Source organism: Bailinhaonella thermotolerans, from assembly GCF_003594875.1.
Classification (GTDB): domain Bacteria; phylum Actinomycetota; class Actinomycetes; order Streptosporangiales; family Streptosporangiaceae; genus Bailinhaonella; species Bailinhaonella thermotolerans.
This window is the reverse complement of sequence record NZ_QZEY01000001.1, coordinates 827,966-883,809: the sequence shown is the minus strand read 5'-3', so window position 1 is coordinate 883,809 and position 55,844 is coordinate 827,966. Positions and strand designations below refer to the sequence as shown.

Genomic DNA, 55,844 nt, shown 5'->3' with positions numbered 1-55,844 from the left:
TGGTTCAGCGTGAGCACCAGCTCCGGCCGGTGGCGGCGGATCGCGTGCGCGATGTCACGGCGCAGCGCGGTGCCGTACTCGATCACGCCGTCGTGGTGGTCCAGGAACTCGACCGCCTTCACCCCGACGAGGGCGGCGCCGGCGCGTTCCTCCTCCTCGCGCACGCGGGCCGCCTCCTCCGGCGCCATGGTGTCGATCCCGGCCTCGCCCCGGGTGGCGAGCACGTAGACGACCTCGCGGCCCTCGTCGGTCCAGCGCGCCACCGCCGCGGCGGCGCCGTACTCCAGGTCGTCGGGATGGGCCACGACCGCCAGGCAGCGCCGCCAGTCGTCGGGCAGCGCGGGCAGCGCGGGCGGGTTCGGGGTCATGGGGACACCTCCGGTCCGGTCGGAATTCCTGCGCCCAGTCTGCCCAGCCGGGAGGCCCGCAGGTCCCTCCGGGCAGAAAGATCGCGGCCGGGGAGGCGCAAGGAGGTCGCTTTCGGGGAAGATAGACGTTAGGAGACCCCGAGCGGAGGTAGGTCAACATGGCGACCAAGGACACGGGCGGGCAGAAGCAGACCGGCCGTCGTGAGCGAGACGTCGAGGAGACCGAGGTCCAGGACGGCACCGACGTCCAGGAACGCCAGGAGAAACTCTCCGACGACGTTGACGCCATTCTCGATGAGATCGACGAGGTCCTCGAGGAAAACGCCGAGGAGTTCGTGAGGTCGTATATCCAGAAAGGCGGCCAATAGTAGGATATGTCCGATTTTCTGGAGGTGGAGGGGAAACGCTGCCCTGATTGCGGGGAGTTGAAAAGCGCCTCCGCGTTCGGGCAGAACAAGCGGATGCCGGATGGCCTTGCCCGGTACTGCAAGGAGTGCTTTCGCAAGCGCTCCAGGGCCAGTTATCGGAAGCGCATGGCGGCCGCGGGGAAGGCCGTCCGGGAGCCCGTCGATGCGCCTGCCGGACACAAATTCTGTCCGGCCTGCAAAGAGACGAAGACGCTTGATTCCTTTGGAAATAATCGCGCCAATAAATCAGGTAAGGCCGACTATTGCCGTCCTTGCCATAATCGAATCATGGCGGAACAGCGAGAGAGGAAATACGGCGGCGGTCGCAACTATCAACTGAAACGGCGTTACGGTCTGGACGAGGCCGATGTGGAGCGGATGGTGCGGGACCAGATGGGGGTCTGTGCCATCTGCTTCAACGCTCCCCCCACCCACGTCGACCACGATCACGCCACCGGCGAGGTCCGGCGTGTTCTCTGCTTCAACTGCAACAACGGCCTCGGCCACTTCAAGGACGACCCCGAGTGGCTGACCCGGGCCGCCGAGTACCTGCTCGGCGGCCGTGACGCCACCGCGCCTGGCGGGCAGCCGTACCGCCGGGGGGCGCACGCGCCGACGCGCACGTACCACCTGAGGGGCCGGTACGGCATGACGGCGGAGGACGTGGACCTGCTGATCGAGCGGCAGGGCGGGGTCTGCGCCGTCTGCGGGCTCCGGCCGCCGGAGCACGTGGATCACGAGCATTCGACCGGGTGGGTGCGGGCGGCTCTGTGTTCGCCCTGCAACACCGGGCTCGGCCAGTTCCGGGATCGGCCCGAGTACCTCAGCCGCGCCGCGGCCTATGTGCGCGGTGAGTTCTACCAGCCGACCCAGGGCGAGCTGGACTGGTTCCACGCGCCCCGATACGACGACTGGGCCTACGAGTCGGATCTGGTCAGGCGCTGACGCGGGGGGTGCCCGCCCGTCCGGGGCGCGTCCCCCGACCACGGCCGGCGCGGGTTCCGCGCCGGCCGTGGCCGCTGAGGGCGGGTTCGGAGCCGGGGCGGGTCAGAGGGGGCCGCGTTCCCAGGGACCCCAGATGGCGACGGTACGGCCGCGCATGGCGAAGGTGGCCGGGTCGGTGGGGATGCCGCGGGCGGTGCCCTGGAGGTTGGCGAACAGGTAGCGCCCGTCGGGGCTGAAGGTGGCCCCGCACCACTCGTCCTCGTTCTCGTGGGAGCAGAACGGGAAGAGCGTGCCGTCCCGCGTGAGGCCCTGCAGGTGGTAGGTCGTGCGCAGGTCGGTGTCCTCGCACAGCAGGAGCGAGCCGCGCGGGGTGACGGTGATGTTGTCGGGGAAGCTCAGGGTCTCCATGCCGGGGGACTCGAAGACGAGGCGGAGCACGCCGTAGGGGCCCAGCGGGCGGTACTCCCAGACCTGGCCCTGGCCGGCGTCGCCGCCCTCGGTGGCGCAGAAGTAGACGGCGCCGTTGCCCCACCAGCAGCCCTCGATGCGGGCGAAGGTAGCCCCGCCCAGGGCCGCGCCCTGCTTGTAGACGGCCAGCGAGTCGGACTCGGCGCCCGCCGGGTCGGGGTCGGCGATGTCCACCCAGGTGCACGCCAGGGGCCGGCCGGGCCGCTGGCCGGTGCGGGTGTCGTATCCGGGGCGGTCCTTGACCTTGAGCATCTGCAGCCGCCCGCCCTCGGCGGGCTTGCCGCGGCGGGCCGGGGTGAAGCGGTAGAAGCCGGCGGTGTCCCTGTCCTCGGTCTCGTAGATGTGGCCGGACCAGGGGTCGACGGCGATGGCCTCGTGGACGAAGCGTCCCATCGCGGTCAGCGGCACGGGGTCGGTCAGGCCCTCGCCTGCGGACGGGACCTCGAAGACGTATCCGTGGGGCTTGGTCCAGCCGTTGTTGCCGCGGTACGGCCGCCCGGCCGAGTCCGGCTTGAACGGCGAGGTGCCCTCGGTCGTCTCCTCGCAGGTGAGCCAGGAGCCCCAGGGGGTGGGGCCGCCGGCGCAGTTCTTGATCGTGCCGGCGATCGACATCCAGGACCGGGAGAGGACGGGGACGCCGCCGTCGAAGCGGATCTCCAGGGTGCTCGTCCCGCCGCTGCCCTTGACGTCGTAGCGCCGGGCGGGGTCGGTGCCCGAGGGGACGGCCCAGGGGGATCCGGTCGCCTCCTCGTGGTTGCGGACGAGGCGGACGGTCCGGCGGGGGCCGGGGAAGGCGGCCATGCCGTCGTGGCCGAGCGGGACGATCGCGCCGTCGTCCATGCGGGTCCCGGCGCAGCCGAAGAAGCGGAAGTCGAAGCCCTCCGGCAGCAGGAGGGTGTCGCTCATGCCGGTGACGGGGTCGGTGCGGGTGACGGGGCGCAGCGGGCCGTATCCGCCGCCCGCGGGGGAGGCGGCGGGCAGGGGACGGCCTGCGGCGGCGTGGGCCTGCCGGGCGACCAGGCCGTCGAGGGCTCCGAAGCCGGCCGTGGCCGCGACTCCGGCGAGGAATCCGCGCCGGCCGAGCCGGTCGCCGCGTGGTGCGTCGTGTGCGGGCATCGCATCTCCTGTGCGGATGGGTTGGTGGGTCCCCCGAGGTCGGCGGTGGTGGCGGCGGCCTGCCGTACGGCGGGCGCTAGGAGTCGGGGAAGATCCGGATGCGGGAGGCGGGGACGGTCAGGGTGATCTCGCCCGCGGTGCCGGGGCCGGTGGTGTCGTATTCGTCGACGAGGACGTCCTGGTCGGCGACGCGCACGAGGTAGCGGGAGAGGGCGCCGAGGAACTGGTGGCCGACGACCTTGCCGGAGATCCGGTTGGCGGATCCGGCGGATCCGGCCGCTCCGGCGGGTTCGTCGCGCGGGGCGGGGGTGAGGTCCTCGGGGCGCATCGACAGCAGCACGCGGTCGCCGGGGGCGGGCACGTGCCCCCGCGCGTCCTCGGCGGCGGTCACGGCCTGCCCGTCGTCCAGCCGGAGCAGCACCTCGCCGCCGCGCACGAGGTCGCAGCGGGCGGGCAGCAGGTTGTTGAGGCCGATGAAGTCGGCGACGAACCGGTTGGCCGGGTGGTGGTAGAGCTCGTGGGGGGTGGCGTACTGCTGCAGCTCGCCCCGGTCCATGACCGCGATCCGGTCGGCCATGGACAGGGCCTCCTCCTGGTCGTGGGTGACGTAGACGGTGGTGAGGCCGAGGCGTTTTTGGAGCTGGCGCAGCTCGGTGCGCAGGCGGATGCGCATCTTGGCGTCGAGGTTGGACAGCGGCTCGTCCATGAGCAGCACCTTGGGCTCGGTGACCAGGCTGCGGGCGAGCGCGACGCGTTGCTGCTGGCCGCCGGAGAGCTGGTTGGGGTACCGGTCGCCGAGGTTCTCCAGGCCGAGCAGTTCGAGCATCGCCCCGACGCGGCGCCGCGCCTCGGTGTCGGGGACGCGCTGGGTGCGCAGGCCGTACCCGATGTTCTTGAGCACGGTCATGTGGGGGAACAGGGCGTAGTCCTGGAAGACGATGGAGGTCGGGCGGCGGTGCGGGGGCACGCTGGACAGGTCTCGGCCGTCGATGACGACCGAGCCGGCGTCGGGTTCGACGAATCCGGCCACCATGCGCAGGGTGGTGGTCTTGCCGCAGCCGCTGGGGCCGAGGAGGCAGACGAACTCGCCCTCGCTCACCTCCAGGTCCAGGTCGCGGACGGCGTGGTCGTCGCCGTACCGCTTGGTCAGGCCGCGGAGCGTCACATATGCGTCAGGTCCCGCAGAAGGTCCCGCAACAGGTCCCGCAGAAGGTCCCACAGGGCAGACTCCTCACAGTTCGAACAGTTTGACCCGGCCCCCGGTGAGGAGGCGGAAGAGCGCCAGCGCCGCGAAGGTCACCAGCATCAGCCCGGCGGCCAGCGCGGTCGCCTCGCCCCAGTAGCCGTGCTCGGCCAGGCCCATGATCGAGACGGAGGCGAGCTGGCTGCCCGGTGAGACGAGGAAGATGACGGCGCTGAGGGTGTTGATGGACTTCACGAACGCGTAGATGAAGGCCGCGGTGAAGGCGGTGCGCATGAGCGGCAGCATCACCGTGCGGAAGGTGCGCAGCGAGCCCGAGCCGAGGTCCTGGGCGCTCTCGTCCAGGGAGGGGCCGATCTGCTGGAGGGCCGAGACGCCGCTGCGGTATCCGACGGGCAGGGTGCGGACGGTCATCATGAGCACGACGATCAGCGCGGTCCCGGTGATCGCCAGCGGCCCGGTGTGGAAGGTGATCAGCCAGGCGATGCCGATCATGGTGCCGGGGAGCGCGCCGGGGAGCACCGCGAGCATGTCCATCGCGCCCCGCCCGACGAGCGGCCTGCGCTGGATGAAGAAGGCCGCGAGCACCGCGAACACCGCGCAGGCGAAGCCGGCGACGACCGCGTAGAGGGTGCTGTTGGTCAGATCCCCGGCCCGCAGCAGGGTGTACTCGAAGTGCTGGAGCGTGAGGGTCCAGTTCACGCCCCAGGTCTTGGTGAGGGCGCCGGCGAACACCGAGGCGTACGTCAGGAGCATGAACCCCGACACGACGCACAGCAGCCCGAACAGGGTCCCGCGGACGGGGGCGGGCGTGGGCACCGGGTCCAGGGTGGACTCCTTGCCGGTGACGGTGACGTAGGAGCGGCGTTCGAGCCAGGCGCGCTGGAGCCAGAAGAACAGCCCGGTGGGCACCAGCAGGGCGACGCAGAGCACGGCGGCCATGCCCAGGTCGAAGGTGCCGACGACCTGGTGGTAGGCCTCGACGGCGAGCACCCGGTAGGACCCGGCCACGAGCAGGGGGTTGCCGAAGTCGGCGAGCACGTACATGCCGACGAGCAGGCCCGCGCTGGCCAGCCCGGGGACGGCCAGCGGCAGGGTGACGGTGCGGAAGATGCCCCACCAGCCGTGCCCGAGGTCGCGGCCGGCCCATTCCAGCGCGGGGCTCTGCCGCCGCAGGACGCCGGTGAGCACGAGCACGGCGACGGGGTAGTAGGCCATGGTCTGCACGGCCCACAGTCCCGGCAGCCCGTAGACGTCCAGGTTCAGGCCGAGCAGTTCGTACGTCACCAGACCGCGGCGGCCGAAGAGCAGGATCAGCGACAGGCCGATGACGAACGGCGGGGAGACCAGCGGCAGCACGGACATGATCCGGAAGAACGGCTTGCCGGGGATGTCGGGGCGGCTGAGGGCGTAGGCGAACAGGAAGCCCAGGGCGGTCGCCGAGACGGTGGAGAGCAGGGTCATCACGGCGGTGTTGCGGGCGACGTCCCACATGCGGGCGCTGCCCAGGAAGCGGGACCAGTGCTCGGCGTCGGGCCGCAGGAAGACGTTGACCGTGGGCCACAGGACGAAGACGATCAGGACGGCCGCGATGAACAGGGTGACGGCGAGCGTGACGGGCTCGCGGACGAGCCTGCGGGCGGCCCGGGAGGCCCGGCCGGGGGGAGCCGGCCGGACCCGCGGGGGCCGGGGGGCGACGGCGGTCACTCCGTCACCCGCCCACGCGCTCGCCCCAGGCGCGCAGGACCTTGTCGCGGTTCTGCGCGGCCCACTGGACGTCGAAGTCGACGAGTTTGAGCTGGTCGAGGGGCACCGCGCCGTCGGGGACGGCCACGTCCTTGCGGATGGAGACGCGCTTGCTCAGGTCGGTGTGGAGCTGGCCGGCCTCGCGGCCGAGCATCCAGTCGACGAACTTCTTGGCGGACTCGGTGTTGGGGCCGCCCTTGACGATGGAGACGGCGCCGACCTCGAAGCCGGTGTCCTGGGGGAAGACGATCTCCAGCGGGTAGCCGGCCTCGATGGGCTTGAGGATGTCGTGGCCGAAGGCGATGGCCAGCGGGTACTCCCCGGCGCCGGCCATGCGGGCGGGTGCGGCGCCGCTGTCGGTGTAGTGGGCGACGGTGGTGTCGAACTTCTTGATGAAGTCCCAGGCCTGGGCCTCGCCGAGGCGGAAGATCTGGGTGGCCACGAAGTTGTAGGCGGTGCCCGAGGAGTCGGGGCGGGCGACGACGAGCTTGTCCTTCAGCGCCGGGTCGAGCAGTTCGTCCCAGGTCTTGGGGATGGGGCGGCCCTTCATCTCCTCCTTCCACCGCTCGGTGTTGACGGCCAGGGCCAGCGCGCCGACGTAGAAGCCGTGCCAGGCGTGCCCGGGGTCGTAGAAGCGCTTGTCGTAGTCCTTGGCGACGGGGGAGTCGTAGGGCTGGAGCATCCCGCCGAGGGCGAGCGCCTGGTGGTTCTCGCTCGGGCCGCCGAGGACGACGTCGCCGGTGGGCTTGGCCTTCTCGGCCTGGACCCGGGCGACGATCTCGCCGGCGCTGAGCCGTACGAACTCGGTCTTGATGCCGCTGCGCTCCTCGAACGCCTTGAGGAGGCGGGCCATCTCGTTCTCGTGCAGGGCGCCGTAGACGACGAGCTTGCCGCCCTTCTGCTCCCCTCCGCCGGCCGCCGGTCCGCCGGAGCCGCAGGCGGCGAGCGCCAGGACGGCGGTCGCGAAGAGGGCGAGCAGGTGGGGGAGGCGCCTGGATCTGGACATTGTCGACTCCTCATACGCGATGGGGCCGCTCGTGGTTTCCGCCGGGTGAACGGACGATTGCCGAGAAGTGTCCTTAAGACCATATGTCCTGTCAACGCATCATCTCTAGGTATCTGATGATCGTTTGCCGCGCTGGAGCCGGGTCCCTCACCGGTCGCGACAGGTATCACCGCAGCTCACAGTGGGCGTGTGGCGTGGTCGGAGGGCCGTCACGGGGCTGAAATGTCCTGACATAAAGACGTCCTATTGAATTTTCGTGCGGTGGCGGCCGACCCGCTCACAGGTCCACCGCCGCGGCCGGGCGGCCCCGCCGCGGTGGCCCCGGCAGCGGCCGAGGGGGGTGGGTCCCGCGGGGGTTGGCCGATCCCCGCCACGGTTCCGGCAGAATTGCTCGTGTGCGAGTCGGATTGCTCGGGCCGTTCGAGGTCCGGAACGGCGATGACGCCCCGGTGGAGGTCCCCGGGGCTCGGTTGCGCGCCCTGCTGGCCGCACTCGCCCTCGAACCCGGCCGGATCGTCGGCCGGAGCAGGCTCGTGGACTGGATCTGGGGGGACCGGCCGCCCGCGGACGAGGTGAACGCCCTGCAGGCGCTGGTGTCCCGGCTGCGCCGGGTGCTGCCCGACGGGGTGATCGAGGCCGAGTCCGGCGGATACCGGCTGGCCGTCCCCTCCGACGCCGTGGACGTCCACCGCTTCGAGAAGCTCGTCGGCCAGGCGCGCGCCGCCGAGCCCGCCGAGCGCGCCGACCTGCTGCGCTCGGCCCTGGAGCTGTGGCGGGGCCCGGCCCTGGCCGACATCGCGCTCCAGGACAGCGAGGCCTTCGACACCGCCGCCGAGCGGCTGAACGAGCTGCACGTCGCCGCGCTCGGCGACCGGGTCGACGCCGACATCCGGCTCGGCCGCGGCTCGGAGCTGCTGTCCGAGCTGACCGGGCTGGTCGCCGCCTACCCCCTGCGGGAGGGGTTCGTGGCGGCCCTGATGCGCGCGCTCGCCGAGGCCGGGCGCGGCAACGAGGCGCTGACCGTCTACCAGCGCACCCGCGAGCGGCTCGCCGAGGAGCTCGGCGCCGACCCCTCCGCCGAGCTCACCGCGCTCCACACCGCGCTGCTGCGCGGCGAGCTGGGCGAGCGGGCGGAGAACCGCAGGACGAACCTGCGCGCCGAGCTGACGAGCTTCGTCGGCGAGGACGAGGACGTCGCCGCCGTCGCCGCCCTGGCCGTCCGGCACCGGCTGGTCACCCTGACCGGGCCCGGCGGGGCCGGCAAGACGCGGCTGGCCGCCGAGACCGCCCGCAGGATGCTCGCCGAGCTGCCGGACGGGGCGTGGCTGGTCGAGCTGGCCTCGGTCCGGTCGGGCGCGGAGCTGGCGCAGGCCGCCCTCAGCGCGCTCGGCCTGCGCGACCAGGGCGTGCTGGGCGGGGCGCGCGCGGGCGACCCGATGGACCGGCTCATCGCCGCGGTCAGGGAGCGCGCGCTCCTGCTGATCCTGGACAACTGCGAGCACCTGATCGAGGAGGTCGCCGCCTTCGCCGACCGGCTGCTGGGCGAGTGCCGCAGGCTGCGCGTCCTGGCCACCAGCCGGGAACCGCTCGGTATCACCGGCGAGGTGCTGTGGCAGGTCGAGCCGCTCGCGCTGCCCGCGCCGGGGGCCGGCCCCGCCGAGACCGCCGCCTCGCCCGCCGTACGCCTGCTGCGGGACCGCGCGGAGCTGGTGCGCAAGGACATCGGCACCGACCCGCACACGATCGCCGCCATGGCGCGCATCTGCCGGGCGCTGGACGGGATCCCGCTGGCGATCGAGCTGGCCGCGGCGCGGCTGCGCGCCATGTCCGTGGACCAGCTCGCGCGGCGGCTCGACGACCGGTTCCGCCTGCTGACCAGCGGCAGCCGCACCGTGCTGCCCCGGCACAAGACGCTGCGCGCGGTGGTGGACTGGAGCTGGGACCTGCTGAGCGAGCCCGAGCGCGCCGTGCTGCGGCGGCTGTCGGTGTTCGCCGGCGGGGCGAGCCTGGAGGCGGCCGAGCGCGTGTGCGCGGACGACCCCTACTCCGGGGACCCGGCGGTCGCCGGGGAGCTGGTCTTCGACGTGCTGACGGCGCTGATCGAGAAGTCGCTGGTGCTCTCCGACGGGGAGGACCCGCCGCGCTTCCGGATGCTCGGCACCATCCGGGAGTACGCCGCGCAGCGGCTCGCCGAGGCCGGGGAGACCGAGGCGGCGCGCCGGGCCCACCTGGCCTACTGCATCGAGCTGGCCGAGACGGCCGACCCGCACCTGCGCCGGGCCGAGCAACTGGAGTGGCTGGCCGTGCTGGAGGCCGAGCACGACAACTTCAGCGCGGCCCTGCGCGGGGCGATCTCCGAGGGCTGGGCCGAGGAGGCGATGCGGCTGGTCGGGGCGGCGGGCTACTCCTGGTACCTGGGCCGGCACCGGGCCGAGGGCATGGAGCTGAGCGTCGCCGCGGCCTCGCTGCCCGGCGAGGTGCCCGACGAGGTGCGGGCGCTGGCGTACCTCATCGTGACGATGTTCGTGACGGCCGGGGTCGGCGGCGACCAGTACCAGGCGCAGGAGTGGATCCAGGAGGCCCACCGCCTCGCGGGGCGCAGCGGGTCGCGCCATCCGCTGCTCGGGTTCGCCGGGCTGCTGGCCGCGACGCTGGGGGATTCGCCGGACTTCCTGTCCTCGTTCGAGCCGCTCATCGCCCACGAGGACCCGTGGGTGCGCGCCCAGTCCCGGCTCGCCCGCGCCCGGCTGCGGCTCAGCCTCCGGGGCGACGAGACCGACGTGGACACCGACGCCGAGACCGCCCTGGCCGAGTTCCGGGCGCTGGGTGAGCGGATGGGCGTCTCGATGGCGCTGGCCCTCCTGGCCGACCGGCTCGCCATGCGCGGGGAGTTCGCGCGCGCCTGCGAGTACCTCGACGAGTCCGCCGTGGCGCTGACCGAGGTGGGCGCCACCGAGGACGTGGTCGGCACGCGGGCGCGGCAGGCCCAGTTGCACTGGCTGCTGGGCGACGAGCGGGCCGCCGAGAGCGCCCTGGCCGAGGCGCGGCGGTGCGCGGGCGGGATCGTCTGGCCGGACGCGCTGGCCGAGCTGGCGCTCGCCGAGGCGCGGCTCGCCTGCTGGCGCGGCGAGCCGGAGCGGGCGCGCGAGCACCTCGCCCGGGCGCGGACGGTGCTGAGCGACCAGATGCGGGCCGACTCCATCCGCGCTCCGATCATGGACCTGTACGGCTACCTGGCCGAGGATCTGGAGGAGGCCCGCGCGTACCGGTCCGAGGCGTACCGGGCGGTCACGGGCTACCCGCATCCGCCGTCGATCGCCGTGGTGCTGGTCGGGCTCGCGGATCTGGCGCTGCGTCAGGGGCAGGCCGAGCAGGCCGTACGGCTGCTCGCGGCGGGCGACGCCGTGCGCGGGACGCCGGACCTGTCGCTGCCGGACGCCGCCCGGATCGCCGCCGAGACGCGGAGCCGCCTCGGCGAATCCGCGTTCGCCGAGGCGGCCAGGGAGGGACGGGAGCGGGACTGGCGGGAGCTGGCCGAGATCACGCTCGCCTGCTGAACGACCTGCGCGACCACAGGTAGCCGACCAGGGTGAGCCCGGCGCACCAGGCGACCGCGGTGAGGGCCGTGCCCGCCGCCGGGGCGCCGGTCAGGAACGCGCGCAGGGTCTCGATGATCGGGGTGAAGGGCTGGTACTCCGCGAACTCCCGCACGACCGGCCCCATCTTGTCGGCCGGCACGAACGCGCTGCTCAGGAAGGGCAGGAGCATCAGGGGGACGCCGAGCATGCCCGCGCCCTCGGGCGACTTGGCCGCCAGGCCGGCCCCGATGGTCAGCCAGCTGATCGCCAGCGTCGCCAGCACGACGATGCCGAGCGCGCCGAGCCACTCCGCCGGGCCCGCCGAGGGGCTGAAGCCCATCAGGAACGCGAGCCCGACGACGAACACCAGGGCCACCAGGGTCCGCAGCGTGGTCGCGATCACGTGCGCGCTCAGCACGGCGCCCCGGGACACGTCCATGATCCGCAGGCGGTTGATGAAGCCCGTGGTCATGTCGGCGTTCACGCCGGTGGCGGTGGGGCCGATCCCGTAGCCGACCGCCATGATGATCATGCCGGGCGTCGCGTAGTCGACGTAGTCCTGGCCGACGCTGAAGCCGCCGCCGAGCACGTACACCATGAGGAACATCACGAAGGCCGGCATGACGACCGCGTTGAACAGCGTGAGCGGGTTGCGCAGGGTGTGCCGGAAATTGCGCCGCAACATGGTCGCGGAGTTCGACAGAGAAGCAGAGATGGCGCTCATCGCGCGCTGACCTCCTTGTTTCCGGTGAGGGCGAGGAAGACGTCGTCCAGGTCGGGGGTGTGGACCGACAGCTCGCCGACCTCGATGGCGTGCGCGTCGAGCCGGTCGAGCAGCGCGCGCAGGGCGTGGACCCCGCCGTCGCCGGGCACGCGCAGGGTCAGCTCGTCCTCGTCCCGCGTGGAGCCGGGCAGGATCCGCGCCGCGGCGTCGAGGCCGTCCCGGCCGGGGAACCGGAGCCGGATGTGGCTGCCGGGGATCTCGCGCTTGAGCTCGCCGGCGGTGCCCTCGGCGACCAGGCGGCCGTGGTCGAGTACGGCGATGCGGTCGGCGAGCTGGTCGGCCTCCTCCAGGTACTGGGTGGTGAGGAAGATGGTGGTGCCGTCGGCGACCAGTTCCCGGATGATCTCCCACATGGTGCGGCGGCTGCGGGGGTCCAGGCCCGTCGTGGGCTCGTCCAGGAAGACGATCCGCGGCCGGCCGACCAGCGTCATGGCCAGGTCGAGCTTGCGCCGCATGCCGCCGGAGTAGGAGGCGGCGGGCTTGCCGGCCGCCTCGGCCAGCTCGAACCGGTCGAGCAGCCAGGCGGCGATCCCCCGGCCCTCGGCCTTGGGCAGGCGCAGGAGGTCCGCCATCATCAGCAGGTTCTCCTCGCCGGTGAGCAGGCCGTCCACCGAGGCGAACTGCCCGGTGACGCCGATCGCCGCGCGCACGGCCCTGGTCTCGGTGAGCAGGTCGTGCCCGGCGACGACCGCCGTGCCCGCGTCGGGCGTCATCAGCGTGGTCAGCACGTTGACCGTCGTGGTCTTGCCGGCGCCGTTGGGCCCGAGCAGCGCGAAGATCGTGCCCGCCCGGACGCGCAGGTCGATGCCGTCGAGCACGACCTTGTCCTTGTACGCCTTGCGCAGCCCCGTGGCCGCGATCGCCGTTCCGTTCATGCGTCCACGGTCGCCGAAGGTCCTGATACGGGACCGTCACCGCCCTGACGCGTCCGCTGACACACCCCCGGCCACCCTCCCGCGCCATCGCCGGCCCCGCGCGGGCGGGGCGGCGGGGAGCGGCCGGACGGCGCCGGGCGCGGCGTGGGGCCGAGGTCAGGGGCTGGGGTCAGGGGCTGAGGTCAGGGGCTGGGGTCAGGGGCGGGGCGGGTGGTGGCGGCCAGGGCGGTGACCAGGGCGACGCCGGCGAAGACGACGGGGAGGAGCATGAGGGCGCCCACGCCCCACAGGCCGCTGTCGTCGGAGAGGAAGGCGTTGACGCACCAGGCGAGCCAGGTGGTGCCGGCCAGGGCCAGGGTGCCGATGACCGGGCGGCCGCGGCGGCCGGCGCGGGCGGACAGGGCGGCCAGGACGAGCCCGAGGCCGATCACCTGCCAGGGCTCGTAGGGGCCGGTGGCGCTGCCGTCGGGCTGGATGTCGCGCTCCCGGTCCCAGCCCAGCCACGCCAGCCAGTTGGCCAGGGCGAGCGCGGACAGCAGGGCCGCGTACAGCCCCGCGGCGGCCAGGCGGCGCCACCGGGAGAGCGCCGGGGTGCCGGGGGTGCCGGGGGCGGCGGGGGCGGCGGGGGAGGGCACTGCGGAGGCGGGTGCGGCAGACATCTCTTCCTGTTCACATCGCAAGCGGATATTTCCGGCGAAATCGCCCAGAAAATCGTATGCGTGCTGGAGAGGTCCCGCGCCCGCGAACCGGGGTCAGGAGGAGGTGAGCGTGGCCTCCAGGAAGGCGTCGACGGCTGCGCCGATGTCGGGGCGGGTGAGGGGCAGGGCGTGGCCGCCGTGGGTGATCAGGGCGTGGACCGGATGCCCCGCGGCCAGCAGCGCCGAGACCAGGTCCGTGGTCTGGGTGACCGGGATCGAGGCGTCCGCCGTGCCGTGGACGAGGAGGACGGGCACACCGTTGCCCACGTGGTTGACCGGCGCCGCGTCGAAGGTCGCCTCGTCCCCGGCGTACGGCGTGTGCCCGATCAGGTCCTCCCAGGGGTTGTCGTGCGCCCGCAGGTCCAGGAAGTCGGGCGCGAGCGGGTCGGTCGGCGGCCAGAACGCCATGATCCCGGCGACCTGCCCGGGGTCGTCCAGGCCGCGCAGCCCGAGCTGGAGCGCCACCTGAGCCCCGGCGGAGTCGCCCGCCACGAACAGCGGCAGATCCCCGGCCTTCTCCCGCGCGGCGCGCCAGCACTCCCGGGCGTCCTCGAGCTGGGCCGGCCAGCGCGCCTCGTGGACGAACCGGTAGGCGCCCTCGATCACCGTCAGCCCGTGCGCGGCCAGCGCCGCCCCGTCCTCGGGGGCGCGGACCTTCCAGCCGCCCCCGTGAAACCACAGCACCGCCCCGCGCGTCTCCATGCCCCCATCCTTTCGCCGCGCCGGGACCGCCCTGGCCGGTTTCCGCTCGCGGCGTACCGGCGGGCCCGGTTTCCGCTCCCGGCGTACGTCAGGCCCGGCGCGCGCGGATCGCCAGGACGAAGGGGACCGGCTCGCCGCCCTCCTCGAACCGCTCGGGGACCAGCCCCGCGTCCAGGAAGGCGTGCAGGAGCGCGGGCAGGGGCAGATGCGCCGCCCCCACCCTGGCCCGCACCCCCTGGTCGGTCCAGGAGTCCGTGGTCCAGTGCCCGGTGAGGTAGCCCGGCCGGATCACCACGGCCCCCGGGTCGGACCGGTCGGCGAACCCGCCGCAGAAGCACGGGTGCACGCCCACGTGGACGAACGCCGCCCCCGGCCGCAGCACCCGCGCCGCCTCCCGCAGCACCGCCGGGTAGCCGGGCATGTCGGTGTGCGCCATCACCGTGACCACGGCGGGGAAGGAGGCGTCCCGGAACGGCAGTCGCGTCGCGTCGGCCCGCGCCACCGGCAGCCGCCCGGCGGCGTACTCCAGCATCCGCGCGGACACGTCCACCCCGACCGGCGTCCACCCCAGATCGCGCAGCTCGGCGGCGTGGGCCCCGGTCCCGCATCCGATGTCCAGGCAGGTCCCGCGGCCCTCCCCGAGCAGCGCGCGCAGGGCCCGCCTTACCCCGCCCACGTCGGCGCCCCGCGCCCGGGCCAGGAACTCCGTCTCGTACCAGTCGGCGATCTCGTCGTACGGTGCGCTCCTCATGGGGCCATCGCACCCCCGCCGCTCCTCCCGCGCCACCCCGTTCCGCCCTCGGCGCAACCCGCGCCGTACGGCAGGCCCGCCGCACCGGGCCCTCGGCCGTACGGCAGGCCCGCCGCACCGGGCCCGTGGCCGTACGGCCCAGGGCGGCGCGGGCGGGGACGGCCGCGGGGCCGGGGGAGCGGGGCGGGCATGGGAGAGGCCCCCGCGCGGACGCGGGGGCCTCCTCGACCGGGCTGGGCCGGCGGGTCAGAGGACGGGGCCGCCGGAGCCGGTGTCGCCCTCGCCCTCGGGGCCCGTGGGCGGGTGCTCCTCACGGGGCTGGGCGGGCGGCTTCGGGGCCGCCTCGCCCGACGGCGCGGCGGGCTCGGCGGTGCCGGTCCCGCCCGGCTCGGCGGGCTCGGCCGGCTGCTGGGACGGGGCGGCCGCGCGGGACTCCTCCAGGGCGCGCTCCAGGCGGGCCCCGGTGAGGCGGCGGAACTTGCGGTGCTCGCGCTTGCGGTCGAGCATGGCCACTTCGAGCTGGGTGGAGGGGATCTCCTCGCCGTTGGGCTCGGTGAGGGCGGCCACCGCGGCGGCCAGGGCCTCGGGCATGGTCATGCTCTCGCGGTAGCGCTCGCGCAGCCGGCCCGCGACGGCGTCGGCCTGGCCGCCCATGGCGACGAAGCCGTGCTCGTCCACCACCGAGCCGTCGAACGTCAGGCGGTAGATCTGGTCGCCGGAGGCGGACTCGCCCACCTCGGCCACGACGATCTCCACCTCGTAGGGCTTGCTGGACTCGGTGAAGATCGCGCCGAGCATCTGGGCGTAGAAGTTCGCCAGGCCGCGGCCGGTGACGTCGCGGCGGTCGAAGGTGTAGCCGTTGATGTCGGCGTAGCGCACGCCCGCGCCGCGCAGCGCCTCGAACTCGCGGTAGGAGCCGGCGGCCGCGAAGCCGATGCGGTCGTAGATCTCGCTGATCTTGTGGAGCGCCCGCGACGGGTTGGGCGCGACGAACAGGATGCCGTCGGCGTACTGGAGCACGACGACGGAGCGGCCCCGCGCGATGCCCTTGCGCGCGTAGTCGGCCTTGTCCCGCATCGACTGTTCGGTCGGGACGTAGAACGGCATGGTCATGGCCGGACCTCCTTAACGCAGCGGGGCGGTGGGGCCGTCCGGGTCGCCCATGCGCCCGTCGAGCACCGTCTGGACATTGGCGGCGACCTCCTCGTCGGAGTACCGCCGGAAACCCTCGGCCGTGATGACCGCGACGATCGGCCAGATCTTGCGGGTCACGTCGGGCCCGCCGGTGGCCGAGTCGTCGTCCGCCGCGTCGTAGAGGGACTGGATGGCCGCGAGCACGGCGTCCTCGGCGGACATGCCCTCGCGGTAGAGCTTCTTGAGGGAGCCGCGCGCGAAGAGCGAGCCGGACCCGATGGCGTGGAAGCCGCGCGCCTCGTAGGGGCCGCCGCTCACGTCGTAGTTGAAGATGCGCCCGGCGTCGCGCTCGCTGTCGTAGGCGACGAACAGCGGCACGACCACCAGGCCCTGCATGGCCGCCGCGAGGTTGCCGCGGATCATGGTGGCCAGGCGGTTGGCCTTGCCCTCCACGGAGAGCTCGCGGCCCTCCATCTTCTCGTAGTGCTCCAGCTCCACGCCGTAGAGCCGGGCCAGCTCGATGCCCATGCTGGCGACGCCCGCGATGCCCATCGCGGAGTAGTCGTCGGTGCGGAACACCTTCTCGATGTCACGCTGGGCGATGAGGTTGCCGGACGTGGCCCGGCGGTCACCCGCGATCACCACGCCGCCCGCGCACGCCAGCGCGACGATCGTGGTGGCGTGCGGGATCTCGTCGCCCACCGCCCCGGCCGGCAGAGGACGCCGCCCAGGCAGCAGGTCCGGCGCGTACGAGGCGACGAAATCGGTGAACGACGAGGTCACCGGATTCATGAACGGCCCCGGATTCATGAACGCGGCGGGGAGGTCCCGCCCTGAGCCATCCCACTGCGACGCCACTCGTCTCCCTCCACCCTGCGACGACAAACGCTTGTGACAGACCTGAGGAGTGTCACCACTCCTGGGATGACCCTACTCATGTTGGACCCCCTGATGCAGCGCGGACCCGGGCGAGCCGATCAGCTCAGCGCGAACCTTCCGGCGCGCGGCGGGGCGGACCGCCCCGCCGGCGGCGGCCCGGATCCCCTGGCGGATGGCGCGGCGAGCGTCCCGGCGGGCGGTGCGGCGCGCGGCGGGGGCGGGCGCCCTAATCCGGGATCTTTACGGACCGCATCCGCCGTGCGATCGTCGGTATGTCCGGATGTCCGGCTCATTGAAGATCCACTGGGCGTGCGAACGGCACGCGGGTGGGACCCATCCCCGAATCCATGGACGCGATCGACCTTCGAGGAGGTCGTCATGAGCCCTCTCCGCCGACCCGCCGCCGCGCTGGCCCTGCTGACCGCGCTGACGCTCCCCCTGGCCGCCTGCGCGCGCGGAGGCGGGGGCGGGGGCGACGGCAAGGAGATCACGCTGACCATCGCCTCGAACGCCATCTCCGGCGGCAAGAACGCCGAGGAGGCCGACTGGGTGCAGAAGTGGGTGATCCCGCGCTTCGTCGCCGCCCAGAAGGCCAAGGGGGTCACGGCCAAGGTCGTGTTCCAGGCCAGCGGCGTGGAGGACGAGCAGTACAAGACCAAGCAGGCGCTGGACCTGAAGTCCCGCTCCGGCGCGGACGTGATCGCGATGGACGGCATCTGGGTCGGCGAGTTCGCCCAGGCGGGATACCTCAAGCCGCTGGGGGAGGTGGGCGGCCCCGAGGTGGACAAGTGGGACGGCTGGCAGCAGATCCCCGAGGCCGTGCAGGGCCTGGGCGAGTTCGAGGGCAAGCGCTACGGCATCCCGATGGGCACCGACGGGCGCGTGCTGTTCTTCAACCGCAAGCTGTTCGCGCAGGCCGGCCTGCCCGCCGACTGGCAGCCCCGGAGCTGGCGGGACATCCTCGACGCCGGCGCCAAGCTCAAGGCGATCAAGGGCGTGACCCCAATCCAGTGGAACGCCGGCACCGCGATGGGCGAGGCCACCTCCATGCAGGGCTTCCTGCCGCTGCTCGCCGGGGCCGGGGCCGAGGTGTACGCCGGGGGCAAGTGGACCGGCGCGTCGCAGGCGGTCATCGACGTCCTGGACTTCTACGCCAAGATCTACCGGGGCGGGCTCGGCGACCCGCGGCTCCAGCAGGAGGCCAAGGGGCGCGACAAGTCGTTCCAGGAGTTCGCCGAGGGCAAGATCGGCATCCTGGCCGAGGGCGACTACTTCTGGCGCGGCGTGGTCGAGCCCAAGGAGGGCGTGGCGCCCATGCCCGACCGCGAGCAGACCGTCGGATACGCCCTGATCCCGGCCAGGGAGCCCGGCAAGGGCGTGCGCGGCCAGGACTTCGTGAGCATGTCGGGCGGGTCGGTGCGCGTGCTGAACCCCAGCTCCAAGCACCCCGGGCAGGCGTGGGAGCTGCTGTCGTTCATGCACTCGGCCGAGGCGACCAAGGCCGAGATCGGCGACGTCCCGCGCGTGTCGGCCCGGATGGACGTCAACGCCCAGCTCCTGGCCGGGGACCCGATGCTGAGGTTCATCTCCGAGAAGGTGCTGCCCATCACCTCCTACCGGCCCCCGCTGGCCGTCTACCCGCAGGTCTCCACCGCGATCCAGGAGGCCACCGCCTCCGTCGTGTCCGGCGCCACCCCGGCCCAGGCCGCAGCGGCGTACCAGAGGAAGCTGGAGGGCGTGGTCGGTGGGCCGGGCAACATCGGACGCTGAGGCCGGCTCCGACCCCGGAGCCGGCTCCGGGGCGGACGCCGGGACCGGCGGGACTGCCGGGGCAGGCGGGGCAGGCGTGGGCGCGCACGCGCCGCCCCCGGCCCCGGCGCCGCCGGGGGACGCCGCCGGGCTCGGGCGGCCCCGCGCGCTGGCGTTCGTCACCCCGGCGCTGGTGCTCATCCTGGTCTTCCTGGTGTTCCCGGCGCTGTGGACGATCTACCTGGGCGTCACCGACTACCGGCTGACCGGGATCGCCGCGGTCGAGCCGCGCGTGGTCGGGCTGGACAACTACGGCCGCGCCGTCGGCGACGAGCGGTTCCACACCTCGCTCTGGCTGACCCTGCAGTTCGTGCTGGGCTCGGCGGTCATCGGGCAGGCCGGGCTGGGGTTCGCGATCGCCTGGGTGACGCGCGGGCGTGGCCGCACGCTGCGCGGGCTGGTCGAGGGCCTGGTCATGCTGGCGTGGATCCTGCCGGGGTCGGTGGTGGCGTTCCTGTGGATCGCGCTGCTCGACCGGGACGGCGGCACCCTCAACGCGCTGCTGGACACCCCGGGCGCGGCCTGGTTGCTGGACCACCCGATGCTCTCGGTCATCGTCTTCAACGTCTGGCGCGGCACCGCGTTCTCGATGATGCTCTACAGCGCCGCGCTGCAGAGCGTCCCGCCCTCGCACCTGGAGACCGCGCGGCTGGCCGGCGCGTCCACCTGGCAGCAGCTCCGCGACGTGGTGTTCCCGCACATCCGGGGGCACGCGCTGACGAACCTGCTGCTGATCAGCCTGTGGACCTTCAACGACTTCACGCCGTTCCTGCTCACGGCGGGCGGGCCCGAGGGGCGCTCGGAGGTGCTGGCCGTCTACATCCTCAACGTCGCCGTGCGGGGCGGGGAACTGGGGTACGGCGCCGCCATCTCCTTCCTCATCCTGCTGATCAACCTGATCGTCGCCCTGTTCTACCTGCGCATGCTCCGCGAACGCCGTACGGCCGCGCCCGCCGAGCCCGTCGCCGGGGGCGGCCGGTGAGCGCCCCGCCGCCCGGTACGCCGGGCCGCGCCGGGCCCCGCCGTACGGACGGCGGGAACGGGCACGCGGGCGCGGACGGGAACGGGCGCGCCGGGGGCGCCGGCCGTACGGACGGCGGGGCCGGGCTCGGACGTACGGACGGCGGGGCCGGGCTCGGACGTACGGACGGCGGGGCCGGGCGGGCGGCGGCGCGGCGGCTGGCGGGGCGGGCGGCGAGCGCGCTGTTCATCGCGGTCGTGCTGGCGTTCTTCGCGTTCCCGCTGCTGTGGCTGGCGTCGGCGCCGTTCGACGCGCATCCGACGATCACCGCGTCGCTGCCGGAGTTCACGCTGGCCAACTTCCGGGAGCTGCTGGACAACCCCTACGCGCTCACGTCGCTGCGGAACTCGGTCTACCTGGCGTTCTGGACGATGCTCCTGGTCGTCGGGACCGGGGCGCTGGCGTCGTACGCGCTGAGCCGCGTGCGCGTGCCCGGGCGCGACGCGATCCTGTACGCCCTGCTGCTGCTGTCCTCGATCGTGACCGGGACCGCCGCCATGGTGCCGATCTTCCTGCTGGCGTTCGAGCTGAACCTGGTGGACACCCATCTGGGCGTGGTGCTCGTGCTCGCGGGCGGCCTGCTCCCGGCGGCGATCTTCATCCTCAAGGACTTCATGGACAACACGCCCACCTCCTACGAGGAGTCCGCGCGGGTCTTCGGCGCCACGCCGCTGCAGATCCTGCGGCACATCGTGATCCCGACGGTGCGGCCGGGCCTGGCCACGATCGCGGTGTGGACGGTGGCCACGGTGTGGAGCAGTTTCCTGCCGCCGTTCCTGCTGCTGCGCGACCCGGAGCTGTCGCCGGCCGCCGTGGTCATGTACACCTTCTACACCGAGGGCGGCCAGCCCAACCTGCCCCTGATCTCCACGTTCTCGCTGCTGTACTCGCTGCCGGTGGTGGTCATGTACGTCTTCGTGAGCCGCCGGTACGGCTTCCGCTTCCACGGAGGGATCAAGCGCTGATGGCCGCGATAGCCGTACGGAACCTGTCCAAGGAGTACGCCGGGGGAGTGCGGGCCCTGGACGGCCTGGACCTGGAGGTGGCCGACGGGGAGTTCTTCGCGCTGCTGGGGCCGTCCGGGTGCGGCAAGACGACGCTGCTGCGCACGATCGCCGGGCTGGAGATCCCCACCTCGGGCACGGTGTCGCTGGGGGAGCGCGACGTGACGCGGCTGCCGCCGGGGCGGCGGGACGTGGCGATGGTGTTCCAGGACTACGCGCTGTTCCCGCACATGGACGTGGCCGACAACATCGCCTACCCGCTGCGGATCCAGCGCGTGGGCCGCCAGGACCGGCGGGGCCGCGCGGCCGAGGTCGCCGCCGGGCTGGGCCTGCGGGACCTGCTCGCCCGGCGGCCCGCCCAGTTGTCCGGCGGCCAGCAGCAGCGGGTGGCGCTGGCGCGGGCGATCGCCGCGCACCCGGCGGTGTTCCTGTTCGACGAGCCCCTGTCCAACCTGGACGCGCGGCTGCGCCTGGAGGCGCGTTCCTTCCTCAAGCGGCTCCAGCGCGACCTCGGCGTCACCACGGTCTTCGTCACCCACGACCAGGCCGAGGCGCTGGCCCTGGCCGACCGGATCGCGGTGATGTCGGCCGGGCGCATCACCCAGATCGGCACCCCGCGCACCGTCTTCCAGCGCCCGGCCACCCCCTTCGTCGCGAGCTTCATCGGCTCGACCCCGATGAACCTGCTGCCCGCCGTGCTGTCCGGGGACCGCCTCACGGCCGCCGGGACCGCCTTCCCCGCCCCGCCCGGCGTCAGCGGCGAGGCCGAGGTGCAGTACGGCGTCCGCCCCGAATACCTCGACTTCTCCGCCGAGCCCCTTCCCGAGGCGTTCGAGGGCGAGGTGGCGGTGGTGGAGCACCTGGGCACGAGCGACCTGGTCACCCTGGCCGTCCCCGGCACCCCCGGCGTCCGCGTCGTCGTCCCCGAAGGCGTCGACCCCGCCCCCGGCACCCGGGCCTGGGCCCGCCCCCACCCCGCCCGCGGCCTCGTCTACGAGTCCGGCACCCTCCTCTGACCCCCGCACGCCGTACGGCGAGCCGGAGCCCGGGGGACCGCGCCCGCACCGCCGTACGGCCGCACCGCCGTACGGCCGCACCGCCGTACGGCCGCGCCGGCGGGCGTGCGCTCGCCGTACGGCCGCACCGGGCCTTCGGTGGGGCCGCGGCGCGCCGTACGGGCGGACGGGCAGCGCCCCGGGGCGGTGGACGGGGCGGCGGGAGTCTGGGACGCTCGCGCCATGGTGGGCTTGGAGCTCCTGGGCGCGCCCGCCCACCGGATGCTGCGGGCGCTGGCGGCACGCGAGGTGGGGTGCCGGGAACTGATCGAGTCCTGCCTGCGGCGGATCGAGGCGGTGAACCCGCGCCTCAACGCCGTGGTCGCCCTCGACGGGGACCGCGCCGTCGAGGAGGCCGCCCGCGCCGACCGGGCCCTGGCCCGGGGCGAGGGCCTGGGCCCGCTGCACGGCCTGCCGATCACCGTCAAGGACAGCATCGAGACCGAGGGCCTGCCCGCGACGTGCGGGCTGCGCGGGCTCGCGGGGCACCGCCCGGCCGCGGACGCCCCCGCGGTGGCGCGCCTGCGCGCGGCGGGAGCCATCGTGCTCGGGAAGACAAACACCTGCCCGCTCGAACAGGACGCGGTCACCGACAACCCCGTCTACGGGCTCACCGTCAACCCCTGGGATCCGGGCCGAACCCCCGGCGGCTCCTCCGGGGGTTCGGCCGCCGCGGTCGCCGCCGGGCTGTCGGCGCTGGACCTGGCCGCCGACGACGCCGGCTCGATCCGTATCCCCGCGAGCTACTGCGGCGTCTCCGGCCACAAGCCGACGTACCGGCTGATCCCCGTGCTCGGCCATATTCCGCCCATGCCCGGCGATCTGCGCGAACCCGACCTCGGCGTGCTCGGCCCGATCGCCCGCTCCGCCCGCGACCTGGACCTGGCCCTCGGGGTCCTGGCCGGTCCCGGCCCCGCCGACGCCGTCGCCTGGCGGCTCGCCCTGCCCCCTCCTCCGGACCGCCCCCTGCGCGTGGCCTGCTGGTTCGACGATCCCGCCGCCCCCATCGACGACGAGGTACGGCGGTGCCTGGAGCGCGCGGCCGGCGCCCTCGCCGACGCGGGCGCCCGAGTGCGGCCCGTGGACGCGCCGGTGGGCGGGCTGGCGGAGTACGAGCGGCTGTACAACGTGCTCGGCCTGAGCCCGCACAACCACCTCCTGCCGGAGCGCGACTACGAGAGCCTGCTGGCCCTGCGCGAGGACGACGGCCCCCTGGGCGTCTACGCCCGCGGCGTCACCGCCTCGACCCGCGAGTGGAACCTCGCCGACGAGGAGCGTGCCCGCCTCCGGGCCCGGTGGGCCGAGTTCTTCCGGTCCTTCGACGTCCTCCTGACCCCCGCCACCCAGACCGCCGCCTTCCCGCATCCGCCCCCCGGCGAACGCCGCCTCCTCGTCAACGGCGAGTCCCGCCCCTTCTCCGTCGCCTGGACGGTCGTCGCCGGCCTCTGCCACCTCCCCGCCACGGTCACCCCCGCCGGCCGAACCTCCGGGAACCTCCCCGCCGGCATCCAGATCATCGCCCCCTACCTCCGCGACCGGACAGCCCTCGCCACCGCCGCCCTCCTGGAAGCCCGCCTGCCCCCGCCGCCCCCGCCGCCCCTCCCCGGCGGCGGCGTGGACCACGGCGGGGGGAGCCCTCCGCCGGGCTAGGCCCGGCCCGGCCGCCCGGATGCCCGGGGCAGGGCGCTATCCGGGGCAGGGCGCTTCCCGGGGCAGGGCGGGCAGCACGCCTCCTTCGTGCCGTAGGCGAGACCGCGCGATCCCGCCTGCCGCCGATCGTGCCCGATGTGGTAATTTCGCCGTCGCCGTGCATCGTGGTGAGTTCGAGGGGGTGAGACCGATCAACGCTGAGACAGGTCGGGGCTCCCTCCTCCGCATGGCCTAGGGAGCGCCGCGCGAGGCATCCCGAAAGGCTTGACAGACTGATGCGCTTCACCTCTCGGACGTCGTCCGATGGCGTCATCGAGCGGTTCTTCACCCTCGGCGAGATCCCCGGCGTGCTGTGGACGCCGGAGGGCGCCCGTGACGCCCGTCCCCTGATCCTGCTGGGTCACGGCGGCGGGCAGCACAAGACCCATCCCGGCGTCGTGTCCAGCGCGCGCCGCTACGCGGCCGGGGGCTTCGCGGTCGTCGCGATCGACGCGCCCGGCCACGGCGAGCGCCCCAAGGACGCGGAGTTCGCCCGGATCGTCGCCCAGATGCGGGCCGGCCTGGCCGCGGGCGAGGACCCGGGCGCGCTGGTCGCCGGCATGCACGGCCACCTGGCCGGTCGGGCCGTCGCCGACTGGCGGGCGGTCCTGACCGCGGTCCAGCGCCTGGACCAGGTCGGCCCCGGCCCCGTGGGCTACTGCGGCATGTCGATGGGCTGCGGGCTCGGCGTCCCGCTCATCGCCGCCGAGCCCCGGATCCAGGCCGCGGTGCTGGGCCTGCTCGGCGTGCGCGGGCTCGCCGAGGACGCCGGGCGGATCACCGTGCCGGTGCGGTTCCTGGTCCAGTGGGACGACCGGCTGGTGCCGCGTGAGCAGAGCCTGGCCCTGTTCGACGCGCTGGCCTCGGCCGACAAGACGCTGCACGCCAACCCCGGCGACCACGGCGACGTGCCGCCCTTCGAGGTCGAGGACTCGCTGCGCTTCTTCTCCCGGCATCTGAGCTGAGAGCGCGCCACCGCGCCCAGCGTCCCTGCCGCCGCCCCACCAGGAGCGCGAGGGGGGCTGGGCGCGCGCGGCGGGGTGGGGCGGAATGCGTGCTCGGGGCAAAACACGTTGTGATCACTTACGCCGGGCGGCCGGGGGACATAGCCTGAGATCGTGGATCGACGCATCTTCGGGCTTGAGAACGAGTACGGCGTCACGTGCACCTTCCGGGGACAGCGCCGGCTGTCACCGGACGAGGTGGCCCGTTACCTATTCCGGCGGGTCGTCTCGTGGGGAAGGTCGAGCAACGTCTTCCTGCGCAACGGCGCGCGCCTCTACCTCGACGTCGGCAGCCACCCCGAGTACGCCACCCCCGAGTGTGACAACGTCGTCGATCTGGTGATCCACGACAAGGCCGGGGAGCGCATCCTGGAGGGCCTGCTGGTCGACGCCGAGCGGCGCCTTCGGGAGGAGGGCATCGCCGGCGACATCTACCTGTTCAAGAACAACACCGACTCCGCGGGCAACTCCTACGGTTGCCACGAGAACTACCTGGTGGGGCGGCACGGCGAGTTCGGGCGGCTGGCCGACGTGCTGATCCCGTTCCTGGTCACGCGGCAGATCATCTGCGGGGCGGGCAAGGTGCTGCAGACCCCGCGCGGCGCGGTGTACTGCGTGAGCCAGCGCGCCGAGCACATCTGGGAGGGCGTCTCCTCGGCGACCACCCGCAGCCGCCCGATCATCAACACCCGCGACGAGCCCCACGCCGACGCCGAGCGGTTCCGCCGCCTGCACGTCATCGTGGGCGACTCCAACATGAGCGAGACGACCATGCTGCTCAAGGTCGGGGCCACCGACCTGGTGCTGCGCATGGTCGAGGCGGGCGTGGTCATGCGCGACCTGACCCTGGAGAACCCGATCCGGGCGATCCGCGAGGTCAGCCACGACATGACCGGCCGCCGGCGCGTACGGCTGGCGAACGGGCGCGAGGCCAGCTCGCTGGAGATCCAGCAGGAGTACTTCTCCAAGGCGCAGGACTTCGTCGCCCGCCGCGGCTCGGACCCGATCACCGACCGGGTGCTCGACCTGTGGGAGCGCACGCTGCGGGCGGTGGAGACCGGGGATCTGGACCTGGTGTCCCGCGAGATCGACTGGGTCACCAAGTACCAGCTCATCGAGCGTTACCGCCGCAAGTACGACCTGCCGCTGTCCAGCCCCCGGGTCGCCCAGCTCGACCTGGCCTACCACGACGTGCACCGCCGCCGCGGCCTGTTCTACCTGCTGCAGAAGCGCGGCTCGGTGGACCGCATCGCCGACGACGTGCGCATCTTCGAGGCCAAGTCGGTGCCGCCGCAGACGACCCGGGCGCGGCTGCGCGGGGAGTTCATCCGGCGGGCCCAGGAGAAGCGGCGCGACTTCACCGTGGACTGGGTGCACCTGAAGCTCAACGACCAGGCTCAGCGCACGGTGCTGTGCAAGGACCCGTTCCGGTCGGTGGACGAGCGCGTGGAGAAGCTGATCGCCGGGATGTGATGTCCGCGCGATGAGCTCATGATCGCCGGGAAGCGGTCATGCGCGTGGATCGCGCATGACCGCGCCCGGATTGCTCATGATCGCTCTGGGTTCGCGGGGCGCGCGCGGTTAGGGTGATCGCCGGGAGGTGATCTCCGTGCGCGTTCCCGTAATCCGGCTCCGGGCCGGGCTGGCCGCCGTACCCCTGCTGCTCGCGGCCGGGTGCGGCGGCGGTGAGGCCCGGCCCGAGCCCCGCGTCGAGGGCGGGTTCGGCGACCGCCCGCGCATCGTCTTCCCCGGGGAGCCCGGCGGCGCGCTGACCGTGCGCACGCTGCGGCCGGGCCAGGGCCCGGTCGTGCGCCAGGGGGACTTCGTGGTCGCCCACTACGCCGCGCACGTATGGGACGGCGGCGAGAACCGCGAGCTGGCCTCCACCTTCGCCACCGGGTCGCCCGCCGCGCTCAAGGCCGGGACGCTCGTCCCCGGTCTCAACCGCGCGGTCACCGGCCAGCGCGTCGGCAGCCGCGTCCTCGCCGCCGTGCCGCCCCGCGACGCGTACGGCCCCAACCCGCCCAAGGGCCTGGGCCCCGATGAGGAGACGGTGTACGTCGTGGACATCCTCGACCGCCGCGACCCGGAGCAGGCCGCGCAGGGCGAGGTCACCCGCGAGTCCGTGCCGGGGGTGCAGATCGTCAGCCGGCCCGGCGCGCGCCCCTGGTTCCGTCCGGCCAAGGGCGCCAAGCCGCCCCGCCGTACGGTCGCGCGCACGCTGATCCGCGGCCGCGGGCCCGCCGTGGCCAAGGGCGCCACGGTGGCCGTGCACTACGAGGGCCGCCTGTGGCGGGACGGCGACTCCTTCGACGCCACCTGGACCCGCGACGGCGGCCCTCGCCCCGCGCTCGTCCCGATCGGCTCGGGCAAGGCCCTGCCCGCCTGGGACCGCCACCTGGAGGGCGCCCGCGTCGGCAGCCGCATCGCGCTCGTCGTCCCTCCTGAGGACGGGTACGGCAAGGCGGGCCTGCCCGGCCAGGGCGTGCGCCCCACGGACACGATGATCTTCCTGGTGGACGTGCTCGCGGCGTACTGACCGGTCCTGGGAGGCCGGCCGGCTCGTTCGCGCGAAACGCGGCCCGGACCTAGATCTTGAGGGCGCGGCGCAGCTCGTCCTTGGTCATCGAGGACGCGCCCTCGATCCCGGCGTTCCTGGCCTGGCGCAGCAGCTCCTCGCGGCCCGCCTCGCCCGGCATCTCGCCCAGGTGCTCGGCCCGGCTCCGCGCGAACGCCTCGCCCAGCGAGGCCAGCTCGCCCGCCTCCAGCCGCTCGCGCATGGCCGGCAGCAGCGTCGTCTCCTCCTCCTCGACGTGGTGCTGGACCGCCTCGACGAACGCCTGCAGCGCCTTCTCGAACCCGGCCCCCTTCGGGTCGGCCTCCCGCAGCGCCTGGAGCCGGCGTTCGGCCTCCAGGTGCTCCTCCTGCCCGTGCGCCACCTCGCCGCCCTGCCCGGCCTGCCCGCGCAGCGCCGGATACACCTCGGCCTCCTCGGCACGGCTGTGCGCGACGAGCAGCGCGGCCACGACCGGCAGCGTCAGCTCCCGCTCCTCCGGCCGCGTCCGCAGCACCTCGAACAGCCGCTCCATCTCCCGGTGATCCGCCATGATCATGTCCACGACGTCAGTCACGGCAACCCCTCCTCTGCACACTCACTTGACCCTGCCGTTGCCAAGCCCCACCCTCCCCATTTCCCGCCCCCCATACCGCACCCCCCACCTGACCTGCGCTTTTACCTCTCCGTGAGCGGTCCATCCGGTACGCCGGACCACCGGATCCGGCCCCCGCGCCAGCCGCCTGCGGAAGGGCCCCTCAGCAGGAGGGACCTGGGGTGACGGGGGTCACTTCGGAGGGGACGCCCCGGATGTGGAGCCGGATCTGGAGGTACTCCATCTCCGCGAGGGTCCCGGTCAGCCCGCCGTCCGTGAGCCGGGCGACGAGTTCACGGGCGCGGGGGAGGGACACGCCGAGGGTCTCGCGGAGGGCCTTCAGCGCCGGGACCAGGCTGGGCAGGGGGCCGGCGATGCGCAGCCGGCTCGGGCCGTGCCGGACCAGCAGGGCGCGGCGAATGTCCTCAGGCGCCGGGTCGGTGCCGAAGCCCTCGCATCCGCCGGACCCGCAGGAGTCGCAGGAGAACTCGGCGTCCCACCGCAGGCGGCCGTGCTGGACGTACTGGTTCACCTGCCGGACCTTGGTGCCTCCGCAGTCGCCGCAGCGTGCTTCGACGCGCGCGGTGTAGCCGGTCATCCGCGAACCACCTCTCCCCGCATGATGATCATCCTCCCCCATGGGGCGGTACGGCGGCGCCGCCGTACCGCCTGGGCGAGATGGTGCACGAGGCGCCCGGCACGTGCTCGCCGGGGGGTCAGCGGAGGGTGGTCAGCTTGTCGGGGTTGGTCACTGAGTAGATGGTGGCTATCCGGGTGGCGCCGGGGGTGAGGGCCGTGACGACGACGGCGAGGGGGCTGTCGCCGGAGAAGAGGAGGGCGCAGGGGTCTCCGGCCACGCGGCGGTAGCGCAGGCGCAGGTCGCCCGGGGGCAGGGCCGCGGCGACCGCCATGAAGAGGGCGGCCACGCGGTCGCGGCCGTGGACGGGGTGCAGGCTGGTGGCCGGGCCCTTGCCGCCGCCGTCGGTCCACAGGGTCACGTCCGGGGCCAGCACCTCGAGCAGGGCCTTGAGATCGCCGCCGAGGGCGGCCGCGGCGAACCGCTCGGTGACCTCGGCGTGGACGCCGGGCTCGGGGCGGTGGCGGGGGCGGCGCGCGTGGACGTGGCGGCGCGCGCGGGCCGCGAGCTGGCGGACCGCGGCGGGGGTGCGGCCGAGGATGTCGGCGATCTCCGGATGGGCGAAGCCGAACACCTCGTGGAGCACGAACACCGCGCGTTCCAGCGGCGAGAGGGTCTCCAGCACCACCAGCACCGCCATCGACAGCGACTCGCCCCGCTCGGCGGCGCCGGCGGTGTCGTCCTCGGCCGTGACCAGCGGTTCCGGCAGCCAGGGGCCGACGTAGGTCTCCTGGCGGCGGCTCACGAGCGCGCGGCGGGCGAGCGCCTGGTTCACCGCGACGCGCACCAGGTAGGCCCGGGCGTTCTCGATCGGGGCGCTCTCCCGCCCCCGGTGCCGGGCGGACCAGGCCAGCCACACCTCCTGCAGGGTGTCCTCGGTGTCGGCGACGCTGCCGAGCATGTTGTAGACCACCGAGAACAGCAGCTCCCGATGGCCGAGGAACCGCTCGGTGACGGCGTCGGTCGCGTGCCGTGGGGTCGATGCCATGCCGTACCTCCTCATCTGTCGCGACCGAAGAGCCCGCCTCGCCCGAGAGTGTGACACGGGCGCCCTGAATGTGATCCGCGTCACGGTCGCCGGGCCCGATGTCACAGCCCCCGGCCCGCGCCCCTCTGTGGTGGCGATCCGACGACTCATGAGGAGGGCGCAGATGCGCACAGTGATCCGCGGCGCCAGGGTGTTCGACGGCGAGCGCACCATGGCCGAGACCGACGTGGTGATCGAGGACGGCCTGATCGCCGCTGTCGGCGCGGGCGGGGACGGCCCGGCCGACGTCGAGATCGACGGGAGGGGCGGGACGCTGCTGCCCGGGCTGATCGACGCGCACACGCACGTGTTCGACGGCAGCCTGACCCAGGCCCTGCGGTACGGCGTCACCACCGAGCTCGACATGTTCTGCCTCCCCGAGATCCTGGCGGAGCAGCGGCGGCTGGCGGCCGGGAACGACGACGTGGCCGATCTCCGCAGCGCCGGCACGCTGGCCACCGCCGCCGGCGGGCACCCGACACAGCTCCTGGCGGCCCTGGCGGGCACCGTGCTGGACGGGCCGGACGCCCCGGAGATCGACTTCGTCTCCGATCCCGCGCAGGCCCCGGCCTTCGTCCGGGCGCGGCTCGCCGAGGGGGCCGACTACCTCAAGATCGTCATTGACGACGGCGCGGTGCACGGGGCCGACCTGCCCGTGCTGACCGGGGACGTCGCCGCCGCCCTGACCGCGGCGGCGCACGAGGAGGGGCTGCGGGGTCATCGCGCACGCGATCACCGCCGCGGAGGTGGAGGTCGCGCTCGACGCCGGCGTCGACGGCCTGGCACACGTGTGGGCCGACCTGCCGCCGGGCGACCCGGCCGCGGGGCGGCTGGCCGAGCGGGTGCGGGCGGCCGGGGTCTTCGTGGTGACCACGCTGGCCTACTTCGAGGCGATCACCGCCCGGCACGTCGAGACCGCCGACCACGCCCGCCCCGGCAGCGCCGCCGGCGCGGCGGCCGCGGTGCGGGCCCTGCACGAGGCCGGCGTGCCGCTGCTGGCCGGGACCGACGCCACGCCGTTCGTGCCGGGCCACGGCACCGGCCTGCACCGGGAGCTGGAGCTCCTCACCGAGGCCGGGCTGAGCGCGGAGGCGGCGCTCGCCGCCGCGACCGGCGTCACCGCCCGTCACTTCGGGCTGGACGACCGCGGCCGCGTCGCGCCCGGCCTCCGCGCGGACCTGGTCCTGGTCGAGGGCGACCCCACCCGCGACATCACCGCCACCGGCTCCATCGCCGAGGTCTGGCGCCGCGGCGTGCGCCAGGCCCGTTAGCGCACGCCCCCGTCTCCGCCCCCCGGCTCGCTCTTCCCCGGGAGAGCGGGCCGGGCGATGACCCAGAGAACGCTCCCGAATCCTTACAGTAGCCGTGGATATCGACCACTTTGCGATGTCAGCGCGCTCCGGCGATCATGTGGGGGTCGGACGGGGCCCGGGGTGATCTCGTGGAGGGATGGGATGGGGCGCGGCGGCGCGGCGGGATTCCAGGTGCGGATCGACACGAGGGAAGTGAAGGCGGACGAGCGGCTGGAGTACTGGCTCGACCGGGTGGAGCGGGCGAGGTTCCCGCTGGAGGCGCACGTCGACGCCGAGGGCGACTTCCACGGCGAGCTGCGCGTGCTGGCGCTGGGGACGGTCCACATCGGCGAGATGGAGAGCACCTCGATCCGCGTGAACCGCAGCGAGCGGCTGATCCGCCGCCGCGACCCCGAGGAGTACCAGCTCACCCTGGTGCGCAGCGGCTGGGTGGACACCCGGCAGTGCGGCCGGTACGGCAGGGCGGGCCCCGGCGAGATGCTCCTGCGCGACAGCTCGCGCCCGTTCACCGTACGGCGGACCGCCGCCGACGGCCTGTGCCGTACGATCACCGTCCAGTTCCCGCGCTCGGCGCTGTCGGTGCCGGCCGGGACGCTCGACTCCCTCCTCGGGGTGCCGCTCAGCGCCCGCCGCGCCTCCGGGGCGCTGCTGGCCCGCCAGCTCATCGGCCTGATGCGGCACGGCGCCGAATGCGTCTCCACCGAGCGGGCCGTCGCCGCGCAGGTCCTCCTCGACCTCGTCGCCGCGGCGTGCGGCCGGGAGCTGACCCGCGAGACGGCGTTCCCCCGGGGCTCGGGGCCCGCGGTCCTGCTGGCGCGCATCCACGACTTCATCGAGCGCGGGCTCGCCGACCCCGGGCTGTGCCCGCGGACCGTCGCCGAGGCCCACCAGATCTCCCTGCGCACGCTGCACGCGCTGTTCCAGGAGCGGGGCGGGCCCACGGTCGCGGCCTGGATCCGGCACCGGCGGCTGGAGCGCTGCCGCCGCGACCTGGCCGACCCGGCGCTCGCCGGGCGGACCATCGAGGCGATCGCCGCCCGCTGGGGCTTCCCCGACCGCGCCCACTTCACCAAGCTCTTCCGCGCCACCTACGACGTCACCCCGGGCGAATACCGTACGGCGGTGCTCACCCGGCCCTCGTCGCGTGAAACGCCACAAACCTCGCACGCGTGACCAACGACGCCACAGAGGTCGCCTCGCATACTCCCCGGTGACGGCTCGCCCAAGCGAGGAGGAAGAGGATGACGAGGCTGATCGAGGGCATGGCCGACAGGCTGCTGTCGGCCTTCGTGCCGAGGGCCGAGGCCGCCGCGTGCGGCACCTGCCAGTCCTACTGCAAGCGCATCGCCTGGTGCGAGGTGTGCGCCGCGCAGCGGGCGAAGCTGAAGGTCTGGTGCGACTGCCTCATCGGCGCCCCGTACGAGAACGACTGCCTCTGCGGATCCTGCTGACCGCCGATGCTGCGCGGCGGGCACCCGCGCCGCGCAGCACGGCCCGCCCCGCCCCGGCCGCGCGCCGCCGTACGAGCCCGTATCACCGCCTGCCCCGTATCACCGCCTGCCCCGTATCACCGCCTGCCCCGTATCGCCGCCTGAACCCATGCCGCCGACCGGACGCTGCCGCCCCGCGCCCGGCCCGCCCCGCCGAGGAGCCACGATGCCGTATCTCGCCGCCGCCGTCGCCCTGATCGGCGCGCTGTGCCTGGCCAACCTGCTGCTCACCTTCGGCGTGATCCGCCGCCTGCGGGAGCACTCCGAGCGGCTCGCGCGCCCGGGCGCCGGCCAGGGCGCCCAGGGGCCGCCCGTGCTGCGCCCCGGCGACCGCGTGGACCACTTCGCCGCGACGACGACCGAGGGACTGCCGGTCGACCGCGACCGGCTGCCGGAACGGACGCTGGTCGGGCTCTTCATGACCGGCTGCTGGCCCTGCCAGGAGATGCTGCCGGAGTTCGCGGACTACGCGCGGAACACCGTCGGGGACCGCGACCGGGTGCTGGCCGTGGTCGCCGCCCTCGACCCCGCGCACCTGGAGGACTACGAGAAGGAACTCGCCGGCGTGGCCCACATCGTCGTGGACGAGGACCAGGGCCCCCTCGTCCAGGCGTTCCGCGCCACCGGGTTCCCCGCCGTCTACCTCCTCGACCCCGGCGGCGTGGTGGTGGCGGGGGCGCCGCGGCCGTCGGAACTGGACGCCTCCCGGCCCTCCCTCCACGCGGCGGACGGCGCCGCCGATGCCCGCTGACCGCGTCACCGCGGCCGCCGTGCGCGAGGCGGCGGCGGTCGTACGGCGGGCCGCGCCGGGCGCCGCCGTACGGTATCTGCTGCTCATGGCCGGTGAGGCCGCCGTCCCGGTGGCGACCGTCTGGCTGACCAAGGCCGTGATCGACGCGCTGGCGCGGCCGGGGCCGCTCGCCGGCGCGGCGGTCCCGGCCGCGGGCCTCGCCCTGGCCGGGATCGTCCTGGCCCTCCTGCCGCAGTACTCCCACTACCTGGGCAACGAGATCGGCCGCGCCACGGGCCTGCTGGCGACCGAGCGGCTGTTCACGGCGGCGGGCGGGTTCGTCGGGCTGGGCCGCTTCGAGGACCCGGACCACCTCGACCGGCTGCGCCTGGCCCAGGCGGGCGCGCGGATGTGCGGCGGCCTGCTCAGCGGGCTCTTCAGCGTCGGCCGCGGCCTGCTCACCCTGTCGGGGCTCGTCGTCTCGCTGCTCGTGATCAGCCCGGTCATGACCTCGCTGGTGCTGGCCGCCGCCGCCCCGATGCTCGCGGCCCACCTGCGGCTGTCCCGGCAGCGGGTCGGGCTGAGCGTGCGGCTCGGCCCGGTCGAGCGCCGCGAGATGATGCACTCCGACCTGCTGACCAGCGTCAACGCCGCCAAGGAGATCCGCCTGTTCGGCATGGCCGGGTTCCTGCGCGACCGCCTGCTGGCCGACAGGCGTACGGCGGACGCGGCCCGGCGGTCGATGGACCGGCGGGAACTGCGCGCCGAGACCGGCCTCGAACTGCTGGCCGCCCTGGTGTCCGGCGCCGGCCTGGCCTGGGCGGTGCTGGCGGCCCGGGCCGGGACGCTGACGGTGGGCGACGTGGCCCTGTTCGTCGCCGCGCTGGCCGGGGTCCAGCAGTCGCTCAACTCCGTGCTGTCGGCGTTCGCCCGCGTGCACGAGCAACTGCTGCGGTTCGGCCACTACGTGGACGTGGTGCGGGCCGGGCCCGACCTGCCCGTCGCGGACCCGCCGCGCCCGCTGCCGCCCCTGCGCCGCGGGATCGAGCTGGACGACGTGTGGTTCCGCTACTCCGACGACCACCCCTGGATCCTGCGCGGCGTCAGCCTGACCATCCCGTACGGCGGCGCCGTGGCGCTGGTCGGGGCGAACGGCGCGGGCAAGAGCACCATCGTCAAGCTCCTGGGCCGGCTGTACGACCCGACGCGCGGCGCGATCCGCTGGGACGGCGTGGACCTGCGCGAGGTGGATCCGGCGGAACTGCGGGCGCGGCTGAGCGCGGTCTTCCAGGACCACGCGAACTACGACCTGACCGCCGCGGAGAACGTGGGCGTGGGCGACGTGAGCGCGATCGGCGACCTGGACCGGATCCGGGCGGCCGCGCGCCGGGCGGGCGTGGACGATCTCCTGTCCGGCCTCCCGGGCGGCTACGACACGCTGCTGACCAGGATGTTCTTCGGGGAGTCGGGCGCGGGCGTGGTGTTGTCGGGCGGCCAGTGGCAGCGGGTCGCGCTGGCCCGTGCCTTCCTGCGCGGCGACCGCGACCTGATGATCCTGGACGAGCCCAGCTCCGGCCTGGACGCCGCCGCCGAGGCCGAGGTCCACGCGGCCGTGCGGGCCCACCGCGCCGGCCGTACCAGCCTGCTGATCTCGCACCGCCTCAACACCGTCCGCGACGCCGACGTGATCGCCGTGCTGGAGGACGGGAGGATCGCCGAGCTCGGCCCGCACGCGGACCTGATGGCCTCGGGCGGCCTGTACGCCCGCCTGTTCCGGGCCCAGGCCGCGGGTTACGGCGACGAGGGGGAACCCGGGGAGGTGACGCCACGCGCGGCGGCGGTCTCCCCGGCGGTCTCCCCGGCGGTCTCCCCGGCGGGCACGGCGCGGGGGCCGGGCGTGGCGCCACGCCCGGCCGGGCGGGCGACGTGAGCGCGGCGGGAGCCGTACCACTCGCGGTCCCGCTGCTGGCGGGGGCGGCGGTGGTGGCGCTGGTGGCGCTGCGGCGGGCGTTCCTGCTGGTCCGCGTGCGCGGCGACAGCATGGAACCGGCGGTGCGGGACGGCGACCGGCTGCTCGTCCGGCGGCGGAGGCCCTCGGCCCTGCGCGCCGGGCAGATCGCGGTCGCCTACCCGCGCGTACGGCCGGGCGCGCCGCCGTCCCGGGACCGCCGGGCGCTGATGGTCAAGCGGATCGCCGCGACGGCCGGGCAGCCCGCGCCGCCGTACCTGCTGCCGAGCCGGACCGCCGGCCGTGACGCGGTGGTCCCGCCGGGCATGCTCGTGCTGAGCGCGGACAATCCGGCCGGGATCGACTCCCGGCACTTCGGGTACGTCCCCGAGTCCCAGATCTACGGCGTCGCCATCCACCGCTTCCCCCACCCCACCCGAGGCGGCGGGCCGGACCGAGGCGGCGGGCCGGACCGAGGCGGCGGGCCGGGGGCCGGGCGAGGCCGCGCACCGGGAACGCCGTAGGCCGCGCCGCCCGGACGGCTCACGGGGCGACTCCGCGACGTCCACGATCTCCGGAATCGGGGGAGTCCGTCCACGGGGATATCCTTCAGGCCGACCAGGAGGGGCGTCGGCCCGGGAACCCGACCCGGACACCGCGAGGCCGTACGACCGGGTGGGGGGCGCGCGAGGCCGTACCGGCTGAGCGGCGCCCGGGCCCTGGTGGCGGCCGAGAACGCGCGCCGTGGATCATTCCGGGGGAGACGCACGAAGGTGGACGACGGCGGCGGCGAGAGCGACGGAGTGCGCGCGCGACCCGGCCCAAGCGGCACGGCCGGGACCGGCGGGACGCGTGGCATGGGCGAGACGCGTGGCAGGGGCGAGACGGGCGGCACGCGCCGGAGGCGGCGGGGCTGCGCGCCGGGCTGCCTGGCCGCCCTGCTGGCCCCGGTGATCGGCCTGGCGCTGCTGGTGATGATCCCCATCTGGGTCGACGACGCCCGCCTGGACGCGCTCGCCGAACGCGCCGCCGCCCACCCCCTCCCGCCGCGCACCCACCGCGCCGACGCGGACGTGCAACGCTCGGTCACCCTGCGCGGGAACGGCAACCACTGCGACTACCTGGTACGGCTCGCGCTGTCCTCGACCCTGCCCGCAGCGGAGATCGCCCGCTACTACGAGAACGCCCGCATCGAGGGCGTGGACGACGACCGCGCCGACACCGCCGTCTACTTCCACGAGAGCCCCACCCCCGCCAAGCGCCCGCCCACCGCCCCCCGCTCCTTCATCCTCGAGGTCTCCGACAGCACCGACGCGGGCCTCGACCTCCGCTGCCACTGAAGCAGGGCCGCGGTTGATCATCCGGGGTGGTGGGCTGGGAGAATGTGGGCTTGTGCGGGACGAACCGGTGGGCTTGGACGAGGGGCGGCTGATCGCGGCGCTGAAGGAGGGGTGGTCCGTCGAGGCGCGGTCGCACGAGTACCTTCCGGTGGGGTTCGGCGGCTATCACTGGTCGGTGACGGACCGGCGCGGGGCGGATTGGTTCGTCAAGGTCGATGATCTCGACGCCGGGGACGCGGGCCGTGAGGACGAGTTCGCCCGGCTGCGCGGCTCGCTGGCGACGACCCTGGCCCTGAGCCGCGACGCCGGGCTCGATTTCGTGGTCGCCCCGGTCCCGGGCGGAGACGGCGACGTGCTGCGGCGGCTCTCACCCCGTTACACGGTGGCGGTGTTCCCGATGATCGCCGGTGCCGCCGGGGAGTTCGGCCCCCACCGGCCCGAGCACCTGGCCGAGATGGCCGACCTCCTGGCCGGCCTGCACTCCGCCACCCCCGCGGTCGCCCACCTGGCCGCCCGCGCCGACCTTCGCCTGCCGGGCCGGGACCGGCTGACCGCCGCCCTCGCCGACCTCGGCCGCCCGTGGACGGACGGCCCCCACGGAGAGGCCGCCCGCGAACTGCTCACCGCGCACGCGGACCGGGTCCGTACCTGGCTCGCCGACTTCGACCGCCTCGCCGGCGAGGTCCGCCGCGACCCCGCCCCCTGGGTGGTCACCCACGGCGAGCCGCACCCTGGCAACGTCCTGCGCGCCCCGTCGCGGACCTGGCTGCTCGACTGGGCGACCGTCCAGATCGCCCCGCCCGAGCGCGACCTGTGGATGCTCACCACCACGTTCACCGGCATGCTCGGCGAACCCCCCGCGACCCCCGGCGAAGACCCCCTGGCCCGCTACGAGAGCAGAACCGGCCGCACCCCCTCCCCGGCCGCGATCGCCCTGTACGGCCGCTGGTGGCCCCTGGCCGACCTGGCCGTCTACGCCGACACCCTCCGCCGCCCCCACCCCGACACCGAAGACACCCGGGCCACCCTGACCTACCTCACCCTCACCCTCGATTCCTAGGTGAGCGGCTCGTCGTCCCACCGGAACCAGGCGCGGCCGTCCCGGACGTGGAGCAGGAAATCGGCCACGGGCCCGCGCGGCGACACCAGGCGTACGGCGTCCGCCACCCGGTCGTACGCAGCCTCCCACGCCTCGGGATCCTCATCGAGCCGCTCCAGCAGCTCCAGCTCCCGATCGAAGAGCGGCTTCACCCCCGCGAATCCGGGCCCGGCCACGAACGAACCGCGCACCCACGGCATGTCCACCCCGTCGATCGTGATCTCGCCGCACACCTCATCCCCCCGGACCACCCGCCACGTCTCCCCGCCAAGATCCATGACCCTCATCCCACCCCATGGGGAAGGCGGCCCGCCACTCCTGTGAGCAGGAGCCATCTCAATGCCACCTCAATGCCCATCGCCGCCGCCGGCCTCCGCGCCGAGGCGCGGCCTGGTCACCAGGGCGGGGTGGTGGGGTGGTGGGGCGATAATTCGGGGGTGGGTGACGACATCTTCTCGGCGCTGAACGATCCGGTGCGGCGGGCGTTGTACGACTATGTCGTCGCGCAGGGGCGTGAGGTGGGGAGGGCCGAGGCGGCGGAGGCCGTGGGGGTGCAGCGGACGCTGGCGGCGCACCACCTGGACCGGCTGGCCGAGGCGGGGCTGCTCGACACGGCCACCCGGCGGCTGGGGGACCGGCGGGGGCCGGGGGCGGGGCGGCCCGCGAAGGTCTACGCGCGGTCCCGGACCGAGCACGCGGTGAGCCTGCCGCCGCGCGACTACCGGACGCTGGCGCTCGTGCTGGCCGAGGTGGTGGAGACGGTGGGCGCCGAGGAGCGGGCGGAGGAGGCCGCCCGGCGCGTGGGGGAACGGCTGGCGCGCGACACCCCCGTTCCGGGGTCCGAGAGGGGCCCTTCGGGGGTCGAGGCGGTGCTCGCGGCGCGGGGCTACGAGCCGTACGACGAGGACGGGGTGGTGCGACTGCGCAACTGCCCCTTCCACGCCGCGGCCGAGGACCGGCCGGTGCTGGTGTGCTCGGTCAATCTGGCGCTGCTGCAGGGGGTGGTCCGCGAGTGCGGCGACGCGCGCGTGCCGGTCATGGACCCGCGGCCGGGGGAGTGCTGCGTCGCGATCCAGGCTTCTAAAAATAATGAGCATTGACATAGAAGAGGCGGGCGTGGTGAGGTGGGCGATGTGACCGCGTACCATCTCGCCCAGCTCAATGTCGCCCACCTGCTCGCCCCGATCGACTCCCCGCGACTCGCCGACTTCGTGGACCAGCTCGAACCCGTCAACCAGCTCGCCGAGGCGTCCCCCGGCTACGTGTGGCGGCTGAAGGGGAGCGACGACCCCAGGCAGACGGTCGGCCACGACTACGGCGATCTCCTGCTCGTCAACTTCTCGGTGTGGGAGTCCGTGGAGGCGCTGTGGGACTTCGTCTACCGCAGCCGCCACCTGGAGGTCATGCGCCGCCGCCGCGAGTGGTTCGAGCGCATCGCCGAGCCGTACGTCGTGATGTGGTGGATCCCCGCCGGCTACGAGCCCACCCTCGCCGAGGCCATGGAACGCCTCGCGCTCCTGCGCGCCGAGGGCCCGAGCGAGCGCGCCTTCACCTTCCGCGACCGCTTCGACGCCCCCGCCCCGGCGGCCACCGGCGCCGTCCCCGCCGCCTCCTGACCCGTCATCCCGTACGGCCCGCCCGCCCGCGCCATCGCGTACGGCGGGCCCTGTCACGTGCGGCGGGCCCTTCCAGCGCCGCCGCGCACGGCCTGAGCCGGTACCGCCGCGGTACGGCCTGAGCCCGCGCCCCGGCACCGCGTACGGCGGGCCCGCACGCGCCCCGTCCCGGGGGCTCAGGCCGTACGGCGGAGGGCCGGGCGGGCGGCGCGGGTCAGGGGAGGAGCGCGCCGGCGTGGCGGCCGGCGGCGGCGGCCGTGAGGAAGTAGGGGAGGTCGCCGTCGAGGTCGCGGCCCATCGTCGAGAGGCGGACGGGGACCTCGCGCAGCGCCTTCTCCAGGCCGTCCACCGGGACGCGGACGAGCCGGTGGCGCTCTCCCAGCGGCCCGGCCTGCCGCGCCACCCGATCGCCGAACTCCCCGGGCAGCAGCGGGACCACGACGTCGGCGGGGGCCAGGGCCACCCGGCCGTACGCCGTCAGGGAGTGGTGCGAGACGCCCACGTGGCGCTCACGCGCGTCGCCCTCGCTGACGCGCAGCGCGGCGACCGGGCGGCCGGACAGGACGGCGGCCGCGTTGACCGCCTCGCCCGCCGAGACGCCGGAGAAGCCCCACCGCGTGCCCGTGCCCAGGTTGCCGGGCCCCTGGGTGACGACCGCGACGTCCGCGCCGAGCACGTGCCGGGCCGCGAGCAGGCCCGTGTGCGTCGTCACCGCCTCGACGTCCCCGCCGAACGCCTGCCCGACGCTCACGGTCCCGGCCAGCCAGCCGCGCTCGCGCAGCGTCGCCGCCGACATGGAGAACCACGCGGGCAGCGCGCCGCCGTCGAGCATGACGTAGGCGACGCGGGCGTCCGGGCGGGAGATCCGCAGGCCGGCGAGGATCGCGGGGAGGGCCGAGTGCAGGTCGTGGACCACCACCGGCATGCCGTCGAGCGAGTCGGCGTCGCGCAGGGCCTCGTGGTGCGGGGAGTCCTGCTCGTCCGCGCCGAGCACGGTCGCCTGCGCGGGGGTGTAACGTGCCTTCACCAGATGGCCGGGGCCCGTGGGATCCGGCGGTAAACGGTCGGGAATCGCGACAACCATGGCGTACCCTCCCGTACCAAGACCCATCGCCAGCGCGGTGGTGTTGAGCAGGACGGTGTCGCCGGGTTCCGGGCGGCCGACGAGCGCCGGGTACGCCAGGGCCCGCGCCGCGGTCCCATCCTCGACGGCCACGTCCAGCTCGATCGCGCCCGGCCACTCGCGCCGGACGCGGGAGACCGTGCCCTTACGCCATCTGATCACGGTGGAAGGGTAGCGTCGGGCTGCGCGCGTGCGCAGGCCGAGTGAACGTGGCGGCGCGCTCGGCGAGGACGGCGCGCGAGGAGGCGGAGACGACGATGACTGCTGCGGGGAGGCCGGATGTCACGGCGGAAGACTGAGCGCCTGCTGAATCTCGTCATCTGCCTGCTCCACACCCGCCGCCCGCTGACGGCCGTGCAGATCCGGCAGGCCGTCCCGGGGTACCCGGAGGGCGACGAGGCGTTCCAGCGCATGTTCGAGCGCGACAAGGGCGAGCTGCGCGAGCTGGGCATCCCCATCGAGGTGGGGGCCGACCCGTGGGACGACGAGCCCGGCTACCGCATCCCCCGGCAGGCGTACGAACTGCCCGAGATCACGATCGAGCCCGACGAGGCCGCCGTGCTGGGCCTGGCCGCGCAGGTGTGGCGGCGCGCGGGCCTGGCCGAGGCCGCCTCGGGGGCGCTGCTGAAGCTGCGCGCGGCCGGCGCCGAGACCGAGGAGCCGAGCGCGGGGGCGCTGGAGTTCCGCGTGGACACGCGCGACCCCGCCTTCCCGGCGCTGTGGGAGGCCGTGCGTGACCGGCGCCCGGTGGCCTTCCACTACCGTACGGCGGGCCACGAGGCCGCCAGGGAGCGCGTCGTGGAGCCCTGGGGCGTGGTGAGCCGCCGCGGCAAGTGGTACCTCGCCGGGCACGACCGCGACCGCGACGAGCCGCGCGTGTTCCGCCTGAGCCGCATCGAGGGGCAGGTGCGCTTCGCCGGCCGCCCCGGCACGGTGACCGTCCCCGAGGGCGTCAACGTGCGCGAGATGGTCGTGCCCTACGACCGGCAGCCCCACGACCGGGTGGCCGTCGTACGGCTGCGCGAGGGCGCCTGCGAGGGCCTGCGGCACCGCGCCCGCGACCTGCGGCCCGACGGACCCGGCTGGGACCGGGCCGAGCTGGTCTACGCCGACACCGAGCGGTTCGCCGGCTGGGTGGTCGCCTTCGGGGCCGACGCCGAGGTCGTGGAGCCGCCGGACGCCCGCGAGGCCGTGATCCGCCGACTGAAGGGAGCGCTGTCCTCATGAGTTCCGCCAGCCGGCTGCCGCGGCTGCTCACGCTCGTCCCCTACCTGCAGGCCCACCCCGGCATGAGCGTCGGCGAGGTGGCCCGCACGTTCGGGCTGAGCGAGAAGCAGCTCATCGACGACCTGCAGCTCATCTGGATGTGCGGCCTGCCCGGCCACACCCCCGGCGACCTGATCGACGTGTCCTGGGACGGCGACGAGATCCTGGTCAGCAACGCCGACACCATCGCCCGCCCGCTGCGGCTGGGCGTGGACGAGGCCAGCGCGCTGCTGGTCGCGCTGCGGATGCTCGCCGAGCTGCCCGAGATCGAGGACCGCGACGCGCTCGCCCGCGTGATCGCCAAGCTGGAGCGCGCCGCCGGCGACGCCGCCTCGGCCGTGAGCAGCCAGGTCAGCGTGGAGGTCGAGGCCTCGCCCGACGCGATGGCGGTGGTCCGCGACGCGCTGGCCCGCGAGCGGGTCCTGCGGCTGCGCTACTACGTGCCCGGCCGCGACGAGACGACCCTGCGCGACGTGGACCCGATGCGGATCGTGGTCGCCGACGGCCGGTCGTACCTGGAGGGGTGGTGCCGCCGGGCCGAGGCCGTGCGGCTGTTCCGGCTCGACCGCATGCACTCGGTGGAGGCGCTGGAGGAGCAGGCGTCCCCGCCGCCGGAGGCCGAGCCGGTGGACGTCGAGGCGGGGCTGTTCCGCCCGTCGCCGGAGGACACGGTGGTGGAGCTGGAGGTCGGCGCGTCCGGCCGCTGGGTCGCCGAGTACTACCCGTGCGAGGAGGTCCGCGAGCTGGGCGAGGGGCGCCTGCACCTCACGCTGCGCACGCGCGACACCGGCTGGGTCCGCCGCCTGGCGCTGCGCCTGGGCGACGCTGGGAAGGTCGTGGCCCCCGCGTCGCTGGCCGGGGAGGTCCGCGACACCGCCCTGTCCGCCCTGGCGCTGTACGACGCCGCGCCCGCCCGCCCGTGAGCCGTACGGCCCAGGGCCGGGCGCGCGCCGGCCGTACGGCCCAGGGCCCGGCCGGCGCTCACCGTACGGCTCAGGGCCGGGCCGGCGTCGAGCGTACGGCCCACGGCCGCGCTCGCGTCAGCCGTACGGGACAGGTCGGTTCGCGGGTTGGGGCGGTTCGTCCGCTAGGGTCGCAGACGTGACCTGGGCGATCGTGTTCCTCGTACTGGCCACCGCCGGGCTGGTGGTGATCGGCGTGGCGTCCGTGCGCGTCTTCGTGGCCGTGCGGGGACTGGGACGTGAAATCCAGCGGACGCGGGATCTGCTTGAAGTCAAACAATCTACGTTGAAGAGCACGATTCAACACCGCGAGGGATGATGCTGCCCGCGCGGGAGCGTACGATCGGTGCTGAGGTTAACCCCGGCCTTTTATAAGGAAGTGTCATGCCGTTCAACCTGGGAGCCCCCGAGCTGATCATCATCGGGCTCATCATCGTGCTGCTGTTCGGCGCCAAGAAGCTGCCGGACACGGCGCGTGCGCTCGGCCGGTCCCTGCGGATCTTCAAGGCCGAGACCAAGTCGATGACGTCCGACGACGACCAGCCCACGGCCCAGCCGGCCGCCCCGCAGGCTCAGGCCGCGCCCGCCGCGCCGCAGCAGCTTCCCGCCGCCGCGCCGCAGCCCGCCGCGCCCCAGCAGCCGGCCGACGCCGTGGTCAACGGTGTCCCGGTGTCGGACGCCCAGCGCGACCAGCAGCGCCGCTGAGCCTGACACCGCCACCAGCCTGAGACATGACGGGAAGACAAGGACGGCTCGATGGTGTCGCTGAAGCTGCCGCGTCTGGGCAAAGGCCGCAGCGCGGCGAGCCCCGACGGCCGCATGCCGCTGATCGAGCACCTGCGCGAGCTGCGCGGGCGACTGGTCAAGTCGGTGCTCGGCCTGGTGCTGGGCGCCGTCATCGGGTTCGTCTTCTTCGACACGCTGTGGGACTTCCTCGTCCAGCCGTACTGCCAGTTGCCCCAGACGGTGACCAAGAACGGCACGTGCGAGCTGTACTTCCACAACCCGTTCGACGCCTTCCTGATCAACATCAAGATCGCGGCGATCTTCGGTCTCGTGATCGCGGCGCCGATCTGGATCTACCAGATCTGGGCGTTCGTCACCCCGGGTCTCTATCAGAACGAGCGGCGCTACACCGTCGCGTTCATGCTGATCGCCGTGCCGCTGTTCGTGGCGGGCGCGGCGCTGGCCTACGCCATCCTCGACAAGGGCCTGGCGATCATGCTGGGGTTCGCCCCCGACATGGTCAAACCCCTGATCGGGATGGACGAGTACCTCGGCTTCACGCTGGGCATGCTGCTGATCTTCGGCGTGTCCTTCGAGCTGCCGCTGTTCCTGGTGTTCCTCAACCTGATCGGCGTGCTGCCGCACGAGAAGGTGAAGAAGAACCGGGCGCTGATCATCTTCCTGATGTTCGTGTTCGGCGCGGTCGCCACCCCGACCACCGACCCGTTCGGCATGCTCGTGCTGGCGATCCCGATGGTGGGGCTCTTCTTCGCCGCCGAGCTGTTCATGTTCCTCCGCGACCGGCGCAAGCCCAAGGGCGAGGACTACTCCGGGCTGGACGACGACGAGGCGTCACCTATCGATTTGGGAACGCCCTAGCCCGTTCGAGGCTTTCTCCGGATATGTTCCGGGCGTGGCCCGTGAGATCGCTGTCCTGGTGAACCCCTCCGCGGGCGGTGGCCGCGGCCTCCGTCTGCTCGCCCCGCTCGTGCGGGCCCTGCGCGCCCGCGGGGCCGAGGTGTCCGTGCTGCGCGGCCACGATCCCGGCGAGACGCTGGAACTGGCCTGCATGGCGGTCGCCGAGCACTGCGAGGCCCTGGTGGTCCTGGGCGGGGACGGCCTGGCCCACCTCGCCCTCCAGGCGGTCGCCGGCACCGACACGCCCCTCGGGATCATCCCGGCCGGGACCGGGAACGACATCGCCGCCGCCCTCGGCGTCCCCGTGCGCGACCCCGCCGCCGCGGCCCGCATCGTCAGCGCCGGGCACGTCCGCGAGCTCGACGCCGCCCGCATCCGCCCGCAGGCCGGGGACCACGAGGGCGAGTGGTTCCTCAGCGTCGCCGCGTGCGGTTTCGACGCCAGGGTCAACGAGCGCGCCAACCGCATGGCCTTCCCGCGCGGGCGCGCCCGCTACGCCGCCGCCACCCTGGCCGAACTCGCCCGCCTGCGCCCGATCCCGTACACGATCACCCTCGACGGCGAGAAGATCGAGACCGAGGCCGCGCTCGTCGCCGTCGGCAACACCTCCATGTACGGCGGGGGCATGCGCGTCTGCCCCGCCGCCCGCCCCGACGACGGCCTCCTCGACGTCTGCGTGATCAAGGCGGGCACGGCGTGGGACCTCGTCCGCAACTTCCCTCGCATCTACACCGGCACCCACACCTCCCACCCGTCGGTCACCACCTACCAGGCCCGCCACGTGGCCCTGGAGGCCCCCGGCGTGATCGCCTACGCCGACGGCGAGCGCATCACCCCCGCCCCCCTCACGTGCACCGTGGTGCCGGGCGTCGTCAAGGTCCTCACCCCCGCCTGACGCGGGACGGGGGCCGGCCGTCCCCGCGCGGGAGGGGCGCGGGACGCCTTGTGGGGCCGGCGGGAGCCGTACGAGGGTGGGCCGCTCGGGGGTGTACGCGGGCTGGGCTGGGCGTTGGTAGGTTCGGGGGGACGTCATACGTATGAGCGGGGGAGGAGCGGCGCGGTGGAGGTCGAGCAGACGGTTCTGCCGGGGATCGGGTTGCGGCACGAGTTCGCGACGCGGGACGGCCGCCGCATCGGCGTGGTGTCCCACCGGACCGGGCGGCGCGACCTCGTGATCTACGATCCCGACGATCCCGACCGCGCCTGCGAGGTCGTCAAGCTCAACGACGAGGAGGCCGACGCCCTCGTCGAGCTGCTCGGCGCGCCCCGCATCGTGCAGCGCCTGAACGCCCTGCACCGCGACGTCGAGGGCCTGGTGAGCCTGCAACTGCCGATCCTGGCCGGCACGCCGTACGCCGGCCGGCCCATGGGCGACGCGCGCGTGCGCACCCGCACGGGCGCCTCCATCGTCGCCGTGGTCCGCGCCGGGCAGGTGTCCGCCAGCCCCGGGCCGGAGTTCGCGCTGGCACCCGGCGACATCGTGGTCGTCGTGGGCAGCCCGGAGAGCACCGCCGCCGTCGCCGACATCTTCTCCCAGGGTTAGGCCGCGTGCACCACACGGCCATCCTCTTCCTTGAATTCGGTGCGGTCCTCCTCGGTCTCGGCGTGCTCGGGGCGCTCGCCCTGCGCGCCGGGATCTCACCCATCCCGCTCTACCTGATCGCCGGGCTGGCGTTCGGCACCGGCGGCATCCTGCCCCTGGCCACGAGCGAGGAGTTCATCGCCACCGGCGCCGAGCTGGGCGTCATCCTGCTGCTGCTCACGCTGGGCCTGGAGTACAACGCCGACGAGCTCGTCACCAGCCTCAAGGGCAACGCCCGCGCGGGCCTGGTGGACCTGGTGCTCAACGCCGCGCCCGGCGCGATCGCCGCGCTCCTGCTCGGCTGGGGGCCGGTCGCCGCCGTCGCCATGGCCGGCGTCACCTACGCCACCTCCTCGGGCATCACCGCCAAGGTGCTGTCCGACCTGGGCTGGATCGGCAACCGCGAGACCCCCGTCGTGCTGTCGCTGCTGGTCTTCGAGGACCTGACGATGGCGGTGTACCTGCCGATCCTGACCGCCATGCTGTCCGGCCTGAGCCTGGCCGCGGGCGCGGTCACGGTCGCCATCGCGCTCGGCACGGTCAGCGTCGTCCTGCTCGTGGCCCTCCGCTACGGCCGCTTCATCGAGGCGTTCGTGGCCAGCCCGAACAGCGAGGTCCTGCTGTTGAAGGTGATCGGCCTGGCGCTGCTGGTCGCCGGGGTGGCCCAGCAGCTCCAGGTGTCCGCCGCGGTGGGCGCGTTCCTCGTGGGCATCGCGCTGTCCGGCGAGCTCGCCCACGAGGCCCAGGCCCTGCTGGCCCCGTTACGCGACCTGTTCGCCGCCGTCTTCTTCGTCTTCTTCGGCCTCCAGACCGACCCCTCCAAGATCCCCCCGGTGGCCGCCCTGGCCGCCCTCCTGGCCTTCGTCAGCATGATCACCAAGCTGGCTACCGGCGCGTACGCCGCCCGCCGCGCCGGCATCGCCCGCGCCGGTCGCGCCCGGGCCGGGATCGCCCTGATCCCCCGCGGCGAGTTCAACATCGTCATCGCCGGCCTGGCCGTGGCCGCGGGCGCCCACCCCGACCTGGGCCCGCTCGCCGCCACCTACGTCCTCATCCTCGCGGCCTTCGGCCCCCTCGCCGCCCGCCTGGTCCAGCCCCTCATCACCGCCATCGCCAAACGCGCCTGACCACCCCGCCCGCCGTACGGCGCAGCCGCCGCCCAGGCATACGGCGCGGCCGCCCGCCTCGCCGTACGGCCGGGCGCCGCGCCGTACGGTGCGAAAGCGCAGGTGAGGGGTTGTCCCGGCGCGACGGGGTACCGCCCCCTCGTAGGTCACGGCACCACGGGGGGAACGACCATGGTCAACGTCTCTGTCATCTACTACTCGTCCACCGGGACGATCCACCAGATGGCGCGGCTGATCGTCCAGGCGGCGGAGGACGCGGGGGCGCAGACGCGGTTGCGCCAGGTGCCGGAGCTGGCGCCCGAGGAGGCGATCGCCTCCAACGCGGCGTGGAGCCAGCACTTCGACAACACCAAGAACGAGCCCAAGGCCACCCCCGACGACATCGTCTGGGCCGACGCCGTCCTCTTCGGCACCCCCACCCGGTACGGCAACGTGGCCAGCCAGCTCAAGCAGTTCCTCGACACGCTGGGCCCGCAGTGGCAGCAGGGACTCCTCGCCGACAAGGTCTACGCCGGCTTCACCTCGACGATGACCGCCCACGGCGGCCAGGAGAGCACCCTGCTCGCCCTCTACAACACGATCTACCACTTCGGCGGCCTGATCGTCCCGCCCGGCTACACCGACCCCCTCAAGTTCGCCGACGGCAACCCCTACGGCGTCTCCCACGTCACCGGCCCCACCAACGACACCCCCCTGACCGACCCAGTGAAAGCCGCCCTAACCCACCTCGCCACCCGAGCAGTCACCATCGCCACCCGTCTGACCTCGTAAGACGGCGTCGAAGACTCTCATGCGGGTCGGCCGGTCGGCGGCCGTCACCCCTCGCTCGTTCCGCTGGTCGCCTCCTGCGTGGTCGGGGGCGCGGGTTCCGCGGTGGGCTCGGGGTGGGTTCGTCGGAGGTAGAGGAGGGCGGCGAGGAACAGGGCCAGGGAGGTCCATTGGTTGATTCGGAGGGTGAGGAAGGTGACCGCGTGGTCCACGGCGCCCACCGGGTCGATGCGCAGGCCCTCGATCCAGAAGCGGCCCGCGGTGTAGCCGGCGACGTAGAGGGCGAAGAGGCGGCCGTTGCCGAACGCGGGGCGGCGGGCGGCGAGGATCAGGGCGAAGCCGAGGGCGGTGGTCCAGAGGGATTCGTAGAGGAAGGTGGGGTGGTAGAGGACTCCGGGCTCGCCGCCGTGGGCGCGGTCGATCTCCAGGCCCCAGGGGAGCGTGGTCGGGCCGCCGTACAGCTCCTGGTTGAACCAGTTGCCCCAGCGGGCGATGGCCTGGCCGAAGGCGATGCCGGGGGCGACCGTGTCGGCGACGGCGCCGAGGGGCAGGCCGCGGCGGCGGCAGGCCAGCCAGACGCCGACCCCGCCCAGGGCGACCGCGCCCCAGATGCTGAGGCCGCCCTCCCAGATGAACAGGGCGCGGTAGGGCTCCTTGACCGCGCGGGGGCCGAAGTAGATCTGCCAGTCGGTGATGACGTGGTAGAGGCGGGCGCCGATCAGGCCGAAGATCACCCCGGGGAACGCGATGTCGGTGATCGCGCCCTTCTCGCCGCCCCGGGCCCGCCACCGGCGTTCGCTCAGCCAGATGCCGAAGCCGATCGCGACGATGAAGCACAACGCGTAGGCCCGGATCGGGATGAACCACAGGTGCCAGACACTCTCGGCCGGGCTGGGGATCGAGGCGAGCGCCATGCGCCGACGCTAACCCACACGGTCCCGCCCGGGGGCTTTCGTGACCTGATCGCGTTCGACCCGCGATCCGGGCCCGCGGCCGTGCCCGTCAGGGAGCGGGTTCCAGGCGGACGGTGCCCGCGGCGCCGTCGATCGTGATGAGCTGGCCGGTCCTGATCCGGCGGGTGGCGTCGCGGACACAGATGACGGCGGGGATGCCGTACTCGCGGGCGACGGTGGGGCCGTGGGCGACGGGCGACCCCGTCTCGGTGACCAGCCCGGCGGTCGTCAGGAACAGCGGGGTCCAGCCGGGGTCCGTGGTGGGCGCGACGAGGATCTCGCCGGGTTCGATGTGCGCGCCGGCCGGGTCGAGGATCACCCGGGCGCGGCCGGTCGCCTGCCCGGCGGCTCCCGCCATCCCGGTCAGGACCCCCTCCCCGGCGGGGTCGGGCGGGGCGAGCGCCTCCACGTCGGTCCCGTCGGACAGCAGGGCGCCCGGCACGACGGGCCGCCGCAGTTCCCGGTCGTACTCGGCGCGCCGGGCCGTGACCAGCTCCCGGTGGTCGGCCCCCTGGTGCACGGCCGCGCGGGCCTCGGCCAGGTCGAGGAACATGATGTCGCCGGGGTGTTCGAGCAGCCCCCGGGCGGCCAGGTCGGCCCCGACCGCCAGGAGCTGGCGGCGGGCCTGCTGAAGGGCCGGGAGCCAGGCGAACTTCCCCATCTCCCGCAGGCCGGTGAGCCGGCGCGAGCGGCGCATGAGGAACACCGCGAGCCGCCCGCGCACCGGACGGCGGCGCGGGGCCCGCCGCGCCAGCGTCCGGACCATCTCCTCGGCCCTGGCCGCCGCCCGGGCGAAGCGCCGGTCGGGGGCCTGGGCGGGGTCGTCCACCCGCAGGTAGTTGGCGATCGTGGCGAACAGCGGCGCCGGGTCCTCCTCCCAGCGGGGCACGCCGACGTCGATCTCGGCCGCCGCGCGCAGGCCGTACCGGTCGAGGAAGGCGGTCATGCCGATGTCGGGGAGGTCACCGGCGAGGTGCCGCGCGGCGAGCTCGCCGGGCGGGGTGTGCAGGAACAGCTCCCGGTGCTCGCGCGCGTTCACCGCGACCCGCCACAGCGCGAGATCCATCTCCGTGGTCACGTTGTACGGCATGCCGCCGAGGACGGTGTCCAGCTCGGCCTCGGTGGCGACGCCGTCGAGCAGCCCGGCCGGGGCGACGCCGGCGAGCATCCCGGCGATCAGCGGCCACATGAGCCGTATCATCTCCGGGCCCATGACGGCCCGCTGGGACTCCTCGGTCACCCAGCGGAGCCGTTCGGCCGGCGTCATCGGCCCGGCCGGCGGGGTCGTCCGGCGGCGGATCTCCTCAAGGGCGCGATAGGCCGCGGCGCGGGCGGCGTCCGGCCGCGCCAGGCTCCGCGTGAGGCCGAGGACGGCGGCGGGCGCCAGCCGTACGGTCATCCGTGCGGCGTTGCCGAGGCGGAGCGGCAGTCCGGGGCGGGGGGCGAAGCGCGGGTCGTCCAGCATCCGCTCGACGGCGCGGCGGACCCGCGGGCCGTACACCTCCAGTGAGGCCGGCAGCCGCTTGCGCAGGGGCCCGCTGCGCATGAAGTCGGTCAGGTCGAAGTAGAGCCGCCCGCCGATGGGGACCAGCCGGGGCAGCGGGTCGCGCGGGTCGATCCGGGCGCCCATGGTCCGGAACCACATGCCCGAGCCCGTCTTGAGCAGCGACACCCCCATCGGGGTCATCGGCCGCAGCATCCCCTGGATGTGGCCGACCTCCAGGTAGAGCCGCGTGTCGCCGGTGTCCGGCGGGGCCGGGAACAAGGTGGTGACCGGCCGGGACTGCAGCAGCCACAGCACCCCGTCCGCGTCGAACGCCCACTCGACGTCCTGCGGCGACCCGAAGTGCCTCTGCAGCCGCAGCCCGGCCTCCCGCAGTTCCCGCAGCCGCGCCGCGTCCAGGCATCCGCCGTCCTCGGGTACGGCGGCCGCCCGGTGGTCCAGGACGTAGTGGTCGGGGACGACGGTGCCCTCGACGACGGCGGTGCCGAGCCCGGGCGCGGCGTCGACGACCATCTCGGTGCGGCGGCCGGTGATCGGGTTGGCCGTGAACAGGACGCCGGCGGCGACGGGATCGACCATGCGCTGGACGACCACGGCCATCGCCGCGTCGCCGACGCCGGCGTGGGCCCGGTAGGCGACGGCGCGCTCGGTGTGCAGGGAGTCCCAGCACCGGCGGACCGCCTCGATCAGCGCGGCGGCGCCCTCGACGCCGAGGAAGGTGTCCTGCTGCCCGGCGAAGCTGGCCTCGGGCAGGTCCTCGGCGGTGGCGCTGGAGCGTACGGCCACGCGCCCGCCGCCGAGCCGTTCGTAGGCGTCGAGCAGCTCCTTCTCCGGGAGGTCGCGGGACCTGTAGGACTCGACGGTCAGGCAGAATCCCGGGGGGACGCGTTCTCCCGCGCTGATCATCTCGCCGAGCCCGGCCGCCTTGCCGCCGACCAGATCGATCATGGTGGCGTCGATCTCAGACAGGTCGATCAGCTTCATCCCGCATCCTCCTCGCGGCCTTGGCGAAGATCTCCATGGACTGGAGGACGATCTCCCGCTCGTCCTCGGTGAGCCGGTTCCAGAGCGCCATCTGGGCGTCGATGCGCAGGTCGCGGATCCTGCGGAGGGTCTCGGCGCCCCCGGCGCTGATGCGGATGCGGCGCACGCGGCGGTCGGCCTCGTCCTCGTAGCGCTCGATCAGCCCGCGTCGCACGAGGTCGTCGAGGATGCGGCTGGTGCGCGAGACCGATCGGTCGATCAGGGCCGCCAGCTCCTTGACGGTCGGCGCGCCGCCCCGCTCCAGGACCTGGAGGATGACCGAGTCCAGCATGCGCAGGTCGTCGTGCTCGTGCATGCGCACCAGCGACGGCAGCAGGTCGCGCTGCATCGAGGCGAGCAGTTCGAGCAGGCGCTCCCGGTCATCCATTTGCCACCCCGCATTGGTTGCGGACCCGCAAGCAAATTAACTCCGCGGGAGCGGGCCGTCCAGACCTCGGGCCGGGGCCGGCCCCGGGACGTTCACCTCCGGGACGTTCACGGAACCTCCGGGACGTTCACCGGAACGTCCCGGGGACGTTCACCGGAACGTCCGGGATGTTCACCGGAACCTCCGGGATGTTCACCGGAACCTCCGGGACGTTCCCGGGCCCCGCCGGACGGCCGCCGCCGGGATGCCGGTCGGCATCCCGGCGGCGGCCGGGCGTCCGCGCGTGGGCGCGGCGGGTGGAGGGGTGGATTCGCCGGTCACCACCCGGACCCTGCGGGGTCCTGGGGCTCGGTGGTCGCGGGGCGCATCACGGTGCAGGGGCGGCCCATGCTGGTCAGGCGTTCGCTGCCCGGCTCGTGGTACCACAGCTCGGCGCAGATCGGGGTGCCCGCCGGGACGTCGAAGGGAACCCGGAAGATGAGCTGCTTGCCGTCGTAGGCGTGGTTGTTGGTCTTGCCCGTCCGATCGCCGGCTTTGATCGTGTAGTGGTAGGTCCCCGCCTCACCGCAGTTCTTCAGGTGGGACAGGTAGAGGGTGCCGGCCTTGGCGGCGGCCCCGGCGCATTTGTCGACGCCGGCCGAGGCGGGCGCGGGCGCGGCCACCGTCAGCGCGGCGGCGGCGCTCGCCGCGATGAGCACGCGCGCCAGGACGCCGCGCCGGGGATGGGATCGCGGGCTGATGTTCATGATGCCTCCTTGTGCGTTGCGGGTTTCCGGGTGAGCGGCGGCCGCGTCCTCCCGGCGCCGGAACCGCTTCCGGCGCCGGGGCGTCGCGGCAGGGTCGGTTGACGGGTCGGGAGCGGGCGGCGGAGCGGCCCGGCGCCTGGGGCCGGGTCATGAGGCCGGGGACACCTCGCGGCGAGCTTCGCGGCGTGGCGGGCACGGCCGCGCGGAGCGTGACCGGCGAGGCGGGGGCGGCCGGACCGCCCGTCCCCCGCGCCCAGCACGAGATGCCGCCGCGGTCGTCGTTCAACTACTGTTCGTAGTTTTCCCAGGTGAAGGTTAAGGTAATCCTGCCCGGCCCCGACCGGCGAGGTCTCGGCCCGCGCCGGGCGGGGCCGTACGGCCGGGTCGGCGGGGAGGGGTGTGCCCGCCCTGGGCCGCAGGGCGGGCACGGGGGGCCGGGGTCATTCAGGCTGCTGGTGGCCGATCCAGTTGACCTGCAGGTTGAGACGTTCGGCGTCGGCGGGGGAGAAGGGGGCGCCGTCGGCGCGCCAGAAGTAGAGGCGGAAGCCGGTCGGCGCGGCGCCGGACACCTGGGTGAAGCCGTTGGGAACCCAGGACTGCCCGGCGTCGAGTGACGTGAGATACACGGGTGTGGCGGTGAACCCGGCGTCCGTGGTGTCGACGTCGATGAAGACGGTCTTGTCGCTGTACCACCGCCAGCCCTTGCCGGGCTCGGTACGGCCGGAGGCGGTCAGGCCGCAGGCTTCGGGGCAAGGCGCGGGGACGGGTGAGCACCCGCCCTGGCCGCCCCAGCCGCCCTGGCCACCACAACCGCCGTGGCCGCCCTGGCCGCCCCAGCCGCCGTGGCCGCCTCCGCCGCCGGGCGGGCAGGACGCCGGGGGATAGGCGCACAGGGTGATCGTGCTGGTCCCGGTGCCGGACTCGGCGGTGGTCTCGTTGGCCCGGGCGCGCGCGATGTTGCGGATGGAGCCCGGCCTGGTGACCGCCGCCTTGAGCTCCAGGTGCGCGCTCGTGCGCGGGGCGAGCGTGCCGACGTGCCAGACGCCGGTCGCCGGGTCGTAACCGCTGCCACCGCTTCCGCCGGTGGCGGTCGCCGAGACGTACGTCAGGTTCCGGGGCAGCCGGTCGGTGACGCTGACCCCGGTGGCCTCGCCCGGGCCCTGGTTGGTGACCAGGATGTGGAACGTGACGATCTCGCCGACGGTGACCTGCGTGCGGTCGGCGGCCTTGGTCAGGGACAGCTTCGTGGCGCGCTGCCGCGCGGTCGACACCGCGTTGGAGACCGATCGCTTGCTCTCGACGGGGCTCTCCATCGTGTTGTCGTACGTGGCGACGGCCTGGTTCTCGATCGGCCCGCCGCCCGAGCGGTCCACGGTGACCCGGAACTGCGCCGTGGTGGACACCGGCGTGGTCTCGCTGGTCTCGGTGAGCCGTCCGCCCTTGGTCGCCGTGGCGCCCTCGCCGAGGTGGAAGGTGACCGTGCGTGAGGCGGGGTCGTAGTACGCGCGGCCCTGGCCCCGGTTGTCGGGGAGCGTCTCCCCGGTGCCCGGGCCGTGGGTGATGCGCAGGGATCCCGGGACGTAGCTGGTGCCGGCCGGGATGGTGTCGGTGAGGATGAGGTTGTCGGCTGGAGAGCCGCCCTCGTTGGTGGCGGTCACCTCGTAGGTGAGGGTGTCGCCGGCCTTGACCTCGCCGCTGGCGGGGACGACCTTCTTGGTCAGCACCACGCACGGCTCGGTGCCGAAGGAGATGTCGTCCAGGAAGTTGCCGACGCTCTTGTCGTTGGACGCGGTGGGGCCGGCCTCGAAGCCGAACCGGGTGCGCCGCTGGCCCGCGGGGACGATGTAGACGCCGGAGTGCCGGCCCCAGGACTTGCCGTTGACCAGCGGGGTGTCCTTGCCGGGCTTGCCGTTGACGGGCTCGTTGTTCGGCTGGAACTTCTGTCCCTCGGCCGGGACCGGGCCGATGCGGACGTACATCGTGTCCTCGCCGCGGCGTCCCCGGTGGGACAGGCTCCAGTACAGCTTCTGGCCGTCGACCGGGGTGTCCAGGTCCTGGTACAGCATGGACGGCTCGTTGGCGTTCAGCTCGGCGAACTGGGGGTCGCCGGCCTTGCTGCTCTCGACGCCTTCGTAGTTGTCGCCGGCGCGCCAGATCTCGATCTGGCCCTCGCCGCCGCGCTCGGTGGTCTTCCAGCCGGGCACCTGGCCCTTGTTGAAGAACTTGGGATGCTTGCGTTCGCTCTGAGGGATCTCCGGCTTGTCGAAGCCGCCGTTCTCCAGGCGTACGGGCTTGCCGCAGCCGCCGGGTGCGGGGTTCTGCGCTTCGGCCATGATGAGCCGCCTTTCCTGTGTGGGCCGCTGTCGCGGCCGGCTGTGGAGCGATGCGCTCCGGTGGGATGTGGGCCCGCCCGAGGGCGGGCATGCGCCCGCCACCGGCCGTACCGGAGCCGGGGACGGGGGATGACGTGCGCTGATGACGCGAGGGCGCCGAGACGGAGCCGTGGGTACGGCGGGCGCGGCCGGGGGCCTGCCGGGCGGGACGGCCCGGAAGCGGGGATGTCGCGCGCGCCGGGCATGACCGGTGACGCGCTGGACGGGAGGGCCGCGTGCGACCGGCTCGGGCGATGCCGGCCGGCTAGGGGCGGCCGGCGCGGTGGCGCGGGAACGCGCTCACCGGGGAGGGCCGGTCAGAGGATGAGACTGCCGGTCCGGGCGAGTTCGCCGGCCGCGACGGGCCGCCGCCACGACAGCCGGGTGCCGGTGACCTCCGGATCCGGCCGGTGAACGCGACGGCGCCGGTCGGGGCGGTGTGGAAGAGCGGGGGTTCGGCTGCCCGTGAGTGCCGTGCGGCCGGAGGCCGCGGGGGGACGGCGGGCGGGGCGGGGAGACATGATCGACCTTTCTTCGCTTACCGCAGTCATTTGACTACTGTCAGTAATGATGCCTGGGTAAAGCCCCTGCCCACCATCACGATAAGGGAGATGACCGTCACAACGGGTTAGTGCTGGGTGGCCGGAAGGTCGGCTTCACCCAGCCGATCCCGTCCCCGCGAACGCCCCGGCCCCGGCCTCCCGCGTCGCGGGGAGGCCGGGGCCGCCGGATCAGAGGGGTGAGCAGTCGGGCTTGTCGGTCCAGGCGGCGGCGCAGCGGTAGAGGGGGAACGCCTCCACGTAGCCGTAGCGGGCGCCCAGGGTGAGGTACCCGTTCACGTCCACGCGGCCGGCCAGGTAGTGGTCGACGGCGGTCGCGGAGACCTTCTCGCTGTAGGGCGGCGGGGCGGTGGAGGTGGGCGTGGGGCCGGGGGTGCCGCCGCCGGAGCCGATGATCTGCCTGATCAGGTTGAAGACACCGGTGTCGGTGGGGAACTGGAAGTGGTTCACGCAGGTCGGGGCCAGCCGGTTGTCCGCCCCGGCCAGCTCCGCCGACACGCTCGGGCTGACGTTGGTGTCGCAGGTCGAGCGCAGGGTGGTGTAGCGCACGGCGGGGGAGCCGGGGACCTCGGTGCCCGCGTTCAGGTCGCGCAGCCAGGCCGAGCCCACGGCGAACTGGCGGCACGAGGTGTAGGTGTTCTGGCAGGCCGAGGCCGTGGTCGTGCCGTGGTGGGGACCGGCCATCGAGAAGTAGTGCGAGACCTTGGCCTGGGCGCCGGGCACGTGCTTGAGGTAGGAGCGCGCGGCCAGCGTCGAGGCCGACCACGTGACCAGGATGACCTTCCGCGCCCCGGTCCGGCTCAGCACCTGGTCCACCTTCTGGCCGATCTCCTGCCCGGCCCGGGTCAGGTCGCCGGTCATCTTGGTGCTGTCGGTCCAGGTGACGGCCCGGTCGGCGGGCCAGCCGGCGTTGACGAAGTTCGTCCGCATCGTGCTCATGTACGACGTGTCCCCGGTCATCCCCGGAATGATGATCACCGGGTCGGGTACGGCCGCGCCGGCCGCCCGCGCCGCCGTACCCGAGGCCGGACGGGACGAGAGCGCGACGAAGGCCACGGCGACCGCGAGCGCGACGAGCGCGGCGGCCAGGGCAGAGACGGGGCCGCGGAGGACCGCGGCGGTTCGGTGCTCGGGCATGGGCCCACCTCCTGGGAAACCGAGGGGGAGTTCACAGCCCGTCGTCCGGGACGTGAACGTTCGGTCGCCTCCATGTAAAGGGGCCCGGCCCGCACTGGCT

Annotated in this window: 53 protein-coding genes (1 of these 53 cut by a window edge); 30 read left to right on the top strand and 23 right to left on the bottom strand. The window is 73.9% G+C overall.

What is annotated here, in order from left to right; translation table 11 throughout:
• Window positions 1-368 carry the 5' portion of a PIG-L deacetylase family protein gene (locus D5H75_RS04320; RefSeq protein ID WP_119924965.1) on the bottom strand. It extends 343 nt beyond the left edge of the window, so only the first 368 of its 711 coding nucleotides appear in the window; it begins with the start codon at window positions 366-368; its stop codon lies off the left edge, out of view.
• Between the two features lie 158 nt (window positions 369-526).
• On the opposite strand from D5H75_RS04320, the gene D5H75_RS04315 reads away from it, so the two are divergent.
• Window positions 527-736, top strand: coding sequence for a ubiquitin-like protein Pup (locus tag D5H75_RS04315; protein ID WP_119924964.1), 210 nt, complete (start codon window positions 527-529; stop codon window positions 734-736).
• A 6-nt stretch (window positions 737-742) separates the two neighbouring features.
• Window positions 743-1,720 (top strand): endonuclease VII domain-containing protein, encoded by a 978-nt coding sequence (locus D5H75_RS04310; protein WP_119924963.1) that lies wholly within the window; start codon window positions 743-745, stop codon window positions 1,718-1,720.
• A gap of 102 nt (window positions 1,721-1,822) precedes the next feature.
• On the opposite strand, the gene D5H75_RS04305 is transcribed toward D5H75_RS04310, so the two are convergent.
• The 4 genes from D5H75_RS04305 to D5H75_RS04290 all read right to left on the bottom strand — a co-directional run bounded on the left by D5H75_RS04305 (window position 1,823) and on the right by D5H75_RS04290 (window position 7,257).
• A complete protein-coding gene (locus D5H75_RS04305; protein ID WP_119924962.1) occupies window positions 1,823-3,304 on the bottom strand; it encodes an alkaline phosphatase PhoX in 1,482 nt (493 codons plus the stop codon).
• A 76-nt stretch (window positions 3,305-3,380) separates the two neighbouring features.
• On the bottom strand, window positions 3,381-4,469 hold the full coding sequence (locus tag D5H75_RS04300; RefSeq protein WP_202637797.1) for an ABC transporter ATP-binding protein: 1,089 nt from the start codon (window positions 4,467-4,469) through the stop codon (window positions 3,381-3,383).
• Window positions 4,470-4,535: 66 nt separating this feature from the next.
• Complete coding sequence (locus D5H75_RS04295; RefSeq protein WP_119924960.1) at window positions 4,536-6,212, bottom strand: ABC transporter permease; 1,677 nt, start codon at window positions 6,210-6,212, stop codon at window positions 4,536-4,538.
• A gap of 4 nt (window positions 6,213-6,216) precedes the next feature.
• On the bottom strand, window positions 6,217-7,257 hold the full coding sequence (locus D5H75_RS04290; protein ID WP_119924959.1) for an ABC transporter substrate-binding protein: 1,041 nt from the start codon (window positions 7,255-7,257) through the stop codon (window positions 6,217-6,219).
• Between the two features lie 395 nt (window positions 7,258-7,652).
• Between D5H75_RS04290 and D5H75_RS04285 the strand changes: the two genes are divergently transcribed.
• The gene (locus tag D5H75_RS04285) at window positions 7,653-10,814 is read left to right on the top strand and encodes an AfsR/SARP family transcriptional regulator (protein ID WP_119924958.1); all 3,162 of its coding nucleotides are present in this window, start codon (window positions 7,653-7,655) and stop codon (window positions 10,812-10,814) included.
• Here the strand turns inward: D5H75_RS04285 and D5H75_RS04280 are convergent.
• The 7 genes from D5H75_RS04280 to prcB all read right to left on the bottom strand — a co-directional run bounded on the left by D5H75_RS04280 (window position 10,798) and on the right by prcB (window position 16,637).
• Window positions 10,798-11,559: an ABC transporter permease gene (locus D5H75_RS04280; protein ID WP_119924957.1), complete on the bottom strand. Its 762-nt coding sequence runs from the start codon at window positions 11,557-11,559 to the stop codon at window positions 10,798-10,800. The two genes, D5H75_RS04285 and D5H75_RS04280, sit on opposite strands and share 17 nt — an antisense overlap.
• A complete protein-coding gene (locus D5H75_RS04275; protein WP_119924956.1) occupies window positions 11,556-12,494 on the bottom strand; it encodes an ATP-binding cassette domain-containing protein in 939 nt (312 codons plus the stop codon). Before D5H75_RS04275 ends, D5H75_RS04280 begins: the two co-directional genes overlap by 4 nt.
• Before the next feature lie 182 nt (window positions 12,495-12,676).
• Complete coding sequence (locus tag D5H75_RS04270; RefSeq protein ID WP_202637796.1) at window positions 12,677-13,153, bottom strand: hypothetical protein; 477 nt, start codon at window positions 13,151-13,153, stop codon at window positions 12,677-12,679.
• Window positions 13,154-13,246: 93 nt separating this feature from the next.
• Window positions 13,247-13,894 (bottom strand): alpha/beta hydrolase, encoded by a 648-nt coding sequence (locus D5H75_RS04265; RefSeq protein ID WP_119924955.1) that lies wholly within the window; start codon window positions 13,892-13,894, stop codon window positions 13,247-13,249.
• 88 nt (window positions 13,895-13,982) lie between these two features.
• Window positions 13,983-14,645, bottom strand: coding sequence for a class I SAM-dependent methyltransferase (locus tag D5H75_RS04260; protein ID WP_119924954.1), 663 nt, complete (start codon window positions 14,643-14,645; stop codon window positions 13,983-13,985).
• 246 nt (window positions 14,646-14,891) lie between these two features.
• Window positions 14,892-15,758: a proteasome subunit alpha gene (gene prcA / locus D5H75_RS04255; RefSeq protein WP_242453964.1), complete on the bottom strand. Its 867-nt coding sequence runs from the start codon at window positions 15,756-15,758 to the stop codon at window positions 14,892-14,894.
• 12 nt (window positions 15,759-15,770) lie between these two features.
• Window positions 15,771-16,637, bottom strand: a complete 867-nt coding sequence (gene prcB, locus D5H75_RS04250; protein ID WP_202637795.1) for a proteasome subunit beta — start codon at window positions 16,635-16,637, stop codon at window positions 15,771-15,773.
• Window positions 16,638-17,036: 399 nt separating this feature from the next.
• On the opposite strand from prcB, the gene D5H75_RS04245 reads away from it, so the two are divergent.
• The 8 genes from D5H75_RS04245 (at window position 17,037) to D5H75_RS04210 (ending at window position 26,779) form a co-directional block, all read left to right on the top strand.
• On the top strand, window positions 17,037-18,428 hold the full coding sequence (locus D5H75_RS04245; RefSeq protein WP_119924952.1) for an extracellular solute-binding protein: 1,392 nt from the start codon (window positions 17,037-17,039) through the stop codon (window positions 18,426-18,428).
• 76 nt (window positions 18,429-18,504) lie between these two features.
• Window positions 18,505-19,449 carry a carbohydrate ABC transporter permease gene (locus tag D5H75_RS04240; RefSeq protein WP_119924951.1) on the top strand — a complete coding sequence of 315 codons (945 nt, stop codon included), beginning with the start codon at window positions 18,505-18,507 and terminating at the stop codon, window positions 19,447-19,449.
• Window positions 19,446-20,453, top strand: a complete 1,008-nt coding sequence (locus D5H75_RS04235) for a carbohydrate ABC transporter permease (RefSeq protein ID WP_242453963.1) — start codon at window positions 19,446-19,448, stop codon at window positions 20,451-20,453. The genes D5H75_RS04240 and D5H75_RS04235 overlap by 4 nt, the downstream gene beginning before the upstream one ends.
• Window positions 20,453-21,508, top strand: coding sequence for an ABC transporter ATP-binding protein (locus tag D5H75_RS04230; protein WP_119924950.1), 1,056 nt, complete (start codon window positions 20,453-20,455; stop codon window positions 21,506-21,508). The genes D5H75_RS04235 and D5H75_RS04230 overlap by 1 nt, the downstream gene beginning before the upstream one ends.
• A gap of 222 nt (window positions 21,509-21,730) precedes the next feature.
• Window positions 21,731-23,197 carry an amidase family protein gene (locus D5H75_RS04225; protein ID WP_119924949.1) on the top strand — a complete coding sequence of 489 codons (1,467 nt, stop codon included), beginning with the start codon at window positions 21,731-21,733 and terminating at the stop codon, window positions 23,195-23,197.
• Window positions 23,198-23,472: 275 nt separating this feature from the next.
• A complete protein-coding gene (locus tag D5H75_RS04220) occupies window positions 23,473-24,201 on the top strand; it encodes a dienelactone hydrolase family protein (protein WP_119924948.1) in 729 nt (242 codons plus the stop codon).
• Between the two features lie 153 nt (window positions 24,202-24,354).
• Window positions 24,355-25,713, top strand: a complete 1,359-nt coding sequence (pafA, locus tag D5H75_RS04215; RefSeq protein WP_119924947.1) for a Pup--protein ligase — start codon at window positions 24,355-24,357, stop codon at window positions 25,711-25,713.
• Between the two features lie 136 nt (window positions 25,714-25,849).
• The gene (locus D5H75_RS04210) at window positions 25,850-26,779 is read left to right on the top strand and encodes an FKBP-type peptidyl-prolyl cis-trans isomerase (protein WP_202637794.1); all 930 of its coding nucleotides are present in this window, start codon (window positions 25,850-25,852) and stop codon (window positions 26,777-26,779) included.
• 49 nt (window positions 26,780-26,828) lie between these two features.
• Here D5H75_RS04210 and D5H75_RS04205 read toward each other — a convergent pair whose 3' ends face one another.
• The 3 genes from D5H75_RS04205 to sigJ form a co-directional block, all read right to left on the bottom strand.
• Window positions 26,829-27,371: a hemerythrin domain-containing protein gene (locus D5H75_RS04205; RefSeq protein ID WP_202637793.1), complete on the bottom strand. Its 543-nt coding sequence runs from the start codon at window positions 27,369-27,371 to the stop codon at window positions 26,829-26,831.
• Between the two features lie 181 nt (window positions 27,372-27,552).
• Window positions 27,553-27,987 (bottom strand): hypothetical protein, encoded by a 435-nt coding sequence (locus D5H75_RS04200; protein ID WP_119924945.1) that lies wholly within the window; start codon window positions 27,985-27,987, stop codon window positions 27,553-27,555.
• 118 nt (window positions 27,988-28,105) lie between these two features.
• Window positions 28,106-29,014 (bottom strand): RNA polymerase sigma factor SigJ, encoded by a 909-nt coding sequence (gene sigJ / locus D5H75_RS04195; RefSeq protein ID WP_119924944.1) that lies wholly within the window; start codon window positions 29,012-29,014, stop codon window positions 28,106-28,108.
• A gap of 785 nt (window positions 29,015-29,799) precedes the next feature.
• Between sigJ and D5H75_RS42675 the strand changes: the two genes are divergently transcribed.
• The 8 genes from D5H75_RS42675 to D5H75_RS04155 all read left to right on the top strand — a co-directional run bounded on the left by D5H75_RS42675 (window position 29,800) and on the right by D5H75_RS04155 (window position 36,934).
• On the top strand, window positions 29,800-30,324 hold the full coding sequence (locus D5H75_RS42675; RefSeq protein ID WP_242453962.1) for an amidohydrolase family protein: 525 nt from the start codon (window positions 29,800-29,802) through the stop codon (window positions 30,322-30,324).
• 213 nt (window positions 30,325-30,537) lie between these two features.
• On the top strand, window positions 30,538-31,539 hold the full coding sequence (locus D5H75_RS04185) for a helix-turn-helix domain-containing protein (RefSeq protein WP_202637792.1): 1,002 nt from the start codon (window positions 30,538-30,540) through the stop codon (window positions 31,537-31,539).
• A 68-nt stretch (window positions 31,540-31,607) separates the two neighbouring features.
• Window positions 31,608-31,817, top strand: coding sequence for a hypothetical protein (locus D5H75_RS04180; protein WP_119924942.1), 210 nt, complete (start codon window positions 31,608-31,610; stop codon window positions 31,815-31,817).
• Window positions 31,818-32,022: 205 nt separating this feature from the next.
• A complete protein-coding gene (locus tag D5H75_RS04175) occupies window positions 32,023-32,607 on the top strand; it encodes a TlpA disulfide reductase family protein (RefSeq protein ID WP_119924941.1) in 585 nt (194 codons plus the stop codon).
• On the top strand, window positions 32,597-34,516 hold the full coding sequence (locus D5H75_RS04170) for an ABC transporter ATP-binding protein (RefSeq protein ID WP_119924940.1): 1,920 nt from the start codon (window positions 32,597-32,599) through the stop codon (window positions 34,514-34,516). Before D5H75_RS04175 ends, D5H75_RS04170 begins: the two co-directional genes overlap by 11 nt.
• Window positions 34,513-35,058, top strand: a complete 546-nt coding sequence (locus tag D5H75_RS04165) for a S26 family signal peptidase (protein ID WP_119924939.1) — start codon at window positions 34,513-34,515, stop codon at window positions 35,056-35,058. Before D5H75_RS04170 ends, D5H75_RS04165 begins: the two co-directional genes overlap by 4 nt.
• A 333-nt stretch (window positions 35,059-35,391) precedes the next feature.
• Window positions 35,392-35,874 (top strand): hypothetical protein, encoded by a 483-nt coding sequence (locus tag D5H75_RS04160; protein ID WP_242453961.1) that lies wholly within the window; start codon window positions 35,392-35,394, stop codon window positions 35,872-35,874.
• Window positions 35,875-35,926: 52 nt separating this feature from the next.
• Window positions 35,927-36,934, top strand: a complete 1,008-nt coding sequence (locus tag D5H75_RS04155; protein ID WP_202637791.1) for a phosphotransferase enzyme family protein — start codon at window positions 35,927-35,929, stop codon at window positions 36,932-36,934.
• Here D5H75_RS04155 and D5H75_RS04150 read toward each other — a convergent pair.
• Complete coding sequence (locus tag D5H75_RS04150) at window positions 36,931-37,251, bottom strand: hypothetical protein (RefSeq protein WP_119924938.1); 321 nt, start codon at window positions 37,249-37,251, stop codon at window positions 36,931-36,933. The two genes, D5H75_RS04155 and D5H75_RS04150, sit on opposite strands and share 4 nt — an antisense overlap.
• A 159-nt stretch (window positions 37,252-37,410) precedes the next feature.
• On the opposite strand from D5H75_RS04150, the gene D5H75_RS04145 reads away from it, so the two are divergent.
• On the top strand, window positions 37,411-38,073 hold the full coding sequence (locus D5H75_RS04145; RefSeq protein ID WP_242453960.1) for a helix-turn-helix transcriptional regulator: 663 nt from the start codon (window positions 37,411-37,413) through the stop codon (window positions 38,071-38,073).
• Window positions 38,074-38,106: 33 nt separating this feature from the next.
• On the top strand, window positions 38,107-38,589 hold the full coding sequence (locus D5H75_RS04140; protein ID WP_119924936.1) for a DUF3291 domain-containing protein: 483 nt from the start codon (window positions 38,107-38,109) through the stop codon (window positions 38,587-38,589).
• Window positions 38,590-38,803: 214 nt separating this feature from the next.
• Here the strand turns inward: D5H75_RS04140 and D5H75_RS04135 are convergent, their stop codons facing one another.
• Window positions 38,804-39,874, bottom strand: a complete 1,071-nt coding sequence (locus tag D5H75_RS04135) for a DUF3866 family protein (protein WP_119924935.1) — start codon at window positions 39,872-39,874, stop codon at window positions 38,804-38,806.
• A gap of 117 nt (window positions 39,875-39,991) precedes the next feature.
• Here D5H75_RS04135 and D5H75_RS41245 point away from each other — a divergent pair, with 117 nt between their 5' ends.
• The 9 genes from D5H75_RS41245 (at window position 39,992) to wrbA (ending at window position 47,064) form a co-directional block, all read left to right on the top strand.
• On the top strand, window positions 39,992-40,939 hold the full coding sequence (locus D5H75_RS41245) for a helix-turn-helix transcriptional regulator (RefSeq protein ID WP_202637790.1): 948 nt from the start codon (window positions 39,992-39,994) through the stop codon (window positions 40,937-40,939).
• A complete protein-coding gene (locus tag D5H75_RS41240) occupies window positions 40,936-41,901 on the top strand; it encodes a helix-turn-helix transcriptional regulator (protein WP_202637789.1) in 966 nt (321 codons plus the stop codon). The genes D5H75_RS41245 and D5H75_RS41240 overlap by 4 nt, the downstream gene beginning before the upstream one ends.
• 178 nt (window positions 41,902-42,079) lie before the next feature.
• Window positions 42,080-42,259: a hypothetical protein gene (locus D5H75_RS04125; RefSeq protein ID WP_119924934.1), complete on the top strand. Its 180-nt coding sequence runs from the start codon at window positions 42,080-42,082 to the stop codon at window positions 42,257-42,259.
• Between the two features lie 65 nt (window positions 42,260-42,324).
• Window positions 42,325-42,645, top strand: coding sequence for a Sec-independent protein translocase subunit TatA (gene tatA / locus D5H75_RS04120; RefSeq protein WP_119924933.1), 321 nt, complete (start codon window positions 42,325-42,327; stop codon window positions 42,643-42,645).
• A gap of 51 nt (window positions 42,646-42,696) precedes the next feature.
• Window positions 42,697-43,545, top strand: a complete 849-nt coding sequence (gene tatC, locus D5H75_RS04115; protein WP_242453959.1) for a twin-arginine translocase subunit TatC — start codon at window positions 42,697-42,699, stop codon at window positions 43,543-43,545.
• A gap of 34 nt (window positions 43,546-43,579) precedes the next feature.
• Window positions 43,580-44,479: a diacylglycerol kinase gene (locus tag D5H75_RS04110; RefSeq protein WP_119924932.1), complete on the top strand. Its 900-nt coding sequence runs from the start codon at window positions 43,580-43,582 to the stop codon at window positions 44,477-44,479.
• A 165-nt stretch (window positions 44,480-44,644) separates the two neighbouring features.
• Complete coding sequence (locus D5H75_RS04105) at window positions 44,645-45,127, top strand: cation:proton antiporter regulatory subunit (protein WP_119924931.1); 483 nt, start codon at window positions 44,645-44,647, stop codon at window positions 45,125-45,127.
• Window positions 45,128-45,132: 5 nt separating this feature from the next.
• A complete protein-coding gene (locus D5H75_RS04100) occupies window positions 45,133-46,293 on the top strand; it encodes a cation:proton antiporter (RefSeq protein WP_119924930.1) in 1,161 nt (386 codons plus the stop codon).
• A 171-nt stretch (window positions 46,294-46,464) separates the two neighbouring features.
• Complete coding sequence (wrbA, locus tag D5H75_RS04095; protein ID WP_119924929.1) at window positions 46,465-47,064, top strand: NAD(P)H:quinone oxidoreductase; 600 nt, start codon at window positions 46,465-46,467, stop codon at window positions 47,062-47,064.
• A 44-nt stretch (window positions 47,065-47,108) separates the two neighbouring features.
• Here the strand turns inward: wrbA and lgt are convergent, their stop codons facing one another.
• From lgt to D5H75_RS04065, 6 genes are all read right to left on the bottom strand, one after another.
• Window positions 47,109-47,975, bottom strand: coding sequence for a prolipoprotein diacylglyceryl transferase (gene lgt, locus D5H75_RS04090; RefSeq protein WP_119924928.1), 867 nt, complete (start codon window positions 47,973-47,975; stop codon window positions 47,109-47,111).
• A gap of 88 nt (window positions 47,976-48,063) precedes the next feature.
• The gene (locus D5H75_RS04085; protein ID WP_119924927.1) at window positions 48,064-50,502 is read right to left on the bottom strand and encodes a PEP/pyruvate-binding domain-containing protein; all 2,439 of its coding nucleotides are present in this window, start codon (window positions 50,500-50,502) and stop codon (window positions 48,064-48,066) included.
• Window positions 50,480-50,929 (bottom strand): MarR family winged helix-turn-helix transcriptional regulator, encoded by a 450-nt coding sequence (locus D5H75_RS04080; RefSeq protein ID WP_119924926.1) that lies wholly within the window; start codon window positions 50,927-50,929, stop codon window positions 50,480-50,482. Before D5H75_RS04080 ends, D5H75_RS04085 begins: the two co-directional genes overlap by 23 nt.
• Window positions 50,930-51,246: 317 nt before the next feature.
• On the bottom strand, window positions 51,247-51,675 hold the full coding sequence (locus tag D5H75_RS04075) for a hypothetical protein (RefSeq protein ID WP_119924925.1): 429 nt from the start codon (window positions 51,673-51,675) through the stop codon (window positions 51,247-51,249).
• A 440-nt stretch (window positions 51,676-52,115) separates the two neighbouring features.
• Window positions 52,116-54,008 (bottom strand): DUF11 domain-containing protein, encoded by a 1,893-nt coding sequence (locus D5H75_RS04070; protein WP_119924924.1) that lies wholly within the window; start codon window positions 54,006-54,008, stop codon window positions 52,116-52,118.
• 770 nt (window positions 54,009-54,778) lie between these two features.
• On the bottom strand, window positions 54,779-55,744 hold the full coding sequence (locus D5H75_RS04065) for an esterase/lipase family protein (protein WP_119924923.1): 966 nt from the start codon (window positions 55,742-55,744) through the stop codon (window positions 54,779-54,781).
• Window positions 55,745-55,844 lie beyond the last annotated feature (100 nt).

Bases quoted from the DNA above. Each gene is read 5' to 3' on its own strand.
- D5H75_RS04315 (WP_119924964.1), top strand. From the start codon at position 527: ATGGCGACCAAGGACACGGGCGGGCAGAAGCAGACCGGCCGTCGTGAG.
- D5H75_RS04310 (WP_119924963.1), top strand. From the start codon at position 743: ATGTCCGATTTTCTGGAGGTGGAGGGGAAACGCTGCCCTGATTGCGGG.
- D5H75_RS04305 (WP_119924962.1), bottom strand. From the start codon at position 3,304: ATGCCCGCACACGACGCACCACGCGGCGACCGGCTCGGCCGGCGCGGA.
- D5H75_RS04290 (WP_119924959.1), bottom strand. From the start codon at position 7,257: ATGTCCAGATCCAGGCGCCTCCCCCACCTGCTCGCCCTCTTCGCGACC.
- D5H75_RS04280 (WP_119924957.1), bottom strand. From the start codon at position 11,559: ATGAGCGCCATCTCTGCTTCTCTGTCGAACTCCGCGACCATGTTGCGG.
- D5H75_RS04275 (WP_119924956.1), bottom strand. From the start codon at position 12,494: ATGAACGGAACGGCGATCGCGGCCACGGGGCTGCGCAAGGCGTACAAG.
- D5H75_RS04270 (WP_202637796.1), bottom strand. From the start codon at position 13,153: ATGTCTGCCGCACCCGCCTCCGCAGTGCCCTCCCCCGCCGCCCCCGCC.
- D5H75_RS04265 (WP_119924955.1), bottom strand. From the start codon at position 13,894: ATGGAGACGCGCGGGGCGGTGCTGTGGTTTCACGGGGGCGGCTGGAAG.
- D5H75_RS04260 (WP_119924954.1), bottom strand. From the start codon at position 14,645: ATGAGGAGCGCACCGTACGACGAGATCGCCGACTGGTACGAGACGGAG.
- prcA (WP_242453964.1), bottom strand. From the start codon at position 15,758: ATGACCATGCCGTTCTACGTCCCGACCGAACAGTCGATGCGGGACAAG.
- D5H75_RS04245 (WP_119924952.1), top strand. From the start codon at position 17,037: ATGAGCCCTCTCCGCCGACCCGCCGCCGCGCTGGCCCTGCTGACCGCG.
- D5H75_RS04230 (WP_119924950.1), top strand. From the start codon at position 20,453: ATGGCCGCGATAGCCGTACGGAACCTGTCCAAGGAGTACGCCGGGGGA.
- D5H75_RS04225 (WP_119924949.1), top strand. From the start codon at position 21,731: ATGGTGGGCTTGGAGCTCCTGGGCGCGCCCGCCCACCGGATGCTGCGG.
- D5H75_RS04220 (WP_119924948.1), top strand. From the start codon at position 23,473: ATGCGCTTCACCTCTCGGACGTCGTCCGATGGCGTCATCGAGCGGTTC.
- D5H75_RS04200 (WP_119924945.1), bottom strand. From the start codon at position 27,987: ATGACCGGCTACACCGCGCGCGTCGAAGCACGCTGCGGCGACTGCGGA.
- sigJ (WP_119924944.1), bottom strand. From the start codon at position 29,014: ATGGCATCGACCCCACGGCACGCGACCGACGCCGTCACCGAGCGGTTC.
- D5H75_RS04180 (WP_119924942.1), top strand. From the start codon at position 31,608: ATGACGAGGCTGATCGAGGGCATGGCCGACAGGCTGCTGTCGGCCTTC.
- D5H75_RS04175 (WP_119924941.1), top strand. From the start codon at position 32,023: ATGCCGTATCTCGCCGCCGCCGTCGCCCTGATCGGCGCGCTGTGCCTG.
- D5H75_RS04170 (WP_119924940.1), top strand. From the start codon at position 32,597: ATGCCCGCTGACCGCGTCACCGCGGCCGCCGTGCGCGAGGCGGCGGCG.
- D5H75_RS04160 (WP_242453961.1), top strand. From the start codon at position 35,392: ATGGGCGAGACGCGTGGCAGGGGCGAGACGGGCGGCACGCGCCGGAGG.
- D5H75_RS04150 (WP_119924938.1), bottom strand. From the start codon at position 37,251: ATGGATCTTGGCGGGGAGACGTGGCGGGTGGTCCGGGGGGATGAGGTG.
- D5H75_RS41245 (WP_202637790.1), top strand. From the start codon at position 39,992: ATGTCACGGCGGAAGACTGAGCGCCTGCTGAATCTCGTCATCTGCCTG.
- D5H75_RS41240 (WP_202637789.1), top strand. From the start codon at position 40,936: ATGAGTTCCGCCAGCCGGCTGCCGCGGCTGCTCACGCTCGTCCCCTAC.
- tatA (WP_119924933.1), top strand. From the start codon at position 42,325: ATGCCGTTCAACCTGGGAGCCCCCGAGCTGATCATCATCGGGCTCATC.
- tatC (WP_242453959.1), top strand. From the start codon at position 42,697: ATGGTGTCGCTGAAGCTGCCGCGTCTGGGCAAAGGCCGCAGCGCGGCG.
- wrbA (WP_119924929.1), top strand. From the start codon at position 46,465: ATGGTCAACGTCTCTGTCATCTACTACTCGTCCACCGGGACGATCCAC.
- lgt (WP_119924928.1), bottom strand. From the start codon at position 47,975: ATGGCGCTCGCCTCGATCCCCAGCCCGGCCGAGAGTGTCTGGCACCTG.
- D5H75_RS04085 (WP_119924927.1), bottom strand. From the start codon at position 50,502: ATGAAGCTGATCGACCTGTCTGAGATCGACGCCACCATGATCGATCTG.
- D5H75_RS04080 (WP_119924926.1), bottom strand. From the start codon at position 50,929: ATGGATGACCGGGAGCGCCTGCTCGAACTGCTCGCCTCGATGCAGCGC.
- D5H75_RS04075 (WP_119924925.1), bottom strand. From the start codon at position 51,675: ATGAACATCAGCCCGCGATCCCATCCCCGGCGCGGCGTCCTGGCGCGC.
- D5H75_RS04070 (WP_119924924.1), bottom strand. From the start codon at position 54,008: ATGGCCGAAGCGCAGAACCCCGCACCCGGCGGCTGCGGCAAGCCCGTA.
- D5H75_RS04065 (WP_119924923.1), bottom strand. From the start codon at position 55,744: ATGCCCGAGCACCGAACCGCCGCGGTCCTCCGCGGCCCCGTCTCTGCC.